Here is a 56,634-nt window from a genome sequence, read left to right on the forward strand (position 1 = left end):
AGAAGCGGCGCCAGGCGCTCCCACTGGGCATCCGTCAGATCACTCCTACACTCCATAGTCGTATCAACGACTCAACTGATCGCCAGGACACTGCCTACACCGCCGGTCATCTGATCCGCCACCACCTCATCGACCGTCTGCACGGCGGTACGGAAGCCGGGACGTTCCTGCGGGATTGGATCGCGGGCCGTCGGCCCGAGGGCGTCGCGCCCGGGATCGCGGGGATCATCGATCGGAACGCCCGGGCCGCGGTCGTCCTGGACGGGTTCCACCACCGGCTGCTCAAGGAGAGCAAGCGGACCCCGTTTCCGGCTGCCGAGCTCAACCGGGCCGCTGCGGCGGCACCCTGCTGAGGACGCGGGTCCACCCTGCTGCGCCCCTTCGCCATGGTTCACGAGCTCGCCCCGCGCGCTGGCCGGGCGCAAGCGTGGCGCGAGGTCGGATTCGAGCCGGAGGCATGGATTTTCGGTCAGAGTACGCACCAACCGGGCCGGCGCGTGGTGTCGTCGAATGATTGGACGTATACATGTCAACGGGGTGCCTGCGCCAAGGGGGGCAACAGGTGCGTGTGGCGAGCGAGTTGCCCCGCGATCGCGTGAGCACCGAACGACCGACGGCCGCACCGGTGATGACCGGCCAGGCCAGGCGGTTTCCCCTCGGCCCGCCCGCCTCCGGCCCTTCCGGGCCAACCACCCAGCTGCAGTGCCTGGTTGCGCTGCCATGAGAAGAAGAGGACGGACATGGGAGAAGCGTTATCCGGCCGCCAGATCGAGATCGTCTGGCCCGCCCTGGACATCACCGTCACCGCAGAGCTCGACGACCGCAACGAAGCACTGGCCGACGCCCTGTGGGACGCGCTGCCGTACCGCAGTCTGCAGGGACACGCGCTGATCGCGGGCCACCACCTCTATCACGTCGCGCCGGTCCCCTCCCTGCTGCACCTGCCCGCGTCGTACCGGGTGGACCGGCGCGAGGTGCCCGACGGGACGGTGTTCTGCTCCCAACTCCAGCATCTGGGCATCAAGTACGGCACCCTGACCGAGCCGATGGCCGCCTCCCCGATCGGGCGGGTCCGGTCGGCGGAGCTGAAGGACCTGGTCGAGGCCGGACACGCGGTCTGGGACGCGGTCTACAAGACCAAGGAGCCGTTGCTGGCGGAGGTCCGTCGGGCCGGCCAGCCGGGCGGCCACCGCATTCCCCGCCTGATCGCCGCCGACGGCACCACCGACGCCCTGATCCGCGACCTGCACGCCGAGACCGAGCTGATCTGGCTGTCGGCACCGGCCGAGCTCGCGGGCCTGCACCAGGGTCGGATTCCCTCCGGAGCCGGCAGCTTCGATACCGTCCTGCCCACCCTGCTGTTCGCCAACGGCGAGACCCGACCGCTGGGTTACGCCTCCTACGGCGGCCTGGTCCGGGCAGCCGTCGCGGGAATGCCGCTCGACTCCCTGCGCCTGATGGCACGCCTCCTGGTGGCCACCCCGGCCGAGTTCCTCGGCTACTGCGGCCTGGAGAAGCTGTGGGCCTTCACCCAGCGCTTCCTGTCCTGCCTGGACCACATCGACCGCAGTGATCTCCTGGCCGTGGCGAACCACATGGCCCTGTACGTCAACTGCCTGGGCGGCTGGAACCTGCACCTGTTCCCCTGGGAGACCGGGGACCATTTGCGCCAGGTGCGCGAGCCCGAGGCGGTCGGCCGCCCGTGAGCACCCTTCCCGAACACACCCAGGCCCTCGTCATCGGAGCCGGGGTCATCGGTACCTCGGTCGCCTTCCATCTGGCCGAAGCCGGCGTCAGTACCGTGGTGCTGGAGCAGGCCACGCCCGGATCGGGCGCGTCAGGGGCTACCGCCGGAGTCCTGCGCACCTACTTCCCGGGCGACGCCGCCAACGGCCGGCTCGCCGTGCGCAGCATGGCGGCCTACCACGACTTCGCGGAACGGACCGGCGCCGACGTGGGTCTGCGACGCGTCGGTTTCCTGGTGCTGTTCACCGAGGAGCACCAGGTACGGAACTTCCGTGCCGACCAGGCCGCACAGCACGCGGCGGGCGTGGACGTCGAGTTGGTGACCGCGGCAGACGCGGTACGGCTCAACCCGCTGCTCGGCGAGCGCGACATCCTGGCAGCCGCCTGGGCGCCCGAGGCCTACGTGTGCGACCCCCAGGCGATCGTGCGCGGGTACGCCGCCGCCGCACAGCGCGCGGGTGCCGTGCTGCGGACCGCCACCTCCGTCACCGGGATCGACCCCGACGGCCGCGTCCGCACCCCGCACGGCAGCATCACCGCCGGAAGCATCGTCTGCGCGGCCGGCCCCTGGTCGCAACCCGTCGCTGCGATGGCTGGTGTCGACCTCCCGGTCACCGGACACCCCACCGAACTGCTCCTCACCGACGAGCTGCCCGATCGGCCCGAGATTCCGCTGACCCTGCACGCGGCCTCCGGCCTGCGGGTAAGGGGCTGGGAGGACCGGATCCTGGTCGGGATGGGCCGGCCTCGCCCGGACGAACCCCGGGAGTCCTGGCTGCAACGGCTGTCGGGCCGGCTCGGCGCCACCTATCCGCCGCTGGCGGGCATCGGCCTGCGCCCGGGGTGGACCGGTGCGTGGGACGGCAGCCCGGACGGGACCGCGCTGATCGGCCGGGCTCCCTCCCGGCCCTTCCTGTACGCGGCGGGCTTCTCCGGCCACGGCTTGTGCCAGGCACCGGTGGCCGGAGAGATCATCCGCGACCTCCACTCCGGTGCCCCGTTGCCGAGCACGGCGGCCGACCTCTCACTGGACCGCCTCACCGCGGCGGCACCCTCCCGCCAGCCGTGAGCACCACGACCGCAACTCACGGCGCCGGGCGACGCCCCTTCCCGGCCTGACCGGTCGCGCATCATGCGCGGCGCCGAGCGGGCCGTGGGTGTGCCTGGCAGTGGTGCAGGGCCGGCCCTGTCGGCTGCGCAGGGTCGGCCCGGTCATGGGAGGTCGGGCCGGGCGGGTCAGGTAGCCAGTTGCGAGGGCACGTCCCCGCCGAGCAGCGTGATCAACTGGGCGAGGAGGGCGTCGAGTTCGCGGCCGACGTCGGCGATCCGCGGGTTGTCGTAGCTGGCGAACGGCAGGCTGGGCTGATCGACGGCCAGTTTGGTGTCGCCGTCGGGGTCGGCGTAGAGCAGGGTCCGCAGTGGTGCGTGCAGCATGACCGAGGGGTCGTGGCGGAACATGCGTTCGGCGATGGTGTGGTTGCCCATCATGTACTGGGTGGTCTTCCAGAGGGACGCCGATCCGGCCATCACGGCGGTGATGTCGCTGCGGTAGTAGCGCATGAACCCGTGCGGGGCGTTGATCTCGGCGAGTTCGAGCGTGGCCGGCCAGGAGGCCAGCTGGAAGAAACGGGCGAGATCAGCCTCCGGGACCAAGGTCTCGTAGTGCTCGCGGGCTTCGTCATAGGGCCGGGGGAGCGCCACGACGAGGCGCCGGGCGGGGTGGTCGATGACGGCGGTGTGCGTGGTCATGGCTGTGCCTGTTCGTTGCCGGAGCGGAGCAGTTCGACGTCGTGGATGTCGAGGGTGATGGATGGCAGGCTGAGGTTGACGCTGTTGTCCGGGGTGCGGCGGAAGACCCGGCGGCGGGTCGCCACGAGCAGGCCGTCGAAGGTCTTGTGGCGGCTGCTGTAGTGGCCGACCAGGGTGCTCCAGAGTTCGCGGCCACCTGCCGTGGTGATGGCCAGGTCGAGGAGATCGTCACTCATGGGCCGGTCCTTTCCGGGGCGGGGCCGGATGCAGGAGCTCACCGGTACCCGTGCGGAGGCGGGGCGGCAGACGGGGCGGCGAACGACCGGTCCGCGGACGTGAGTCGGTGCCTTCAACGATCAACCCACCGCCCGGGACACGCTCTGCCGCAGCCGGGGGTGGTGGTTTCGGCGGGCCCGGGCCGGGTCGCGTCTGCATTGCGGGCCGTTCGGCGACGGCCGGGGTTGCACGAACCCGCCGGTGGGGACAGCGGTGCGGTGAGTGGCTGAAGAGGGCTCGCCCTCGGGCGAGCGGCCGGGCGATCATCCGGCAACCGCCGGCGGCGCTTGACCTTGCCCCCAGGGGCAAGGTTTAGGTTGGTTCGCGGGTGGTGACGTGAAGATCAGTGAAGTCGCGCGACGCGCAGGTGTGACGGCGAAGACGGTTCGCTACTACGAGGCCCTGGGGTTGATAAGGCCTGCCCGGCTCGCCAACGGCTACCGGGACTACTCCGAGCATGACGCCCGGATGGTGGCCGAAACCCGAGCGCTGAACCGACTGGGGATCCCGGTCGAGCGGACACGCCCGTTTCTCGAATGCCTGGCCGCGGGCCGGGACCAGGCGGACGACTGCCCGTCCTCGTTGGCCGGCTACCGGGACGCCATCGAAGACCTGACCGTGCGGATCGAGGCACTGACCGCCCGTCGGGCGGCGCTCGTCCGGCATCTGCGGGACGCCGCCTACCGCAACAGCAGCGCCGGTCGCCCCGGCGAGAAGGAGTACACCGTGAGTGACCCGAGCCGGCTTCCCGTAGGCCTGCCAGTCCCCGAGGACGACGGCGCGGCCGACCATCTCGCGGGCTCGACGGTGCCCGACCTCGACCTCCCGAGTTCCGCCGGTGGCACCGTCGCGCTGCGAACGCTGGGCGAGGGCCGTTCCGTCGTCTACTGCTACCCGCTCACGGGCCGGCCCGACCGGGACATGCCGGACGGCTGGGACAACATCCCCGGGGCGCGCGGATGCACTGCGGAGGCATGCGACTTCCGCGACCACCATGACGACCTGATCGCCGTCGGAGCAGCCCGCGTGTTCGGCCTGTCCAGCCAGGAGACCGGATACCAGCAGGAGGTGGTCGGCCGTCTTAGGCTGCCCTTCGCGATGCTCTCGGACACCGGTCTCCGTCTCGCTGCGACGATCGGCCTGCCCACCTTCGACGCCGGAGGAGAGACGCTCTACAAGCGCATCACGCTGATCATCCGTGACGGCGTGATCGAGCACGTCTTCTATCCGATCTTCCCGCCGAACGAGCACGCCGAACAGGTGCTGCGCTGGCTGAAGGACAATCCGGCCTGACCGGGGCCGTGCACGGGACGGACCGCCGCCAGGCTGCGATGCGGGGCATCCGGTCGAGGTGGCGGGCTTCCGTGTGGTTTCCCGCGCCGAGCGTGACCCCGGTCGGCATCGCCGATCGGGTGGACGGCTACCGTGGCCGCGACCGCGCCGACGGAGGAGAACCAGCCGTGCTGCTCGACGCCGGTCGGGTCGGGCCAGGTTACGCCGACGGAGACCGCGCAGGCGGCCCGCCTCACAGATGGAGAGACGATGAGCATGCCCACGAGGACGGACACGCCCTCGCCCGCGCCGCACGCCGCCGACAGCCATGAGGTGATCCGCGTGCACGGCGCGCGTGAGAACAACCTCAAGGACGTCAGCGTCGAGATCCCGAAGCGCCGGCTGACGGTGTTCACCGGCGTCTCCGGCTCGGGCAAGAGTTCCCTGGTGTTCGACACGATCGCCGCGGAGTCGCAGCGGCTGATCAACGAGACCTACAGCGCCTTCGTACAGGGCTTCATGCCGACACTGGCGCGGCCCGAGGTCGACGTACTCGAAGGGCTGACGACCGCGATCATCGTCGACCAGCAGCGGATGGGCGCCGACCCCCGCTCCACGGTCGGCACCGTCACCGACGCCAACGCGATGCTGCGCATCCTCTTCAGCCGGCTCGGGCAGCCGCACATCGGCTCGCCCAGCGCGTACGCCTTCAACGTCCCCTCGGTCCGGGCGAGCGGTGCGATCACCGTCGAGCGCGGTGCCCGCAAGGCCGTGAAGGCGACCTACTCCCGCACAGGCGGCATGTGTCCGCGCTGCGAAGGCCGGGGCGCGGTCTCCGACCTCGACCTCACCCAGCTCTACGACGACTCCAAGTCGCTCACCGGGGGTGCGCTCACCGTCCCCGGTTACAAGGCGGGCGGCTGGAACCACCGGCTCTACAGCGAGTCGGGCCTCTACGACCCGGACAAGCCGATCCGCGAGTACACCAAGAGGGAGCTGCACGACTTCCTCCACCGCGAGCCGACCAGGATGAAGATCGCGGGCATCAACATGACGTACGAGGGGCTGATCCCGCGGATCCAGAAGTCGATGCTCGCCAAGGACCGGGAGGGGATGCAGCCGCACATCAGGGAGTTCGTGGACCGTGCGGTCACCTTCGCCACCTGCCCCGACTGCGGCGGCACCCGGCTCAGCGAGGGCGCCCGGTCGTCGAAGATCGACGGGATCAGCATCGCCGACGCGTGCGCGATGCAGATCAGCGACCTGGCCGGATGGATCCGCGGCCTGGACGAGCCGAGCTCTTCGAGCAGGGGATACCCCATGGTGGCGCCGCTGCTCGCGAAGCTGCGGCACGGCCTCGACTCGTTCGTGGAGATCGGGCTCGGCTACCTCTCGCTCGACCGGCCGTCGGGCACGCTGTCGGGCGGTGAGGCGCAGCGCGTCAAGATGGTGCGCCACCTCGGCTCCTCGCTCACCGACGTCACCTACGTCTTCGACGAGCCCACCACCGGCCTGCACCCCCACGACATCCAGCGGATGAACGACCTGCTGCTGCGGCTGCGGGACAAGGGCAACACCGTGCTCGTCGTGGAGCACAAGCCGGAGGTGATCGCGATCGCCGACCACGTCGTGGACCTCGGCCCCGGTGCCGGCAGTGCGGGCGGCACCGTCTGCTTCGAGGGCACCGTCGAGGGGCTGCGGGCCGGCGGCACCATCACCGGCCGCCACCTCGACGACCGGGCCGCCCTCAAGGAGACGGTTCGGAAGCCCACCGGCACGCTTCCGATCCGCGGCGCGACGACGCACAACCTGCGCGACGTCGACGTCGACATCCCGCTCGGGGTGCTTGCCGTCGTCACCGGCGTCGCCGGCTCCGGTAAGAGCTCGCTGGTCCACGGGTCGATCCCCGCAGGCGAGGAAGTGGTGTCGATCGACCAGAGCGCGATCCGCGGCTCCCGACGGAGCAACCCGGCGACGTACACCGGGCTGCTCGACCCGATCCGCAAGGCGTTCGCGAAGGCCAACGGCGTGAAGCCGGCGCTGTTCAGCGCCAACTCCGAGGGCGCCTGCTCCAACTGCAACGGCATCGGTGTCGTCTACACCGACCTGGCGATGCTGGCAGGCGTCGCCAGCACCTGCGAGGAGTGCGAGGGGAAGGGCTTCGACGCATCGGTGCTGGAGTACCACCTCGGCGGCCGCGACATCAGCGAGGTGCTCGCGATGCCGGTGACCGAGGCCGAGGAGTTCTTCGGCGCCGGCGAGGCGCGCACGCCGGCCGCACACCGCATCCTCGGCCGGCTCAACGACGTCGGACTCGGCTACCTCACGCTCGGCCAGCCGCTCACCACGCTGTCCGGCGGTGAGCGGCAGCGGCTCAAGCTGGCCACCCGGATGGCCGAGAAGGGCGGCGTGTACATCCTCGACGAGCCGACCACCGGCCTGCACCTCGCCGACGTCGAGCAACTGCTCGGCCTGCTCGACCGGCTGGTCGACTCCGGCAAGTCGGTCATCGTCGTCGAGCACCACCAGGCGGTGATGGCGCACGCCGACTGGATCATCGACCTCGGCCCCGGTGCCGGCCACGACGGCGGCAGGATCGTCTTCGAGGGCACACCCGCGGACCTCGTCGCCGCCCGCTCCACCCTCACCGGCGAGCACCTCGCGGCCTACGTCGGCGCCTGACCGAGCAGCCGGTGCCCCACCGGGCCACCGCTGGCCGCGGTTTCGGGTGGGGAGCGCTCGACGCGTGCGGCGGCGAGCACTCCCCGCGCCGGGGTTGGTCCGGCGGGGCGCCGGTGGAGACTCAGACGAGGGCATCGAGGGTGGGGTAGTCCGTGTAGCCGCGGTGGTCGCCCCCGTAGAAGGTCGACGGGTCCGGGGTGTTGAACGGGCCGTCGGCGGCGAGGCGGCGGGGCAGGTCAGGGTTGGCGAGGAACATCGCACCGTAGGCGATCATGTCCGCGGTCCCGTCCTCGAGCAGCGCCAGCGCCTGGGGCCCGGTGGCGTCGGGGTGGGTGAACGGGTTGAGGATGAACGTGCCGGGCCAGATCTCGCGCAGCAGTGCGGTCAGGTCGCGGTCCGGGCCCTCCATCAGGTGCAGGTAGGTCAGGTCCAGGCCGGCGAGCCGCTGCAGGAGGGCGGGGTAGACCTCGCCCGGGTTGTCCTCGGCGATGTCGTTGAACGGGTTTCCGGGCGAGATCCGCAGGCCCACGCGGTGGCTGCCGATCGCCTTGGCCACGGCCGTGACGACCTCCACCGCGAAGCGGATCCTGCCCTCGACCGTGCCGCCCCAGGCGTCGGTGCGCCGGTTGGCGTTGGTGGACAGGAACTGGTGGACCAGATAGCCGTTGGCGCCGTGGATCTCCACGCCGTCGAACCCGGCCTCGATCGCGCGCTGGGCCGCGTCGGCGAAGTCCGTGATCGTCTGCCGGATCTCCGCCTCGCTCAGCTCCTTCGGCGTCACGAAGTCCTTCGGTCCGTCGTGGGTGTAGACCTGCCCCTTCGCGGCGACCGCGGACGGGCCCACCGGCACCAGGCCCTCGGGCAGCAGGCTGGGGTGGCCGATCCGGCCGGTGTGCATCAGCTGCGCGAAGATCACGCCGCCCTCGGCGTGCACCGCCTCGGTCACCGTCCGCCACGCCCGCACCTGCCCGGGCGAGTGCAGGCCCGGGGTGTCGGGGTAGCCCTGGCCGACGGGCGAGGGCTGGGTACCTTCCGTGACGATCAGCCCGGCACTGGCGCGCTGCGCGTAGTAGGTCGCCATCAGCTCGGTCGGCTCGCCGGCGGGCCCGAAGGCACGGCTGCGGGTCATCGGCGCCATCACGATGCGGTTGGCCACGCGCTTGCCACCCAGGACGATCGAATCGAAAGCAGTGGTCATGGTCTCTTCCTCGGAGAAGGGATGCTCTGCGGCCCGGTTCGCCGTACTCGAGCAGTTGCCTGTCCGAACAAGTAAATCGCTGAAATCCATTCCTGTGGTCAGATGTGATGTGCATCACTGGGTCGTGTGCCGGAGTCTCCGCGCGGCAGCCGGGTCAGCCCTTCTGAGGGTAGGGGAGGGGCTAGGATTAAGTTGCTCAAGCAGGTAAGGGGTGGGGGGGATGATGCCGTCCATGCCGGAGGTCGAGAGGGGCCCCGCGGAGGCGGGGCGGGAAGCCGCGGTTCCGGTGCCGGCCGCGGCCGGAGGTGGACCGGTCAGTCACGCGATCTTCCGCCTGGCTCGGACGTTCTCATCGGTATGCAGCGTCCATTGCGTCGTCTGACGGATCCCGCCGAGGCGCTCGCGGAACCGGAACGCGCCGTGCCCGGCCTCGCGGCGATCCGCCTTCCGCGGACGCTGGATATCGACTGGTCGGAGGTGGAGACCGGATGGGTACGGTCCTGCCCACCGACTACAGGCTGCTCTGCGAGCTGTACCCGGCTTTCGCGCTCGGTGACTTCCTGGGAGTCGCAGGTTCCGAGCCCGGGGAGGAGCAGGTTTGGACGCAGGCCACCTGGGACGAGCTTGAGATGGTCGCGGAGTGGTCCGAGGAGGCCGATCCGGCGGTACCGCTCCGTCCCCATCCCGCGCAGGGCGGCCTGTTGCCCTGGGCTTCATCCAACCCGGGGCGACCTCTTCCTGTGGTCCACCGGCGGTGGCGGACCGGAGGAGTGGCGGGTCACCGTTGCCTCGCGCAGCGGCTGTTGGTGGCACTACGCCGGCGGAGCCGTGCAGTTCCTTGCCGAGTTGGTGAGCGGCGGTGCGCTGGAGCCGTGGTCGCTGCCCCGGATCCGGCCGGAGGTGAGTACGTGGCGGTGACGACCCCCGTATGAGGTCGTATGAGGTCGTCGCTTTCAGGGCGAGTATCGCACGGGGATTCACACCGGTGTTGCGGTCTGGACCTGCGGAAGAACGGGGCCCGATCGACTCTGCCCCGTTCCAGTGCACTTGAGGCGGTCAGCTGTTGTCGCGACTGTCGGAGCCGGGACTCGGTGTCAGCCCAGGCAGTGCGCCTTGCAGATCGTCTGATGGAATCCGCCGGCAGGGGCGGCGGCGACCGCCCTGGCGTCATGCACCACGGGCCGCGCGGCAGCGGCTGACGTAAGCGGGACAACTGCGATCACAAGTGCCGAGGCGAGCGCGGCACCGAATTTCTTAACACTCATGAGCGTCACCTTTCGATCGTGTTGCGTGACGCGCCTCAGGTGCTTCTGACTCCGGGCTACGCTCGGGCCGAGGATCTGTCAAGCTGCGCTGTCCGCTCTGCCTACTGTCGGTACCGGACTCGAAGAGCACGGTATCCAGGCCGCCCGAGACGGTCGGCGGCCGTCGGCCAGGTGCCAACGGCCGCCGGGTTGTGGCTGGTTGGTCACCGGAGGACGCCGTGGACGGCCTCGGGGTCGGTGGGCGGGAGGAGGCCGGTGGCGGTGGCGGACTTGGCGGTGAGGGTCGGGGTCACGTAGACGGGGGCGGGATCGGGTTCGGGGGCGCAGGTCTTGGCGATGCGGCCGCTGCCCTTGGGGAGGCTGCCGTCGCGGAGATAGGCGGTGAAGGTGTCGTCCAGGCAGGTGTTGCCGTGGAAGAGGATCTCGTGGAAGCTGCCGCCGGTCTGGACGACCAGCTTGGAGCCGGGCAGCGCGTCGTGCATGGCGAGCCCGCCCTGGTACGGGGTGGCGGCGTCCTCGGTGGCCTGGAAGAGCAGGACTGGCGGTAGGCCCTTGCCGGTGATCTTCGTCCGGCCCGCCGGGTTGCCCTGGTAGGGCCAGAACATGCAGGCCGCGTTGTACCACATGTTGTTGTAGGTGTAGAAGGGCGCGGTGGCGTTGACCTTGGCCTGGTCCTTCTTCCAGAACTCCCAGTCACGCGGCCAGGCGTTCTCGGTGCACTGCGCCGCGTTGTACGCCGGGAAGGTGCCGTCGTCGGCGCCGGGCGCCGCGTAGCGGCTGTAGGCGATGTTCAGCGGCCGGGTGTCGTGCTGGGTGAGGTAGGCCGAGAGCACGGTGGCCATCCGGGGCCAGCGCAGGAAGTTGTAGCCGCCGCCGTAGAAGGTGTCCTCGAACTCGGCCGGGCCGATCTTGCCCGGGGCCGGGGCGGCGTCCACCGGGCTGGTCCGCAGGGCGGCCTCGACCTGGTGGTACGCCTTCTCGACCGCGGCGGCGTCCGTGCCCAGGTGGTAGACCGAGTCGGCCTTGGCCGTCCAGGCCGCGAAGGCGTCGAAGCGGCGCTGGTGCTCCTTGTCCTGCAGGACGTTGTGGTCGTACCAGCTGATGGTCGGGCCGACGATGCTGTCCAGTACCATCCGCCGGACGTGCGAGGGGAAGAGCTGGCCGTACGTGGAGCCCAGTGAGGTGCCCCAGGAGCCGCCGTAGAAGTTGATCTTCGGTACGCCGAGTGCCCGCCGGATGCTGTCCATGTCACGCGCATTGTCGACGGTGGTCATGTGCGGCAGCAGCCAGGACCAGTCGGCCGCGCAGTCGGCGGCGTACCCGGCCGCCTTCGCCAGCCAGGCCTTCGAAGTGCCCTGGCTCACCTGGTAGTCGGGCCGCTCGGCGTCGAAGTAGTGGGCGTCGCAGACGACATGGGGCTCGCTGCCGTTGGTGCCGCGCGGGTCGAAGCCGATCCAGTCGTAGGTCGAGGCGACGTCCTTCGGAATCTGCCCGGAGATGTAGGCGGGCATCCAGAGGCCGGAGTCCCCGGGGCCGCCGGGGTTGAGCAGGATCGGGCCCTGCTGCTTGTCCCTGGGCGCGGTGGCGGGGAGCCGGTTCACCTTGATCTTGATCTTCGGGCCGTGCGGGTGGGCGTAGTCCACCGGAACGTCGAGCATCGCGCACTGCAGCGCGGGCGTGGTGCTGTCGTTGCAGGAGCTCCAGATGAGCTTCCCCTGCCCGGTGTCCTCGGGCGCGGCATCGTCGGACGCGACGGCGGGCGCTCCACTGAGGGCGGCGACGGCCGCGGCTGCTGAGAGCAGGGAGATGACTTTTCTCATGGGGAGCATGATGTGATATGTGCAATGTCACATCCAGAGAGCTGACTGGACGTTATCAAGCTGTGACTGCGGCGGAGTTGGTGTCTGCCGAGACCGGCAGTCGAAGTCGCGACAGGGCCGCCCTTGCGGTCGGCCGGCCGACAGTGCGAGTCCAGCGGGATCCGGTCAGGAAAATCCCATGGCTTCAGCCGGTCATCGGACGGTGCCGGCAGGAGCGCCTGACAACGGCTACCTGGACCAGTCGGGCGCGGGATCGGTGGCGAGGAGTGGTCGGATGGCGCCCAGTACGGCACCGATGCAGGCATCGCGCAGTTCGGTGCGGCTGCAGGTCTCGTTGGCGAGCCAGTCCACGCAGAGCACCCGGACGAACACCAGCCAGCTCTTCAGGATGCTCGACACGGCCTGGCGGGCGGTGTCGTCCGCGAAGCATCAGGCCGGTCCGGGGCGGAGGCGGGGCGGCGGATAGGGTTCCGGTGCGGGTGGGCCGACCTCGCCCGTTGGAACGACCGAAGGGACCCTCAGCATGCCGGCCGCACCCGTCACCGGACCCTCCGTCAGCTCGCCCCTCGCGCGGTTCGGCCTCGGCACGGCCGCCGTCGGACGGCCCGGGTACATCACGCTCGGGCGCGACCTCGACCTGCCGGCCGAGCGGACTGTCGAGGCGATGCGCGAGCGGACGCACGAACTGCTCGACGCCGCCTACGCGGCAGGGGTGCGGTACTTCGACACGGCCCGGTCCTACGGCCGCGCCGAGGAGTTCGTCGCCGAGTGGCTGGCGGCCCGGCCCGAGGCAGCGGCCGAGGTGGTGGTGGGCAGCAAGTGGGGCTACACCTACACCGCCGACTGGCGGACCTCCGGCGTGTTTGCGCACGAGGTCAAGGAGCACTCGGTGGCGGTGTTCGACCGTCAGGTCAAGGAGAGCCGGGCGTTGCTGGGCCGGCACCTGGACGTGTACCTGGTGCACTCGGTCACCCCGGACAGCCCGGCGCTGACCGATCAGGCGTTGCAGGCACGGCTGGCAGAACTGGCGGCGGAGGGCCTCCGGATCGGCCTGTCGACCAGTGGCCCGGCACAGGGCGAGGCAGTACGGGCGGCGCTGGAGGTGACGGTGGACGGCCGGCCGCTGTTCGCCGCAGTCCAGGCCACCTGGAACCTGCTGGAGCCGTCCGCCGGGCCGGCACTGGCCGAGGCGCACACCGCGGGGTGGCTGGTGGTGGTGAAGGAGGGGATGGCCAACGGCCGCCTCGCCGACCGCTACGCCACCGGTCCCGACACCGCCGCGCTGCGCTCCCTCGCCGCCCGCACCGGCGCGTCCTGCGACGCCCTCGCGCTGGCCGCCGCCGCTGCCCAGCCGTGGGCGGACCTCGTGCTCTCCGGCGCCGCGACCCCGGAGCAGCTGGCCTCCAACCTCACCGCCGCCGGACTCGACCTCGCCCCCGGTGACCTGGGCGGGCTCGCTGAGCTCGCCCAGCCCGCCGAGGAGTACTGGCGGACCCGCGCCGCGCTGCCCTGGGCGTGAGCGGGTCCCCGCCGACGTGCACCCGGGGCCGCGACGCTGCCCCGTTGCGCAGCGCGGCGAGGGGCCGACCCGTCCCCCGATCAGGCCGGCCCCGGGCGGTGTTGCCGCGTCTCGCTCCTCAGACGGCCACCGGCTCGTCGGCGAGGTACGGCGGGGCGGGCTCGTACTGGATGTAGCGGCGTACGGCACGGGCGTGGTCGCGGCCGTGCAGCCGGCCGACCAACCAGAGCGCCATGTCGATACCCGCGGACACCCCCTGGCTGGTAGCCAGTTCACCGTCGACCACATAGCGTGCGTCGCGGACCACCGTGATGTCCCCGCGCGCCTCCAGGGCGTCCTCGAAGGCGTGGTGGGTGGCCACCCGGCGGCCACGGGCCGGGCCGGCCTCGTGCAGCAGCAGGGCTCCGGTACAGACGCTAGTGGTCCAGGAGGCCTGGGCGGAGGTCTTGCGGATCCACTCGACGAGTACTGGGTTGGACACCTCGGTGCGGGTGCCGTTCCCACCCGGTACCAGCAGCACGTCGAGCGGCGGGTGGTCGTGGAAGGTGTGGTCGGGCAGCACCCGCATGCCCTTGTTGCAGCGGACGGCGTCCGGCCGTTCGGCGATCAGTACGGCGGTGTCGCCTTGGTCCCGGATCATCGCGGAGGAGGTGAACACCTCCCAGGGGCCGACGAGGTCCAGCTCCTCGGCTCCGTCGAACAACAGCAGTCCGTAGGTCGTCATGCGTACTCCCTGATGGATCGGAATCTGTCCCGGTACTCGGACGGCGCGATGCCGACCTGCCGGTGGAAGGCGCGCCGCAGCGTCTCCGCGGTACCGAAGCCGTACCGGTGGGCGATGGCCTCGACGGGGTCGTCACCCTCGACCAGGGCCCGCCGGGCCGCCTCCACGCGTACCCGCTCCACGTAGCTCGCCGGAGGCGTGCCGAGTTCGGCGGTGAACCGGCGCTGGAGGTGACGGGGGCTCAGACCCGCGTGGACGGCCAGGTCGGTGATGCCGTGCCGGGCGCCGGGATCCGCGTGGATCGCCGCCACCGTGGCCCGTATCGGATCGCTGGACGGCTGGCGCGACCACAGCGGCACGCTGAACTGCGACTGGCTGCCGGGTCGGCGCAGGAAGAGGACCAGCTCCTGGGCGACGGCGTGGGCGGTGTCGCGGCCCAGGTCGTGCTCCACCAGGGCGAGCGCGAGGTCCATGCCGGCGGTCACCCCGGCCGAGGTCCACACCCTCCCGTCCCTGATGAAGATCGGGTCGCAGTCCACCCGCAGATCCGGATGCTCCCGGGCGAGCTGTTCCGCACGGGCCCAGTGGGTGGTGACCCGGCGGCCCTCGATCAGCCCGGCGGCCGCCAGCAGGAACACCCCGCTGCATACCGAGGTGACCCGGCGGGCGGTCGCCCCGGCCGCGGCGACCCACTCGGTCAGCGCACCGTCCCGCACCGCCCGGTCGACCCCACTGCCGCCCACCGCCACCAGGGTGTCGATTCCGCACGGGTCGAGATCGGCCACACCGTACCCGGCGTGCACGGGCAGGCCGCTGGCCGACCGGACCGCGCCGGCGCTCGGCGCCAGAATCCGGCAGTCGTAGCCGCCCGAGAGCGAATCCGCGTACTGGAACACGTCGTGCGGGCCGACGAGATCCAGTGACTGGAAGCCATCGAAGACCACGAAGACGATGCGGCGTTGTTGCACGTCCTCAGCCTGCTGGGACTCCGGTGATGGCGTCAACGACGGACATCCCACGATTTGCGCCATCGTCTCAACGGCGGCGGTCCGGACGATGACCGGGGCCGCCGCTGCCACGCGCCCGGCACCGCGGCAGCGCTCTCGCCACGGGCCGCCCGCGCCTAACCGGCGTTCCGCCAGGTGAGCAGAGCCAGCTCGGCGCCGAATCCGACCAGCAGCCCACCGCCGCCGACCGGCGCCACCGAGCGCACCCGGTAGAGGTCGGACCTCTCCTCGCCGTGGCGGAGGTCGGTGAAGCGCCAGGTGCGCACCAGGCCGTCGAACGCACGGGCCACCACCACCGGGAGGCCGGCGACGACCGCGAGTGCCACCAGGTATCTCCCTGACCACACATCACCGCTACTCAGGGGCTGGTGAGCTGAGGAATGATGACGACGTACCGATACACAGTGGCCGAGCTGCGCGGGCAGCTGCGGCAGTTGGTTCTGAGTGGGGCCGCGATCGCGCTGGGGGTGGCCTTCCTGATCGCCTCGGTCAGTGGAAGTGGGGCGCTGGTGGAGTCGTTCAGCCAGACCGCGGCAGCCGAGGTGGGGCCCGGCGACGTTCAGGTGACCAGACCAGTGGTGAAGGGCGGGGTGGACGCCGCCACGGCCGCCCGGACCCGGCAGGTGGCCGGGGTTGCCGGGGTGGCGCTGCGGCTGACCGGCCGGGGCGGACTACTGACCGCGGACGGGCGGCCACTCGACGGCGCCGCGATAGTGACAGCGGTCGCCGCCGATCCGGCGCTGCGCTGGGCAGTTGCTGAAGGACGGGCGGTGGCCGGGCGCACCCGGCGAGGTGCTGCTCGACACCGACACCGCGCGGCGGATCGACGCCGCGCCCGGCTCGGACGTCCGGCTGACCCGTGCCGACGGCGGAACCACCACCGCCCGGCTGGTCGGCACCCTGGACGGCCGCGGCGCGCCCAGCTTCGCCGGGCATCCGATCGTCGCTGTCCCGGACGGCGCGGTGGAACGGTACGCCGCCGCCGTCACCGCGGCCCAGCTGGACGTCCGGCTCCTGTCCGGCGCCTCCCGGTCGCACACCACCGAGGCGCTACGCGCCGCCCTCGGCGACGGACCAGAGGTCCGCACCCGGGAGGCGTCCGTGGCCGAGGCGACCCGGCAGAGCAGGACCCTCTACGGCGTGGTCCTGATCGCCGCACTGTCCTTCGTACTGATCGCGCTCGCGGTGGCACGAATGGTGGTCAGCAACACCTTCTCCGTCGTGCTGGCACAGCGCACCCGTCAGCTCGCCCTGCTGCGCTGCGTGGGTGCCGACCGGGCTCAGATCCGCCGGCTGATCCTCCGTCAGGGCCTGCTGCTCGGCATGGGAGCATCGGCCGCCGGGGTGCTGCTCGGGGTGGGGCTCTGCGCGGCCGCGACGGCCCTGGCCCGGACCGCCGACCTCGGGCCGGTGCACCTGCGGCTGCTGCCGTCCCCGCTGACCTGCGTGCTGGCCGGCCTGTTCGGGGTACTGCTCACGCTGCTGGCCGTCCGCGGACCGGCGAAGAAGGCCTCCGCAGTGCCACCGGTGGCCGCGCTCGGCGGTGCGTACGGCACGGTCGGTACAGTGGCCCGGCTGCGTGCGGCGGCATGGTCCGTGGTGCTGCTGCTGGCCGGTGTCGCCTCGCTGGTGCTGGGGGTGGTGGCACCGCCGCCGCTGTCGCTGCTCGCCGTCACGCTCGGCGCGATCTGCAGCTTCTTCGGGGTGCTGCGGCTCAGCCACCGGCTGCTGCCCGCCGTGGTGGCCGCGCTCGGTGGCCCGGCCCGCCGGCTCGGCGGCACTGCCGGACGGCTCGCCACACAACAGCTGCGGCTCAATCGGCCCGGACCGGCGCCACCGGGTCGGCCCTTCTGCTCGGGGTCACGGTGATGGTCGGCGCCGTCACCGCACTTGAGATCACCTCCAACTCGCTGGTGCCGGTGGTCTCCGCACGCCAGCCCGCCGTCTTCTCGGCTGCCGTCGGCGGCGGGCGCGCGCTGCCCGCCGGGGCGTTCGCCGCGCTCGGCGAGCAGCGCGGGCTCGCCGTCACGCCGGTCCGCTCGGCCACCGTGGACGTCGACGGACACGGCACGCTGGTGGCGTCCGTCGACCCGACCCGGCTCAACTCCCGTGCCGACGGGGTCGGCCGGGCCCGGGCACTGGCCGACGGGGCTGCGCTCAGCGGTCTCGCCGACGGGCGTGAGAGCGTACACCGGATCACGGCCCCGGGACGGGCCGGCACCAGCCTGCGGATCGAACCGGGGCGCAGCAGCCTGCCGTTCACGCTTCAGAGCGGGGCCGTCCTGCTGGTGACGCCGGCGACCCTGGAGCGGATCGTCCCCGGTGCGGCCGTCACCACGGTCTGGGTCAGCCTGGCCGAGGGCACCGACCGGCTCGCCGCCCGCCGGGCGATGGACCGGGCGCTGGCCGACTATCCGCAGGTCGTGGTCACCGACACGGCGGCGCAGGCGCAGGACCTGCGGTCGCTGCTGGACCGGATGACGCAGATCACGATGGTGCTGCTGTCGTTCTCCGTCGCGATCGCCGGGCTGGGCGTGGCGGCCACCCTGATGCTCAGCGTCGGCGAACGCGCCCGTGAGATCGGCATGTTGCGCGCGATCGGGATGTCACGCCGGCAGCTGCGCCGGATGCTCACGCTGGAGGCGCTGCTGCTCTCGCTCGCCGCAGCGCTGGCCGGCACCGCTCTGGGGCTGGGTTACGGCTGGGCGGCTGCGCGCTCGGTCACCTCCACGGTGGGGACTGTCGGCGGCGCGCCGGTGCCCCTGGTACTGGCGGCACTTGGGCTGACGGTACTGGTCGGGCTGGCCGCTGCCGTGCTGCCGGCGCGGCGGGTGGGGCGGATGACCGTGGTGGCCGCGTTGCACTCGGCGTAGGCGCGGACGCTTCCGTCGGGGCTTCGGGGCTTCGGGGCTTCGGGGCCTTGGGGCCTCGGGTTCGAGTACGGCGGCACCCGGTGCGCCGATCCGCCCGAGCGATCCCAGGGGCTCCGGCGGTTACCTCGGCCGGACCTCCTCGGGTTATGACGGCCGCCCGCCGAACTGCCAGTTGTGCACCTCGATCTCGGCGTACCGATCCGGAGTCAGGATGGCGCGTGCCGTTTCCTGGTCCGACGCCCGGACGAACACCGCCGTGCCCAGCCAGGTGGTGCCGTCGTCGGACAGCAGCGGCCCGTAGGCGATCAGCTCGTCCCGGTCGGGCGGCACGGCGAGGTCGGCGGCCCGTCCCGAACCGAGGCCGAGCACCAGGTACCGGTTGCCGCCGGTTCGGCCACCGGGGAAGTCCCACATGGTGCGCCCCAGTAGGTTGCGCCACCGCCGCAGCAGCACGTCCCGGTACACGCCGGCCTGGTAGCCGGGCTCGTCGAAGGCGAACGCGCGGGCGGCGGCGGGATCGGGCAGGTCGACGATGTGCACGCTTCCGGTGGGTGTGTCGCCGTCGTCGGCGAGGGTCGGTCCCCGGGCGATCATCTCCTTCGCGTACCGGTCCATATAGGACCAGTGCTCCTCCAGTAGCTCGTCGCGCAGCGGCAGGGAGCCGGGCCGGTCGCGGTGGTAGCAGAGGAATTCCATACCTGAGGATCTCTCCAGGGAGGCCCCCAGGTCGAGCGGGTTTCACGGCGACGGCTGCTCGGCAGCCTCGTCCAGGAGCGCACGTGCCGACTCCGCGTAGTGGGCGTGCTGGAGCCGCGCGGGCGGTTCGTCGACCGGGCACTTGACGACCCGCCCGGTCATCCGGTGGATCTCGACCTTGCGCCGCAGTTCCAGGAAGAGGAAGTACCTGCTCAGCACCTTCGAGCGGGCCGCGGATCCCTCGAACCGGCTGGCAATGCTTCAGGAATGCCGAAGTTGCGCACGGGCGACCAGAGCACCCGAAGGGGGAGGAAGTCCCCGGCCGCGGCGCTGGGCACCCAGTGGGGCTCAGGAGTGCTCGCGGGATGTCGCAGAATCAGGCTGGGACGGCGGACTCGCCCTGCTCCAGGGCTACCGGGATGCCGTCTCCCGCCGCCCGGGCCAGCCGGTCGTGCAGTGCCTGCGAGGCTGCCCCCTGCGCGGTGGAGACCACCTGGATGCCGGAGGCGTCTGTGACGGGTGAGTAGGTGTAGAGCGGGAAGCCGAGCACCGTGGGCCCGAGCGCGCTGATCCGCCTGATCGCGCCGTCCAACGTTTGCCGGGAGTACCGGCACCGGTAGAGGTCGAGCCGGTTGAGGTCGATCTTCGGGTCGGCCTTCTTGGCGGCAGCCGCCAGCGCCCGGCCCCGGGTCAGGTCCGTGACGCACAGGGCGACGCGCCCCACCGGGTAGTCGGTGATCAGCGAGCCCCACACGTCCACGAAGGCGCTACGCCCCTGCGCGCCGACCGCCTGGGACAGCTCCTCGGCCTCGGGGGTGTTCGCCGGTGTCCCTTGGTAGCCGGTCGGCGGCGTGGTGGGTTGTGAGTGCTGCCACTGCGCCTGCGTCGGGCACGGGCGCACGCCCGCGCTCTGCGGGGACTGCTGCTGCCTGGCCGCCGTCGAACTTCCGCACCCCGTAAGGGCGGTGGCGGCAAGTATGAGGACGGTGACACGGAGAGGCCGGGGCATGTCGACTCCAGGGACTGTTGGTTCCGGTGTGCGATCGTCCCTGTGACGTGCCTGCACGCAGGGCGGTTCCCTCAGCACCGTCCAGGGCGAGAACAGGCCGGACCGTACTCCGAGTTGCTCCCGTCACCTGTGTCGGATTGTTGACGATCCACCCGTCGGCCGGTCGGCAGCGAGGTCGCCTCGGCCGGGCGAGGGTCGCCGCCCACGGGACAGCGCCTGAGTCTCCCGCGTCCGACGAGGCGACGCCGGAGGAGCGGGCACTCAGAGACGAGCCGGCACTCCGCGGAAAAGGCTTCGTCTCCGCTGGCGGCACGGTCACGTGGGCCACGCGAGAGGGCCGTGGGCTCAGCGCATCGCCGGGGCGATCCAGCAGAAGTACTCGATCGCCGTGCCGAGCAGCAGACCGCAGCAGTGCAGTGCGAAGAGCGCGGCCCGGTTCCCCCGGCGCACCGCCGGCGACAGCAGCATCAGGGCCGGGAGGGCCAGGCCCAGCGCCGGGCCCGAGACGAGCAGCAGTGCCAGCAGGACCACCGCACCCACGGTTCCGCCGGAGGCGAGCCCCATCACACCGGCCACCAGGCCGCCGCCCAGGATCATCGTGAGCATCGGGGTGGCGGCGAGCAGCTGCAGCAGCCCCAACAGCACCCAAGGCCAAGTCAGTTCGTCACCCTGACGGGCCCGGGACGGCTCGTTGGCGTAGGTGTCCGCCATGCTGCTCACTTCCTCGCAGACGTGTCTCGCTGTGCTTGCCGATCCATTCTCGAGATCACGCGAGGCTGCGGCCTGAGTACCCGTACTCAAAGGAACCTGGGCACACTTGGCGGGTAGCCACCCCAACTCCCGAATCCCGTACCGCCCGCGCCGACTCACCGGCCGGGGTTGTGCACAGCTGCGCCGGCACGATGCCCCGGCAGCCATGGACCGGCTGTGTCCGAGCACCGCCGGTCGGGCAGTAGCCGCGGTGGCCCGGCAGATGGAGCCCCGCCAGGGGCCGGAGCCCCGCGCGTCGGGAGCGCCGTCGCGCGATGCGTGAGCACGTCGTCGCCCGCCGCGCCGGCCGCGCCTGCTCCGCCGCCTCGGTGTTCAACGGATTCCGTTGGACACCGCCTGCCGTGCGGCCATCGCCAGACCGTCCGTCCATGGTTCTCCGTGGCCCGGCAGGACAAGATCGATATCGTGCTCAGCGATCTTGTCCAGCGAGGCCAGCGCGGACCGGCTGTCCTGGGTGAAGGCCCGGCAGATGACGCACGGTCCGATCCGTCCGGCGACCGCGTCGTGGGTGACCAGGGCGTCGCCGGTGAAGGCGATGGAGGCGTCCGGAAAGAGGTAGCTGGTGCTGCCGTGCGTGTGGCCCGGGGTGAGTACGGCCAACGGGCTTCCGGGGACGGTGAGTTGGCAATCGTCCGAGAAGGTGCGAAGTTCCCGGACGGCCGGCGTGCGCAGCGCGCCGCCGCGAGCCAGGTGCAGTGGTGCCCGCAGGCCGCTCGGGCGGCGGACCGCGTAGCCGAGCAGCGACCGCTCCGGATGCCAGACTTTGTTGAGCTGCCGCGGTTCCGCGAGGATCGGTGCGTCGGACTCGTGTACCGACACCTCGGCGCCGGAGGCAGCGCGGACCCGCTCGGCGAGGCCCACGTGGTCGGGGTGGCCATGGGTGATCAGTACTGCCGCGATGTCGGTGACCGGTCGGCCGAGGTCGCGCAGCGTGCCGAGGAGGCCGTCCCAGTGCGCGGGCAGTCCGGCGTCGACCAGTACCAGGGCCGGCCCGGTGTCGACGAGGTAGAAGTTGACCAGGTGGTCGCCCAGCCGGTGGACGGTGGGCGTCGAGGTGGAGGGAGCAGCCATCGGGATCACCGGCCCAGCTCGATGGTGGTGCCGGGAAGGGCCGCGACCCGCTCGGCGCCGAGCAGCCCTGCCGCCGTCCAGGCGCCGGGTGGTGGGCCGTCGAGCAGCCTGGAGGCGGTCTCGGCGGCCAGCGCTGCGGTGAAAGCGAAGCCTTCGCCCGTGCTCAGCTCGGCGACGTGCAACTGCCCGTCTGCGTCGGCGAGTTCAGCGTAGCCGTGGGAGCGGTGCTCCGTCTCGCCGCTGCCGCGCGGCACGGCGTACGCGGTGACGTCGGGCGCGCCGCTGGCCTGCCGTGCCGCCTCCAGATCGCCCGTCGGCACCGGGATCACCGCACGCGTCATGCCGCCGAAGGTGAGCGTGGTGGCGCCCGTTCCGAGCGGTGTGCGGACCAGCTCGCCGGCACGGTACCTGGTGGCGCCCTCGGCGGCGGCCTCCGCGACGGTGGTGCGCACGCCTTCGGTGTCGTACGCGCTGGTGGCGGCGGAGGCGACGGTCACCGCGGCCGGGCGCACTCCCTGCCCGAGCAGGGTCAGCACCAGTGCCTCGGTGGCGGCCGGGCCGAACCCGGCCCCGGTCACCAGCGCGACACCGTGCTCGCGGGCCTCGACGTCGCGGTCGAGCAGCGCGCGCACGGCGGCCCGCTCGTTGGCGAGGTCCACGTACGCCGTTCCGGCGTCGACGCAGGCCGCCACCACCGCGGGCGCGAGCCGGGTGAACGGCCCGACCGTGTTGACCAGCACCCGCCCCGCGCGAGCCGCCGCGGCCAGCGAAGCGGGATCCGCGAGATCCACGGTCAGTACCGACACCGCATCGCTGTCGAGCCGTGCGGCGGTCTCGGCCAGGCGCGCAGCGTCCCGGCCGGCCAGCACGACTCTCCCGCCCCGCTGGACAAGGTGCCCGGCGATCAGACTGCCGGTGGCACCGGATGCGCCGAGAACGAGGAAGTCACTCCGCATGATCATGCTCTTTTCCGCCCCACAGAGGGCTGTCGCCGACGACAATGGAATCATGACACGACATCGATGTTGTGTCATCAATGTCGTGTCATTGATAGACTGGTCTCCGTGCCGAGGTCAACCGACAAGCGAAGCGAGGGACAGCCCGTGACCTTCGACCACAGCCGCCCCGCCCGGGTGGCCCACGAGGAACTGCGCTACCTGCTCCTGGCTGCCCAGCGGGAGGGTAGCCGCAGGCTCGGCGAGTCCCTGCGTCACCTGGGCCTGACGCCCGCTCAGGCCGAAGTGCTCGACGTCCTGGCCGGTCATCAGCCGGTCACGCTGGCCGCCCTCGGGCGACTGCTGGTCTGCGAACAGGGCAGCCCGAGCCGGCTCGTCGACTCCCTGGTCCAGCGCGACCTGGTCAGCCGAGTACCGCACGAGCAGGACAAACGCGCCGTACTGATCGAACTCACCGACGCCGGTCGAAGCCTGGCCGCCCAGCTCGGCGAGGCGACCGGCCGGCTCACCGCCGAGATGGCCGGCCGACTGTCGGCGGCGGACATCGGGACCCTCACCGGCCTGCTGCACACCCTCCTGGAGGGCACCGACGTCGCCCAGGCCATCCGCAGCCGCTTCCCCCGCTGAGTCGGCCTGGCGACCACCGCCGACCACGCCGGCCCACGCAGGACTGAGGACCCCGGCATCCACACCGGGGTCCTCTCCTCCGGCAATCCGGCAAGCCGACAGCGGCCGGTGAGGTGCCGATGAACGACGTCGTCCGCAAGGACAGGCGTGAGGCCGTGGTCCACGAGAAGGGCAAGGTCGGGCGCATCCCGCACTCGGCGCCTCGATCACCCGCCCGATCAGGTGGGAGCCGATCGGCCATCAGTCCGACGGCCGCGGCGTTGTCGTCCGTGGCTCCCGCGCCTCACCATCCCTCCGCGCGCCCCATCACGAGGAGCGCCGTAGCATGACCGCTGTGAAGGTCGCGATTCTGGACGACTACCAGGGCGTCGCCCTCGAGTGCGCCGACTGGGGCCAGCTGGACGCCGAGATCGAGGTGTTCACCGACCACATCCCGGACACGGACGAACTGGTCCGCAGGCTCGCCGGCTTCGAGGTCGCCGTCGCGATGCGCGAGCGCACGTGGTTCACCGCCGAGGTTCTGCGCCGGCTGCCCGATCTCAAGCTGCTGGTCAGCACCGGCCCGCGGAACGTGGCGATCGACGTGGCGGCCGCCGCACGGCAGGGCATCGTGGTCTCCGGAACCGGATACTTCGGGGCGCCCACCGCCGAACTCACCTGGGCGTTGATCCTCGCCGCCGCACGCAACCTCCCGGTCGAGGAGCGTGCGATGCGGGACGGCGGCTGGCAACGCACGGTCGGCACCGGGCTGCACGGGAAGACCCTCGGCCTTCTCGGACTGGGAAACCTGGGCAGCAGCGTGGCCAGGATCGGCCAGGCGTTCGGTATGGGCACCATCGCCTGGAGCCAGCACCTCACACCCGAACGCGCGGCCGAGCACGGGGTGACGGCTGTGACCGAACAGGAGCTGTTCGCCACCGCGGACGTGCTGTCGGTGCACCTGGTGCTCAGCGACCGCACCAGAGGACTCGTCGGCAGTGCGGAACTCGCCGCGATGAAACCGTCCGCGATCCTGGTGAACACCTCGCGGGGGCCGATCGTCGATCAGGACGCCCTGCTGGACACCCTGCGGCGCAAGGCGATCCGGTGCGCGGCGCTCGATGTCTACGACGTCGAGCCGCTGCCCGCCGACCATCCCTTCCGTACGCTGCCGAACACCGTACTCACCCCGCACATCGGCTACGTGACCCGCGAGCTCTACGAGGTCTTCTACCGCGACGCGGTCGAGGACATCGCCGCCTTCCAGGCGGGACAAAGGGTACGCACCCTCACCTAGCCTCCGACGGGGCGGCGAAGGGGTCCGGCGGCCGGATTCGTGGTGCAAGAGTGCCGTCGCTGCGCCGGCCGGAGTTCATCCTCGACTACTGGTCCGTGCCGCTGCACCACAGCTCGCCGGCGGCGCGGGAGTGGCTCCTCGACAGCGAGGCCGTCATCGGGCTGCTCGAGAGCAACCACGCCCCACTGAAGGCGCAGGGCTATTCCTACACGGCCGTGCCGGACCGGAGGGTGACGGTCCACCACGACGCCGGAGCGGCGATCGAGGCAATCTGGTCACGGCGTCGCTCGGACGACAGCGAGATCGAGCGTCTCGCCGTTCACCTCGAGATCGCCCGGGAATCCGCCGGCCGGCGGATCGTCGGCATTCAGTACGCGCCGACGACGGCGGATTCAGGTCCGCGCGGCCATGTGGCAGCCGAACTACCCTCCGGTACAGGCGATCTGACTGCACCAGTCGGCAGCCGCAAAGGAACTGATCATGCCCGGAACATCGCGCATGGTCCGGTCGATGGCAGCGTCGCACCGCATCCTGCTCAGCTCGCTGCCCGCCACGCCGCGTCCAAGGGGCTGACCGCCGTCATCTCCTGCAGGCTCTTGAAGATCGCCCCGCGTTTGCCGCATTGCGGCCCGGCTCTATCGAGTGGGCACCGCAGAGCCCGGTCAGTACGGGACCGGGCGGTTCTCCTGCACCCAGAGCTTTTCGGCCTCGCTCCCCGAAGGGGGCGGCGCCACGCCGTCCGTCATCCAAAGGTCTCGGGGCGTTTCGTCGACGTGGAACTCGCAGTACAGGCCGCGCTCGGTGGTGTGGGGGGCTATGCCCCGCGTGTCATGAGCCGCAACTGAGCAACACCGTTGGCAGGTGATCGACAAAACCTCCAGGCTAATCCGCGAAAAGGGTGCCGACCAGGTCGGCACCCCCAGGTAATGGCAGCCGCCGGGCTGACCACGGCGGATCGGGAGGGTGAGTCCGGCGTCGACGGTGGCGCGGTCGAGTTCGAGGCCGTTCGCGAAGGAGTGCAGGTGGGGCAGGTGGGGCAGGTGGGGCAGGTCGGCGTAGCGAACCGTGGTGATCCAGTCGGTGAGCTTGGCGTAGTTGCCCTCTGCTGGGGTCAGTGGCTGAGCGAACTCGCCGGTGAGGTGGGAGAGTTCGGTCATCTCGAGGCAGGCTTTGGTGAGCGCCCGCAGTAGCGCGGTGTCCCTATCACGCAGGCTCTCGGGGCGGGTGAGTAGGAGGAGGGCGAAGCGCTGCGGGGTGGTGACCGGCTTGTCGCCCTCGGCGCGGCCCTGGATGATGTAACGGTAGAGCAGGTTGAGGCTCCCGATGTATCCCAACTCCGCGATCTCTCAGAAGAGTTGGAGGACAGGGACGGCTGGGTCCTCCGTGCGGCGGGTGCGCGGGTGGTCGCGGTAGGGGCCGACGAGGGTGGGATCGTAGCGGGGTGCGCGGCGGTTGGCGGTGGGCTCCTTCATGCGGGCGTGCCGCTTGACGGTGTTCAGGGCGACATCGAGGCGGCGGGCGCATTCGAGCAGGCCGACGCCTTGGTCGAGCAGATTGTGGACCCGCTGCCAGCGTTCGCGGGTGCTCTGCTTGCGTTCGCCCCCGGGGCCGGGCGGGGTTCACGGCGGTGGCCCAGCAGGCGGCGTGGGAGCGGACGTCGCTCAGGACCTTGCCGCGCAGGTTGCTCCACAGGTGCCACCTGTCGCTGATCTGCGCTGCTTCGAGGAGGGCTTGGCGGATCGCCTCGCCATAGGGGTGGAGCCGTCCCGGCAGACGTACTCGGTCCTGGGATGCTCGCGCAGCCACGCCGCCGGGGTCTCGGCGGTGCGGTCGGGCAGGACGTCGATCCGCTCGCCGGTCTCGGCGTCGACGATCACGGTGGCGTAGCGGTGCCGGGGCTTGAGGGCGAAGTCGTCGATGCCGAGCACCCGCGCCCCGGGACCTGGGCCGGGCCGCCGACGCGCTCACCGCTCGTACCACCACGCCGACCACGTTGCCGGACCGTCCGGCGGACCGGGAGCAGGGGTGTCACCTCGGCTCAACCGCCCGACAGGGCGCGGCGCAGTACCGCGATCACCTGTTCCTCGGGGAATCGGGTCAGTGCCGCTGCCTCCGCGCCGGCCAGCACGTCGGCCAGGCTCTCCGGTGTCGCGGAATCGACCAGTGCCCGTATCCACTCTGCCAGGTCAGCGATATCCTCCGGCAGGCCCGGCGGCAGCGCACCCGTGTACGGCCCGGGGTCAGTGCGTGCTTGTCGCGCGGTTGGCGTCGCCGTCCTCCTGGCGGGGCGCCGGCCGTGCGGCCTACGCACGAATCCCCGGTTCACGGGAGGCATGGCCACAACTCGATCAGGCTCGTCCCGGCGTGCCGGCACGCTGTCCGCGGCCGGCTCCGGCTCACGTGCCGGCACCGGCTCGCCGGCGCTCGCGTACCGGCCAGGAGGAAGACCCACCTTGTACGGGTGCACGCATACCGGCACCCGCCCCGCGGCGTACCGGAACCCGTCAGCCGGATCGAACGGGCACTCCAGGGTGGGCCGTTCGTAGACGTCGAAGCCGCCGGCCGGGAACCGCAGCGACGGGCAGAACCAGCACACGTCGTAACCGCTGTCTTCCTCGATGAACGGCACCTTGTCCACCGGAGCACCATACCGACGCCCCGGCCCGCCCTACCGCCCGGCCACCAGTCCGACGAGCGGTGGGCTCTGATCGAGCCGGTGATCACGTAAGGAAAGCCGCACGTCCCGCAGTAAGCGGCCGTCAGGGACGTCACGAGATGCGGGAGATCGTCAATGCGATCCGGTACCAGGGCCGGACCGGCTGCCAGTGGGACTACCTGCCGCACGACCTGCCGCCGCGCAGGGCGGTCTACTGCTACTCCGCCAAGTGGTGTGACGACGGCGTCGATCAGACGATCCACGACCTGCTCCGCCCAGGGGCGCACACAGGGGGGCCGGTGCCCTGCGGTGGCGAACCGCCCACCAGGCATTCGACATCGCTTTCGACGGCCAGCTCACGGTCGGCCGCCGTTGACTCACACCACCCCGGGTTTCGCCGTCGGCTGGAAGCCCTCCGTGATATCAGGTGAACCGGACCTGGCTCACGTCGATGGAGACCATGGTCTGGTCGAGGATCGGTCGGTGGTCGGCGTCGCGGCGGTAGGCCCGGCGTTTGGTGGGGAGGAGGATGCCGCCGGCCTCCACGGTGTCGTAGACGTACCGTGCCGCGGCGAACCCGCCTGCGATGTCGACGTGGTAGTCGTGCCGACGCAGAAGGTGGTCGGGGCCGAAGTAGAAGTCCTGTCGGGTGCTGTGGCTGGCGATGTCGGGCGGGAAGGTGGCGCGCAGTCCGTGCCAGAGTTCGCCTCCTTCCCGCCACGGTTCGATGTCGGTGACGGTGACGCCGGGCATGGACAGCAGGAAGGGGGTGGTGAGGTAGGTCCACAGTGCGTAGCCGTTGAAGTAGGCGCGGTCCAGTGGGTCCCAGCGCGTGTTGAGGTCGTGACCGGCGAAGGACTCGCGCGGTTCGTCGCGTTCGGCCACGACGCGTCCGTCGAGTTTTTCGATGCTGATCCGGTCGGCCGTGAAGTCGCTCCTCTGGTCGGGCGCGCCGAACGGCCGCACGGAGGCGTGCTGCTCGTGCAGCCAGACGGTCATCTCCCGGGGGGTGGAGTCCTGCGGTGCGCCCTTGATGACGAACATGTCGCCACCGCTGACGATGGTGGCGCGGACCACGCTCAGTGCGTTCCAGCGGTCGAGGCCGCCATGGGCGTCGAGGACCTCTGCGAGCAACGTGTTCATGCCGGTCTCCTGGTCGGTCGTGCCGGACGGCAGTGCCTGGAAGACGCTTCAACCATGGCTTGGCGAAGGCTTCCTTTCCGTCAAAGTCGTGGTTGGGGCTGCCGTTGCGATCACCAGCGGCCTTGAGCGGCTCATCGATGCCGGTGCGAGAGGGGGGCCGATTCGGGGAAGGCCCGCCGGGCCCGGTGGTACACGGTGGCCCCGGCAAGCAGGCCCAGCACCATGGTCGCACCGGCGAGGAGGATCCCGGTGAAAGCCGACCCCGCGGGGATCGCCGAGGCATGGATCCAGCGGATGGCGAAATTGGTGCTTGCCGTCACGGGAAAGACGAAGATCCACAGGCCCGGATGGAACGAGGGCTGGTACAGCTCCGGGAGGAGGAAGGCAACGATGAGGACGGTGAAGAGCAGGGTGCCGGCAGAACCGTGGCCGACGGCGTCGAACGCGCCCTTGTGGGCTGCGGTCCAGGCGATGCCGCCGGTCGCCGGTGGAATGATCAGGACGGTGAGGGCCGGGCGGGCGGGCCTGGGCAGGGGGTCCCTGGTGACGAGGCTGCCGAGGATGACGGCGCCGAAGGCCAACCAGTACAGCAGCCCCACCGCGAAGGCGGCATCGGCGACACCGGGCAGTCTGAGCGTCGAGGCGGTGGCGCTCGCGACGAACGGTGCGGAGGAGACGGGCAGCAGATAACCGGGGTGCAGGACGGCCGCACTCAGGGCGCCCGTGAGCCAGTGAGCCAGTAGGCGCGCAGCGATCAAGGTGGCCACGGTGACGAACACCGCATAGGCCCAGCGTGCCTCCGCGATTCCGAACCGCGAGAAGTGGCCTGCGATCAGCATGCCGATGATGGGGACGTACGCAAGGGTGAAGCCCTGGCCGGGATGGCGCAGGTCGTGGCGCAGGTTGCGCCATCGGGCGCCCGCGGATGCCCTGCCCTGGAGCGACTTCGGGCGCACTTCGAATTCCTGGGCGGGGACATGGTCGACAACGGCTTCGCCCGCGGATGCCTGGCGGGCAACCTCGGCGCCGAGGTGGCGGACCACTCCGAGGAGATCCGCTCCGCCGTCCGGGGCGGCTTCCGGCGGTGGACCTCGCGCATCCAGCAAGTGCTCACCGAAGCCAAGGAAACAGGTGAACTCGACGCCGCTCTCGACGTGGAGGCGGCCGCGCTGTTCATCCTCAGCGCCTGGGAGGGCACGCTGATCGCGGCCCGGGCCGACAAGTCCTCCGCACCCCTCGACGCCTTCTTCCGCATGGTCTTCGACGTCGTCCTGCGCTGATCGCGGCTACCCGCAGGAGGCCCGCCGGCCCCACTCACCCTTGCGCTGGCCGCACGCGCGGACGCCCACCCGATACCGCTTCCGCCGCCGGTGACCAGCGCTGGCGTGCCTGCGAACTGCCGGGGCGTGGCTGTCTTCTCTCTTGTTGCTGCGTTTTCGTGGAGTGGTGGGAAGAATGCGGCGTACCGATGACGGCTCGGCGTCCGGAGCCGCCATCGGTACGTCTGACGGCCCGGCGTTCGCAGCCGCCGGGCGTGTCGTGCGTCAGCGGCGGCGCAGGCGCTTGTCGGTGATGGGCGGGGTGGGGTCGATGTGTGCTTGCGCTCGAAGACAAACACAGCCGTCGGCCGAGGTGGGAGGCATGCTTCGACAGGGGGTCCAGCTAGGCCCCCTTCGCGGTGGTCCGCGGCGGGGTCCCCGGATTTACCGTGGTGCCATGGGTCAGGAGCCGAATGCGGAGTTGCAGCAATTCCTGCGCTCCCGCCGCGCGAAGATCGCCCCCGAGGGGGTGGGCCTGCCGCCGCACTTGCCGCTGCCGCTGGCGTCAGCGCCGGAACATCCCGGTCAGGACGCTCCACCAGCTGCGGCGCTGGCGAGGGACGGCGGCTGGAACGGGAGGTTCCGGCGCTGACGGCTGGGCGGTGGGTGGCGCGGGCGGCGTCGCCGACTTGGTCGACGCGGTCGGCTGGGTGGGCTGGGTCGGCGCGGTGGTGGGCGCAGTTGTGGGTGCGGTGAGTCCCTTGGCCGTAGCCTCCCCGTCGGCCGTCCGCGGGGTGAAGCGCACTGGCAGGCCGACCAGGTGGCGGGACAGCCAGGCCGATGTCCAGGTCAACTCATCTTCAAAAACGCCCAGTTGGAGGTCGGGCAGGCGGGTGAGCAAGATGTCGATGCCAGTCTCCGCGATGGCCCGGCCGATGTCCTGGCCGGGGCACTCGTGCGGGCCGCTGCCGAAGGACAGGTGCGAGCGGTTGCCGGAGAGTGGTTTCGACAGGTCGGGGCGGACGGCCGGATCGACGTTGCCGGCCGCGAGACCGAGCAGGAGCATGTCGCCGGCCTTGATCTGGCGACCGCCGAGTTCGGTGTCGCCGGTCGCCCAGCGGCCCGCTACCAGGACCATCGGCGGGGAGTCCCAGAGGACCTGGTCCAGGGCGTCGGGCAGCGTCATGTGGCCGCCGGACAGGTGGGCGCGGAACCGCCGGTCGGTGAGGACGAGCTTCAGGGTGTCCGCGATCAGGTTGACGGTCGTCTCGTTCGCGGCGAGCAGCACCACCCGCAGGTGCTCCAGCACCTCGTCGTCGGTGAGCCCGGCATCGTGCTGCATCAGCCATGTCACGAGGTCGGGTCCAGGTGCCGCCCGCTTGCGGTCCATCGTCCGGCGGAGCGTCTCCACCACGTAGTCGTTGCTCGCGATGGCCGTCTCGGTACCCTTCATCAGGTCCCGGGTGGCATCGACCAGCCGTGGCCCGTACTCCTCGGGCATCCCGAGGAGTTGCGTCATGACCAGCATCGGCAGGTGCTCGGCGAACTGGGCCACCAGATCGGCCTGGCCGGTCGGGCCGAAGTCCTGGATCAGCTGGTCGGCGAAGCGGGTGACGTAGCGGCGGACCCCGCGCCGGTCGAAGCGGTTCAGACTGTCGGTGACCGCGCCGCGCAGGCGCTTGTGCTCCTCGCCGTCAGCGAAGACGCACATCGGCTGCCAGGCGATCACCGGCATCAGCGGGGAGTCCGGTGTGACCAGCCCGTTCCGGAACGCAGTCCAGCGGCGGGAGTCCCTGGAGAACCGGGAGGGCGTGCGCATGGCGGCGAGGTTCGCCGCGTGGCCGAGGACCAGCCACGCCGGGAGGTCGCCGTGGAGTAACACGGGTGCCACCTCGCCGTGTTCCGCGCGCAGTTTCTCGTACAGGCCAGCCGGGTCGGCCTCGGCCTCCGGTCCGTAGAGGCGCCGCAGGCCGTTGGTGCCGAGCTGGTGGGCGGGGCACCCGGGCGGCGGGGTGGGGGAGGCGTCGGCAGGGAACGGGGTGGTCACGGTATCTCCGGAGTCAGCACGGGAGGGTCATCGGGAAATGCAGTCATCGAGGGGAGTGAACGGGCCGTCGTCACGCGGCAGTTGGCAGGGGGCCGACGGGGCGAGCGTCTTTGGTGCGCCGACCGGGAGACGGACAGGTGGCCGACGGGCGGCGGCCAGGGGCGGAGTGCGGTCACCGCACGGCCGGGGCCGCGAGGTTGTACAGGTAGCGCAGCAGAGCCAGCAGGACGTCCCGGCTGGATTCGCGTGTCCGGGCGTCGCACGCGACGATCGGTACCTCGGGCGGCAGGTCCAGGGCGGTCCGCAGCTCCTCGGTCGGGTAGGTCGGGGACTCGGGGAAGGCGTTGGTCGCGATGACGAACGGCACGCCGCGGTCCTCCAACCGCCCGATCACGTCGAAGCTGACCTCTAGCCGGCGGGTGTCGACCAGCACCACCGCGCCGAGGGCTCCCTCGAACAGGCCGTTCCAGAGGAACCAGAACCGCTCCTGCCCCGGGGTGCCGAACACGTAGAGGACCAGTTCGTCGCTGATGCTGATCCGGCCGAAGTCCATCGCGACCGTGGTGGAGGTCTTGCGCTCGACCCCGGCGGTGTCGTCGATGCCCGCCCCGGCCTGAGTCATGGTCTCCTCGGTGGTCAGTGGGCGGATCTCGCTCACCGAGCCGACCAGGGTCGTCTTGCCGACGCCGAAGCCGCCCACGATCACCACCTTGACGGCGGTGCTGGCCGAGGCCGGGAGCAGGTCCGAGCTCTGCGGCCCCACTACGGTGTCAGAGCTTCTGAAGTCCATGGATCACCGCCTCCAACAAGGCACGGTCGGGAAGGGACGCCTTCGGGATGGGGGCGCGGGCCTCGATCCGTCCCTCGACGAGAAGGTCCGCCAGCAGCACGGTGACCACGCTCGCCGGCAGTCGCAGATAGGCGGAGATCTCGGCCACGGACAGTGGCGAGCCGCAGATGCGCAGGATCGCCGCGTGCTCCGGCTGCATCATGGGCGTCGGTTCGGAACGGGAAACGACCAGTGTGACCAGGTCGAACGTGGTGTGCTCGGGCAGACCGCTGCGGCCGCGCGTGATCACATAGAGCCGCTCGGGGTTGCCTTCGTCCCAGTCCCGGCCGGCTGTGCTCATGTGCTCGCCTCCCCTCCGGGCCCGGGCCGTTGCGGCCCCGTCCGCTGGGAGGCCACTTTGCGTGACGCGCGCCTTCCGACGACTCCCGCCGAGCCTGCGACCAGGGGGAGCTCCGTGCCGCGCCCGCTCATGCGACCTGACCGCCGTTGCGCGGAGGTGTGCTGAGGTGCTCGCCGATCCGTGCGACCAGGTCCCGCATCCGCTGGCCCACCAGCCCGGCGTCGACGCCCTCCTCGGCCAGCACCGCGAGGTAGGCCCGGGAGCCGGCCGCCATCAGGTAGAAGAAGCCGCCGCCCACCTCGATCACCACCAGTCGCATCCGGCCGTCGCCTTGCGGGAACTCGTGTCCCACAGCGGTGGCCAGACTCTGCAGGCCGGCGCAGGCGGCGGCGAGGCGGTCGGCGGTGTCGGGGTCGGTGCCGTACTGGGCCATCCGCAGTCCGTCGGCGGAGAGCACAACGATGTGGCGGGTGTGCGGGACGCCGTCCGCCAACTCCTTGAGCATCCAGTCCATGTTGGTCCGCTGCTGAATCACTGCTCGCCCTTCCCTGCCGACTCTTCATTGGTGTGGCCGGCCGAACCGGTGGACGGCGCATGGCCGTTCACCCCCTCGTGGAAGGCGGCCAGCCACATTCCGGGCTGTACCGGCTCCTGGGCCGGCTCGGGGACCCTGGCGGCCTCGGGAGTACCCGTCCACGGGGCCGCGGCGCGGCGGCGGCGCTGCGGCAGACCGTTCGGGGTCCGCTCGCCGACCACCGGAAACCCGCCGTCCGCCGGGCCCGAACCCGCGAGGGATTCCAGGGAGGAGCCGAACGACGGCTCCGGATAAGAAGGTTGTGCCGTCATCGACCCGCGGCGCCGCGGCCCGGCCGCCGGCCGGGTACGGGCGGGCGGGATCGGACGGGGGCCGGAGGCGACGCCGATGCCGTGTGCCCGGGCGGTGGCGGGTGCCGTGGTGATGAGCTCCTGCGGCACGATCAGGACGGCGCGTACACCGCCGTAGGCGGAGGGCCGCAACGAGACCTGGAACCCGTACGCCTGCGCGAGGCGGCCGACCACGGCCAGGCCGAGCCTGGGGGTCTCGCCGAGGTCGTTGAGGTCGATTCCGGACTGCGCCTCCCTGAGCATCCGCTCGGCGCGGGCGCGGCCCTCCTCGCTCAGGCTGAGGCCGCCGTCCTCGATCTCGATCGCTATGCCGGTCTGCACCTCGACGGCGGTCAGATGCACTCTGGTCTGCGGCGGGGAGTACCGGGTGGCATTGTCCAGCAGCTCGGCGACCGCGTGGATGAGCGGCTCGACGGCCGGTCCGACCACGGCTACCTCGGACACCGGGTGCAGGTCCACCCGCTGGTAGTCCAGGATGCGCGAGATGCCGCCGCGGAGCACGCTGTACAGCGGCACCGACCTGCGCCACTGCCGGCCGGGGCGGGCGCCGCCGAGGACGGCGATGCTGTCCGCGAGGCGGCCGATCAGCGCGTTGCCGTGGTCCAGGCGCAGCAGGTCGTCGAAGACAGCCGGGTCGTTGCCGTGCCGGTCCTCCATCTCGCGCAGGTCCTGGGCCTGCCGGTGGACGATCGCCTGCACGCGGCGGGCGATGTTGACGAACGCCCGCTGGGTGGACTCCCGCATGCCCTCCTCGTTGTCGACGGCCTCCAGGACGGTGCGCAGCACGTACTGCAGGGCGGCCTGGAAGTCCTGGTCCGCGCCGGGGTCGTGGGACTCGTAGGCCTTCAGCAGGTCCTCGCGGAACTCGCCGCGCTGCAGCCGGGCGACCGCCTCGGGCAGAGCGGACTTCGCCAGCTCGACCGTCTCGGCCTCCTGCCGGGCCAGCCGACGGCGCAGCTCGTCCTCCCGCTGGGCGTACCGCTCGCGCAGGATCGCCACCGCACGTCCCCGGCGCGCCGCCTCGGCGGCCACCACGGCCACCGCCGCGGTGCCTGCCACCCCGCACCACACGACTCCCGCGCGGGCGCCGGCGGGGACCACCGACACCGCCAGGAGAGCGGCGGCGGCCGTCACGACCGTGGGCAGGAGCCACACGAGTACGGGAGCGGAGAACCGGCTTCCGGGGGACGATCCAGCACGAAGCATCAGCATCCTCAAACGATCGAAAGGCTACGGGGGGAAGGACGGCGGCGGCCGACTCCGGAGGCGTGGGGCAGCGTTCGGCGTGCGGCCCGATGCCCACGCCGATCCGCGGGACCTGGTGCGACGGCGGTGCGGCGGGCTGGGCCGGAAGTAGCATAGCCGGGTTCATGACATGTCTGGCACAAACCCAAAAACGCTGCCACACAACCGATTTGATGCCTCTAGCCGGACATGCCACGTCTGTCGCATGGCGGTGGGAGGTGTCCAGACAAGGCTCTTGCTCCATCGGTCGGGCCTGGTGCTGGCACCAGGCTTGCCCAATCGGGGGCGTTCCACCGGCGCCCGGGGTCGGATTCGCCCAAGAGGCGGGTTGCTTCGGGAAACGACTGCGCAGTCAACGGTGTCCGTGCTATGGCGCAGGGACCATCTGCCCGGCAGTGGGCCGCGCAGATTGCTCGGGCCGTTGTGGAGGATCGAGGCCGACGGGTGGTCGCCCACCGGCAAAATGCTCGCGAAGGCGCGTCACATGCGAACCAGGCACTGTGTGAGAAAACATGTCTGGAGGACATCGCTTTCGGGCACACCCCAGCCGGCGGTCGATGGTTCAGGCTGCCCTGATCGGGCATTGGTTGATCACTGCGGAGCGGGCAGGTGCGGTGCGCTCCGCGGGCGGAGAGCACCGCGCGGGGTGGTCAACCGGCCTTGGAGCAGCGGGAGTCGAGGCCGGCCCTAGTTATTCCCGGTGCCGGCGAAGGCGCTGCCCCGGGCGCGGTGATGGCTGAGAAGCCGTTGCCGCGGCATCGCTCGGACCGGCATCGGCGGCCAACCGGGGAGATTTCCTCGCAACCTGGTCGTACACCATCTGGTTGCCATAAAGTTGCTGCGGATCAAAAGGATTGAGTGTCCGTCACAGGAACCCGTGTCGTCCGGAGTCCGTGCGATGACGGGTGTGGGGCAGGTTCGTGCGGGGGAGGGAACGATGGCCTGGATCGGGGCGCAGGGGCGTGGGCCCGAGCTGGCGCGGCTGAGTGGTGTGGTCGACAGAGCCCGCGCCGGCCGGCCGACCACCGTGTTGATCCAGGGGGAGCCGGGGAGCGGGAAGTCGGAGGCGGTGGCGGCACTGGCCGCGCTCGCCGCCGACGCGGGGTTCCAGGTGGCCGTCGCCAACGCGCGGAGCCTGCCCGACGTGCCGTTCGCGGCCGCCGACCAGGTGCTCGCCCGGCTGTCGCCGGCGGGCACGCGGGTGGCGGACCGCGCGTCCTCGCCCTCGACGGAGGTGCTGCGCGATCTCGTCGAACTGGTCCGTGCGCAGGCCCGCCGTGCGCCGGTGGCCGTCTGCCTGGACGACGCCGCCTGTCTCGAACCGTGGTCGCTGCGCTGGCTGTCGGAGCTGTCGGCGTCCGCGTTCCCGCACCGGCTGGTGGTCGCGTTGTCCGCCGGGCACTTCGGAGGCGGCGGCGAGCCCGAGTTGACGACCGGACTCGCCGCGCTTGCCGAACACATCACCCTCACCGGTCTGCCGGCGGCCGCACTCGCCGACTTCGCGGCCGCCCGCTGCGGGGTCCGGCTCGACGAGGACGCCGCGGCGGCCTGCTACGAGCTGACCGGTGGCAACCCCGGTCTGCTACAGGCCCTGCTGTCCGAGCACAGCGGTGCTGCTCCCAGCGCCGAGAAGCTGCGGGCCGGCACCGGTTCGAGGGCGCTCCCCGGTATCGAGCGCTGGCTGGGCGGCATCGGTGAACCGGCGCTCGCGCTGGCGCGGGCGGTCGCCGTACTCGGTGTCGACGCGGAGATCGCGCAGGCCGCGGAACTCGCGCGGCTGACCGTGGGGGAGGCCCTGACCGCGGTCGACGAGCTGGTCGACCGGTGCCTGCTGGCCAACCGCACGCCGCTGGCGTTCTGCCACCCGCTGCTCGGCTCGATGGTCATCGGTGCGGTACCGGTCGGCACGCGGGCCGCCCTGCACCTGCGGGCGGCCGAGATCCTGCGCGACGGGCACTTCGACGTGACCGGGGTGGCGCGGCAGCTGGTCGCGGCCGGTCCGCTCGGCCAGGAATGGACGGTACGGCCGCTGCGGATCGCGGCCCGCAGGCTGGCACAGGAGGGCAGGGCCGAGGACGCCGCCCGGCACCTGCGCGGTCTGCTGCGGGAGCAGTTGGGGCCGCAGGTCAGGGCGGCCGTGCGGTGCGAGCTCGCCGCACTGGACGCATTCGTCGATCCGGAGCTCACGGTGCGCCAGCTGGACGCGGCGCGGCAGGAGGCCGAGGACCCCTTTGCCATGGTGGACCACACGCTGGCCCTCGCCGGTCTGCTGACCGAGTGCGGGCGGCCCGCGGACGCCGTGGCGGTCCTCGACGACACGGCCGAGCGGCTCGGCCCGGCCTCGGCCGCGCACGTCTGGCGGCTGCGGCTGCACAAGGCGCTCAGCTGGCGAGGTGGTCCCGCCTGGCTGGTCAGGTCCGGCGAGGGGCTGGACGACCTGGCCGCAGAGGCTCCGGAACCAGGCGGCGGTTGTTGGGAACTGGCCGCACTGCGAGCCGCCGAGGCGGTCGACGCCGGAGCGGACAGGGGGGCGGCCGTGCGCCATGCCCGGCAGGCGCTGGCCGGTGGCAGCGACAGTCTGGGGAGGGGCCTGTGGCACGGCTGCGGCGCGCTGATCCGGGCCGACGAGTTGACCGAGGCATGGACGCACTGCAGCCGGACCCGGCTGGCCGGCGGGGTACCGCCCGGGCGGTGGGACCACGTCGCCGCCGAGCTGCTGCGCGCCGCGATCCGCCGGGTCCGCGGTGACCTGGGCGGTGTGGCCGAGGCGCTGACGCCCATGGCGGACCGGCTCTGCGGGCTGGTGCCCACGGGCCACCGGCTGGCCGCGCTGGCCGTGTCGGCCCTGGTCGAGGCGCGCGCCCTGATGGGCGACACCGACACCGCCCGCACCCTGCTCACCGGCTGCGGCCTGGACCGGGAACTGCCGCCGTGGCAGGACACCCCGGCCGTACTCGCCGCGCGTGCCGCCCTGTGGGAGCAGACCGGCGAACCACTGCGCGCGGTCGAGGACTACCTGGCCGCCGGCCGGCTGCTGACCGACTGCCAGGTGCGGAACCCGGCCGTGCTGCCGTGGCGGTCGCGCGCCGCGCAGCTGCTCGTCGCGGCGGGTGAGGTGGCCGAGGCGGCCAGGCTGGCCGGCGCCGAGCTGGAGGACGCACGCCGGTGGGGAACACCGCGCACGATCGGGGCCGCCGAACACGCGGTCGCCATGACCGAGACCGGCACGCGCCGCATCAGCCTGCTCACCGGGGCCGTCGGCACACTGACCCGTTCACCGGCCAGACTGGAGCTGGCGACCGCCCGGTTCGACCTGGCCACCGCGCTGAGCGAGGCCGGCCGGCCGCACGAGGCGCACACCGAGCTCGTCGCCGCGCTGTCCACGGCCTGGTCCTGCTCCGCCCGGCCGCTGGTGAGCCGGATCACCGCGGCGCAGCAGGCGAGCTTCCCGGTGGACACCGACGAACCGCCGAATCCGGCGTTGATCGGCCTGACCCCGCAGGAACTGAAGATCCTCTGCCTCGCCCGGGACGGCCACACCAACCGGGCCATCGCCGGGAAGCTGTTCGTCACCGTGCGGACGGTGGAGTTCCACCTCTCCGGCGCCTACCGCAAACTCGGCATCTCCGGACGCCAGCAACTCGCCGAGATCATCCCGGCGAGGACGACGGCGGACACGGTGAGAGCGCTGCCGGTGGACGGGTAGCACCACGCACCTCAGGCCATCCCGTCCGCCCACTGCGCGCCGAGCCGGACCCACTCGGGAGGGCCGGCGGCGGACCCGGAGACCACGTACCGCTGGAAGCTGCCGGTCGCCGAGACGCCGTGTACCGATTCGACGGTGTTCGCCGCCAGGTGGCACAGCAGCCCCCGGTCCGCCGGCCCCAGCCCGAGGCGGCCCAGGTGGACGTACAGGTAGTTCACCACCAGCCGGAAGGAGGCGAACCAGTGGTCGCTCCACAGGAAGTCCGCGTGGCCGTGGCCGCTCTGCAGGAGTTGGTGGAACTCGCTGACCTGCTGGGTCGGCATCCGCGGCGCCCGGCCGGCCCCGCGCAGCGACACCTCGCCCGAGGCCAGCAGCGGGTACGCGATCCGCTGGTACCGGCGCACCACCTCGCCCCACTCCCGGACGAACGGTGGCTCACCCCCGCCGCCGGCCAACGCGGACTCCACCGCGCGCAGGCGCCTCGACAGGGCGTCCGCCTGGCGACGGTAGCGCTCGTCGAAGGTCGCCCGGTACCCGGTCGGGTCCCGCGTGCGCGACAGGAAGGCGTCGGCATGCGACCGCAGGGACAGGATGCCGCGTTCGATCGGTGCGCCACCCGCCTCGAACGGGATGGCGGCGACCGCCGTGGTGGTCCACATCAGGTCCAGCGCCAGCGTCGGCAACGCGCCGCCGGAGGACAGGTGGTCGTACATCCGGAACACCAGGTCGGTGGTGTCGCTGAGGAAGCCGGCGAGCAGTTCGCTGGCCCGCATCGACCCGAGCACCTGCAACCGGTGGTCGTAAGGCTGTTCGAGTACGACGTTGTCGGGCAGCCAGGGGTGCAGCGGCCCGGTCTCCATCTCCAGCTCCGCCAACCGCTGGTGCACCGGGGCCAGCGCGGCCTCGTCCGGCCCGGCCGTCGAGGGGTGGGCGCGCAAGTACTCGGAGACCAGCGCGATGACCGTCGGCCGCACCTCGGCGTCCCAACTCCAATCGGACGTGAGGAAGTTCAATCGCAGGTGCGGACCGCGCCGCCAGTGCCGACCGAACCAGGCGCCGCCGACCGAGCCGCGCACGGCCTCGAAGGCAGGCCGGACGGCGTGCCGGACGAGCGCGGACTCGGCACTCCCGTCATGGTGGTGGACGTGGATGCTGTGCCAGCGGACGGCCGAGTCGCTCATGACGCCGTCAACGCCTCGGGCAGTTCCGCTAGGATGCGGCCGACCAAGAAGCGCAGCTGGTTCTCCTGCCACAGGGTCAGTCCCAGCCGGTTGTTGACCAGGTGCGCGCAGCGGAGCAGTACCAGACTGGTGGCCGGGTGGGTGGTGGCGGCCAGGTCGAGCGGGCCGGCCAATGGGGAGGCGGCCCACTCGGTGGCGAAACCGCCCCGGTCCTCCAGGCCGTGCAGTTCGTCCCGCAGCCGGCGCACCGACGCCAGCCAGTACGCCCGCTGGTCCGTGCCGTCCGGTCGGGCCGCCATCCGCCAGGTGTCCAGTGCCCGTTCCCGGAGCCGCTCGCGCTGGGCCCGGTAGCGGGCCACCGTCTCCGGGGCCTCGGGGCCGCTCCCGAACGGCAGCGGCGGGCCGCCATGGCGCCGCCACTGGTCGCGTACCTCCTCGCTCAGCGCGAACACTCCCACGACCAGGTCGAAGGCCAGCAGGGCGCGCTGCTCCAGCGTCGCCCCGGCGGCCACCACCGAGAGCGCCAGCCGGCTGGATTCGAAGAAGTGCCGCTCGATGGCGGCGATGGCCGGTCCGTACCCGTAGTCCGCGTGCTCGCGCTCGTAGGGGAGGAACTCCACCGTGTTGTTCGGCCGCACCACCTGGTCGTGGCCCGCCCGGCCCTCCAGACCGGCCAGGTCCGCGGCCACCTGGGCGAAGCGCGAGCGGTCCACGACGTCCCGGGCCTGGCGGCCTGCCAGGAACGCGCGGATCCGCGTCTCTGTGAGCCGCTCGACCTCGGCCCGGTCGGCGGCGAGGGCGGGCAGCAGCCGGAGCCGGACGTGCGGGCCGCCCTCCCAGTACCGCAGGAAGAAGTACCGCTGCACCAGGCCGTCGGCGAGGAGCGCCCCGGCCAGCGGCCGGACGCAGTCGGCCAGCAGCCCGTCCTGGTCGGTGTCGTAGAAGACGTGCGCGCACACCCAGTCCGTAGCCCGCGCCGTGTCGGGTTCCAGCCGGTCGCTAGCGGTCGGCATCCTGTCCTCCGTTGATCTCGACGAGGTATTCGGTCACCCGGGATCCATGGGCCCCGTAGTGCGGTGCGTCGGCCGGGTCGGGCAGCGCCTCCTGGAGGAACAGCACCTGTTCCCCTCCGGCCAGCATCCGTTCGAAGAGGCCCACCAGTAGCAGGTTCGCGAAGTCGATGTGCAGCGGCTTGCGGGACTTGATCCGCCATACGCTGCCGCCGACCACCGAGGCGGGGTCGAGGGCCCGGACGAAGCAGCGGACGGGCATGCCGTGCTCGCGCAGCCAGGCGGCCAGCCGCAGCAGGTAGCGGCGGTCGCTCTCGCCCTTGCCGCGGACGGGCACCGCGCTCACCGGGAACACCCACTGGCGGCGGCTCACGGTGGTGCGGCCGATGACCACCGCAGGCTCGGCCCGCAGCTGGTCGACCCCGTCGAGCGAGGTGTCCCCGAACATCCGCCGGCCCGGGATGAGCAGGTTCGGCGTGGCGCCGAACGCCTGCATCACAAGCCGGATCGCGGGCGGCAACCACAGCTCCGCGATGAGGTTGGGGTGTACCGGGCGGACCTCGTTCCCGCGATCGCGCGAGTGCAGGGTGAGCAGCTCCAGGGCGGGATCGTGGCGCACCACGAGGTCGCCGATCGGAATGCGCCGGTCGGCCCCGCGCCGGCTGAGGCCCCCGGGGTAGTCGATCTCCTCCGCCACCGCCGAGAAGCGCAGACCGACATTGGCACCGTAATGGCGGCAGGTGTCGGCGACCAGCACACCGCCCGGCGGTGCTGCAGTGTCGACCTCCACGGCGACCCCGGCCTGGGCGAGCAGCCGGCGGATGCGGTCACGGCCGCGGCCGTGACCGGAGTTGACGGCGTTTATCACGAACCGGGGGTCGTCGGGCTCACCGTAGGGCTGCCCGTAGAAGGCCACCGAGTCCGGCGGTCGCATCCACACCGGCCAGCGGTCGGCCAACGCCGACAGCCGCTCGACGGACGGCCGCAGCACGCCGTCCTCCGTCAACGGCCCGCCCAGTGCCTCGGCGCACAACTGCGCCCGCAGCTCGGCGAGTTCACGGATCCTCGGCAGCCGGTGATCCTCCAGGGCCCGGTACCCGTGCGTGGCGATGGACAGCACGCCCGGCAGCTCGCCGTCCTCACGCAACCACTCCTGCACCGCCCGGTGGAAGGTGAGGAACGGCACCTCGGCGCCCGGGCCGATCTGCTCGGCGAACGCCTCGGCGAGCGCGACCCGGCCCGGCAGGGCGGGGTCAAGTACGGCGTAGCAGCGGCGTACGGCGTCCAGATCCCGCAGCACCGGCGCCCAGTCGCGCGCATCGGGCCCGGTCTCCACCGTGACCAGCAACGCGTTCTCGATGATGCTGTTCTTGGCCGGAAGCTCGATCCGCTCCGGTCCGACCAGTGAGCGGATCCGGTGCAGGGCCGCCTCGACGTCCCGGGTGCGCCGAAGCCGGTCCGCCGCGTCCGTGAGTGCCGGGTAGCCGGCCAACCGGTCCGCCAGCCCGTCCAGTTCACCGACGACCTCGGCCAGGGGCGGGCCCGCGCCGGCCACCCAGGAGCGCAGTTCGGCGAGCGGGTCCAGCGCCTGGTCGGCGAACGGCCGCTCGGCCTCCAGCAGCCCGAGGTCGACCAGCCGGCCCAGATAGGCGTCGGCGGTGGCCGGGGTGCTCCCGGTGCGGACCGCCACCTGCCCGGCGGCCTCCGCGCGCGTCCGCCCGGCCTCGGTCACCACCTCCACGCAGAGCTGGATCTGCGCACTCGCCGCCAGGCTGCGCAGCGGCTCATCGGAGCCCGGGCCGAGGAACTCCCAGCGCTCCCCGGTCAACAGGGCGCTCGGGTTCAGCCGCAGCCGCAGGCGCGCCGCGAGGACGGGATGCCGGCTCAGCTCCCGGACCAGCTGCTGGATCAGCCACAGGTTGGGCTCGACGACGGTCCGTACGGTGAAGTCCCTGTGCTCACTCGCCTCCTCGGACCCGCCTGAAGCCCGGTCGCGCCAGCGGCCGAGGCCGTTGATCGTGAAGGTGCTGAACGGGGTGGTCTTCGTGGTGATCCGGGCGAGGTACTTGGCCAGCCGGAGTGCCAGCCGGCGGTCCGGTGGGGTCTGCTCCGGCCGGGCCAGCCAGGTGCGCAGCCGGTCGTGGAGCACGGGGCTGCTCAGAACCAGCCCGTACTGGAAGGCCGGATCGCCGACCGCCTTCCGCAGCAGCGCGTGCTGGGCCCCGGTGTGCCGGCCGACCAACTCGTCCAGCAACGCCAGGTCGCGCTGGTGCGCGGCCAGCAGCTCCAGCCAGGACCGCACCCCGTCGGCCAGGCCGGTCGGCAGGACCGCGCGGACGTCGTCGTTCCAGTACCGGGCCGGCGGCCGACGGTTGTGGATGGACCGGCGCAGTGCGACCAGCAGCGGCTTGCCGGCCGGCTCGCGTCCGATCAGCTCGAACAGCTCGTCGGAGAGTTCCGCGGCGACGGCGGTCAGCCGGTCCTCACCGGCCAGCACCGCCTCGATCTGCCGCCACAGTTCCGGCGATCGCAGGTCGTCCAACGTCGACACCGGCATCCCGCCGATCCGCACGCCGAAGGTGTCCGGGGTTGAGAAACCCTGAGTCATCGTCAACTCCAGTCACGGGAAGGGGTGGGGATGCGGGTTGACCTCCGACGGGTCCAGCGGGCCGTGCCGGTAGCCGAGTTCGGCGGGCAGGCGGAGCAGCCTGGGCAGGCCGTGGGTGCGGCGCATCCGGTGTCCGAAGGTCATCGGCAGCAGCCCGGGAACGATCACCTTCGCGCAGGCCAGGCCGCCGGCCCGGTGCTCGTCCGTGGTCTGGTCCACCACGATGACGTCCTGTCCCCGGCCGGTGAACCGGGCGATGACCTCGGCCAGATCGGTGCGCAGGTCCTCGCCGCGTGGCCGGCAGGTGGCCCGCGCGAACGCCGCGGCCACCGGCAGGCCGGCGTCTTCACCCGGTAGGAAGCCGAACCGGTCGAACGCCGCCGGGTGGCAGTACAGCAGGGCGTGGTCGCGCATCTCCCGCACCAGGTCGGGATCGGCGACCATCGCCGCGATCCTGGCCGCCTCCTCACGGTGCGCGACCCGGTTCCAGCCCAGGTTCGCGGTGAGCTCCAACAGCCCGTTGAGCAGCGCCCGTTCCGGATCGAAGTGCGCGCCCGCCGCGCAGATCGCCGCGGGCTCCGCGCCGGACGCGGGGTGCACCGCCATCACCCAGGCGGTGGGTATGCCGTGCTCCGTGGTGGTGGCGAAGGCCGCCACCCGGTGGCCGCTGTCCTGCCGGATCCGCTCCGCCAGCATCCCGATCCGCGGGTCGGCCACCGTGGCCAGGTCCACCCTTGGCACCGGCAGCCGGGCGTACCAGGTGAGCAGGAAGGCGTCCCGTTCCGCCAGCTCCACGATGCCGTGCAGCGCAGCCTCCTCCAGGCAGCCGCCCAGGGCGCACCCGTTGGACACCTCGTACGCCAGCGGCCGGGCGAGCGAACTGCCGTGCCGGGTGCGGTAGTAGGCGTAGTCCTCGGGTACCAGCACCGGTGCGTCGCGGCCGAAGGAGTGGCCCCAGACCCAGTTCAGCTCCAGGTCCGGATCGAAGGGCGGGTAGGGGAACCCGGGCTGTGCGTACCGCTCCGGCGGGTACAGGCCGAGCTCGGTCGGGCAGACCGCCTGCTCGGCCACGCTGCGGTAGCTCGCCCGGACCGTCGTACGCCGACCGCCGGGGCGGGCGCCGCCGAGCCGTTCCAGCGCCTCCGCCAGCGCGGTGCGCGCGCAACTGGCGTAGTCCAGGTCCCGGCCGAACCCGGCCTCCTGCTCGCCGCCGGGCAGGTGCAGTGGCGCGGACACCATCGGGTAGCGGTAGTCGGTCCGTACGTCGAGCTGGCGGATCACCCCGGTGTGCCCGTCCACGTAGGTCCGTACCAAGATGTCCCAGTCGGTGGCGAGATCGCGGACCCGATAGGTGTCCCGGTCGGGTTTCGGGCGGGCCGTGTCCATCAGGGAGGGCGGGTGGTCGGCCGGCAGGCCGCCGCATCCGGGGCAGTCGGGATCGGGCAGGAACGGGTGCGTGTCGACGGCCAGGCCCGTCAGCGAGAGGATCACGATGGCATCGGTCGTCCACCGGCCCGGCGTCTCGGCGAGCTCCGCCGAGACGAGGTCGCCGACCGCGTCGCACGCCCAGCTGGACAGCAACGGGTTGGCGCGGTCGGCCAGTTCGGTGCCGAACCGGCGTACCAGCTCGGCCCTGGGGCTGTCCGGGCCGAGCGCGCGCTCCCGCCGGGTCCGGGCACAGCGCGCGCAACCCGCCCGGCCCGGTGCGACGTAGGGGCCGATGACGACGTTGCCCAACTCGACCCGTACCGGCAACCACCCGGTGCCGGGCCGCTCCGGTGCGACGGCGCCGTTCCACCCGTCGCTCGCGGTGACGATCGCGGTGCAGCCGTCGTCGGTGTCCGTGACCAGCCGGTGCGTTCGGGAGACGGCGGTCCGGATCGCGGTGGCGAGCAGGCCCTTGCCCAGTACCGCGACACCGGCCGGGCGGGTGGCTACTGTCAGGGCGTCGGTCAACGTCTCTTCTCTCGTGGGTAGTTGCGGTGCCGTGCCCGGCGCACTGGTTGTGCGCCGGGCACGGCAGTGCCTGCCGCGTCAGCAGCAGCAGCACGAACAGCAGCTCGCGGGCGTGCCCCGCGAGGTGCAGTTGGACGCGCCGATCTCGACCATTGCGTGGCCGACATTGATCGACTCCAGGCTGGCGCCCGGTGCGGTGGGCAGGATGTCGAGCTCGTCCACGCTGAGATCGGCGAGGTCCAGGACGAGGTCCTTCTCCATGGCTGTCCTCCTCTCTTCGTCGTCGGTTCCGGGGGACCAGAACCGGTCCACGCCCAGGTTCGGACGGGAAGCGGGCTGCGGTCTTCACGGGTGCGGCCGAAGGCCGACCGTAGGATCGCGCGCGGCGCCGTTTCGGTGGCGCGCGTCACCAGGTCAGCGGGACCTCGTACTGCGCGCTGGCCCGGCGGCGGCCGATGACGAGGGTGAAGACCGGTACGTGCGCCGCACCGGCGCCGATCAGGGCGCGGACCAGGCCGTCGTGGTAGCCGTTGGTGACCCGCGCGGACAGCCCGGCGGCCGCCGCGAGCACGCTGATCCGCTGCGCGACGATCCCGGCCTCCTGGTGCAGGATCCGGTACCCGCGGTCACCGAACCAACGGTCGCCCGCGATCCGGTTCGCGCTCAGGAACACGATCGCGTTGGCCTTCGCCGAGTTAACCGAGGGCGTCCGGTCGCAGAGCATCGACACCACACCGCGCCAGTCCCGGCCAGGAAGGGCGACCAACTCGGGTGCGGCACCCAGCCGGTAGAGGCCGGTGGCAGCGCCGACGGCGTTGAGCACCAGCACGTGGCAGTCGACCAGCGGGCGGCAGGCCGCCTCGGTGTGGTCGGACGGCACCGGTTCGAGGGCGTGCCGGAGGAGACCGGCCAGTTGCCGGGCGGGCAGCGGCCTGCCGTCGGGCAGGAACATCCGGCCACCCGAGTCGCGCGCCCGTAGGGCCTCGGCCAGTTCGACGTGTTCGGGTTCCGCGGCGGTCAGCGGCACCCGGCCCGTGGTGGTGGGACCGTCGGCCAAGTGCTCGGGACCGTCGGCCGGGAGGTGGAAGGCGTCCCGGTCCACCGGTGCCTCCCAGCCGGTGCCGGTCAGCCGGCTGGCGCGGTCCAGTGCGGCCAGGCCCGACCAGGTGGCCGGATCGGCCGTGTTGGTGCGCACGTGCCGCGGACGGATAGCGGGCAGCGGCGCACCGGGCTCCTCGTCACATGGCGCCGGAGCCGTCCCGGACGGCCGCCAGGGGGAGAGGTCGAGCACCGCGAAGGCGGTCTCCTCGTCTCCGTCCAGGCCCAGCGCGCGGTTGACGACGGCGTCGTCGAACCGGTGGTGCACGCGGGCCCGCAGCCCCAGCGCGCCTCCCACCAGCAGCGCGTTCCCGACGGTCATACCGACCTCCTGGGCGCAGAGCCGGTAGGCGTAGTCGCGGTAGCGGAAGGCCGTCTTGCGGAAGCACACGGCCGCGACCAGCAGGGCGAGAGTGCCCTCGCGCCCCGTTCCGGTGGCAGTCCGCAGTTCGCGGGGGATGCCGCCGGACCGCAGTCCGGTCAGCGCGTGGTGCGCCGGGTCGTAGTGGTAGCACCCCGCAGGCAGATCCCCAGCCCCTTCGGCCGGCCAGAGATACAGCTCCACCGGGTAGAAGCACCGCGCGGAGGCCACCATCCGGTGGTAGGGCCAGACCGCATGCGGCCCCGACTCCATCCGTCCGAGCCCGTAGGTGTAGTGCAGCAGTGCCGACAGGACCGGCTCGTCCAGGACGTCGCGGCTGGGACCGTCCTTCGGGTGGGCCCGCCGGAAGTCGGCGAAGGACCAGCGCGCGTCGCCGATCCGCCGGGCCGGTGGGCTCAGCACGTGCCGTGGCAGGCCCCGGTAGGTCTTGGTCGGCAGGGGGTCTTCCGGCCCGCCCTCCTCGCCGTGCCCCTCCGCGAACAGTTCCTGGACCCCTTCGAAGGTGCGCCACCAGAACCGGAGCCCGGCCGGATCGGCGGCCCCGGCCGCTGACTCACCCATTGAGGACTCACCCATCGGGGACTCGCTCATCGAGCACTCGACTCATCGACCAGCACGATGCGGAGCACGGTCGGGAGCAGCTCGTGGACCGCGGGATCGTGGTCGAGCGGCACCACGACCGGACGCAGCCCGCGGAGCCGCAGGGCGCCGACCAGCTCCTGCAGGTCCGCTTCGCGCGGCCGGCGCACACCGGACGCCAGGGTGGGCAACCGGTCGAGCCCGTCGATCCGAGTCGGCGCGTACTGCGGCTCACGGGCCAGGGCGGCTTGACGGTCGAGCACCACCTGCTCCAGACCGTCCACCACCGCGTTCGGACCGCAGGTCACCGCGACCGGCCGGCCCTCCTGCCACCACGCGAGCACCGGGGTTCCGAGCTCGCCGCCGATGTCGGCGGCCTGGACGGAACCCCGGGCCGAGCGCAGCAGGTCGAGATGGCACCGGGCCCTCGCGTCCAGGGCCGTCCCGGCCAACTCCAGGGCCACCGGATTCGTCCGGCGGGCTGAGACGTCGGCCACCGCCAGGCGGGCGCAGTGCTGGGCGATGCCGTCGGTCACGGCGTCGCCCCAGCTCAACCGCGCGGCCAGGCCCGTCCCGACGGTGAACGCCTCGGCCGCCGGTACGGCCCTGGCCCGCTGACCGACGAGGTCCCAGCCCCACACGGTGCCGCCGGGGGAGAACCTGCGCGGATCGGCCGCGCCCGCGGCGTACACCGCGAGGCCGCGCAGCGCGGCCCGCTGCCGGGCCTCGACGAAGCCCAGACCCGAGCCGAACACCCGGGGCGTGCCGTCGGAGTGCGGCGGCACGGCCTCGGTCACGTTCAGGTGCGGCACCGCCTCGGTCACGTTCAGCGGCAGCTGGGTGAAGGCCCCTTCGTCGAGGCTGCGCAGGATGCCGGTGTGGGGGTCGAAGCAGCGCGCGGCCCGGGCGGAGAAGTCCTGCTCGGTGACCGGGTCGGCGCTGCTCAGCCGGGTGATCCGGTCGGCGAACCGGGCCTCGGCCTCCGGCCGGGCCGGCCGGGCGGTCGGATGCGGCAGGAACGAGTGGACCGAGGTGCGCAGGGTTTCCAGGTCGATCCTGGTCAGGTTGGTGTCATCGGGCGTGGTCACGCCCGTCACCGCCCGGAACGCCGCGAGCCCGAGGTGCCCGGCGACCACCGCCGCGGCCGGGCCGGTGAGGAACTCGCTCTCCCGGAACGGGCCGTGCGCGCCCAGCCGCAGCCAGGCCGACTCCCACGCCGAACCGGCCGGACCCAGCCAGGCGACGTCGTCGAGCACCAGCCCCTGCACCAGTAGGGTGCCCGAGGTCCGGCACAGCCCGGCCAGGCGGACCGCGCGGTCCACCTCGTGAGCCGAGGCCACGTGCAGCACCACGTCCGCGCGGGCGAGCGCGGCCTCCTCCGCGTCGGACAGCGGGACCTGGACCAGTGTCTGGTCCGGATCGCGCCGGGCCGCCTCGACGGCCGACTCGGCCAGTCGGGCCGTGTCCGTCGCGTTCTCGGGGGTCCGCACCGCGCGGAGCCGGCGGACCCCGCAGTGCAGCGCCGAGCAGACCAGCGCGGTGAACGCCGGACCCGAACCCAGCACCACCACCGTGCTGTTGCGCCACGACTCGAACCGCTGCGCGGCCGAGTCCCGGTGGTACTCGACGAAGGCGATGTCGGCCGCGTACGTCTCCAACTCCCTTGCGGTCAGGCCGTGCGGCAGGTCCTCGGTGGCGTCCACGAGGCAGCCGGCCGCGTGCAGCCGGCGCACCAGCGCCTCCACCACAGCGCGTTTGTCGTCGGGGAGATCACGGACGAGGTCGTCGAACTCCCGCGAACCGTCGAGATACGGCGCGATCCGGTCCAACCACTGGTAGGCGGACCGGCCGCGCAGCGCGACATCGGCTCCGGCGCCGAACACGTGCACCCCGTCACCGGTGGGCACGTACAGCACGTCGGACTTCAGTTTGGGTCGCATCGCCAGCCCTCTGATCGGTGATCACCCGAGTATCGGGGCACCGCGCGACGCAGTCCCGACGGCACTACCACAGACCCGACCACAGGGTTTTCCGCCACGGTCTGTGGCCCGTCCGGAATCCGTGCCGCCCGGGGCGACCTCGCCGCAGGTCCAGCCGTGACGCGGACAGCGTGCGACTCGCCGAGGTGCTCCCAGCCCTGGCCTGGTCAACCAAGAGCCTGAACTCACGTCACGACCGCCGCAGTTGAAGCACTAGTTGAAGCACTAACCGGCGACGGTGCTGACGGAGCGCCGGGGCGCGGTCAGCGCCGCCAACCGCCGCAGGCTGGCCCGCCGCTGCAGCAGGCTCAGCCCGGTGACCGCCGCGCCGAGCGCCAGCCAGCCCGCCGGGCCGGCCGTCATCACCGCGCCGGTCAGCAGCAGCGGGCCCACCGACTTCTGCACCGACTGGGACATCCCGGCCACCCCCAGGTAGGAAGCCTGGGCCCGTGGTGGCGCGAGGCTGACCGCCAGCTCCCAGGAACTCACCGAACGCATCAGCTCGGCCAGGGTGACCAGCATCGCGGCGGCCAGCATGGCGAGCGAGGCCGACCACGCCCCGCCGCCGGTGACGGTCGCCAGTACCAGGCAGCAGGCGAGCAGGGTCGTCCCGTACCAGCCCACCGCCGCGGCCGCCCGCCTCGGACCCTCGGCCCGGGCGGAGACGCGGAGTTGCAGGATCACCACGAGCACGGTGTTGATCACGAGGAAGGCGGGGGCGACGGCGTGCGGCGCCCTGGTGTGGTCCACGAGCCACAGCGGCAGACCGACGTTGAGTACCGAGTCGTCCAGGTTCATCGGGATGTCGAGCAGTACGAAGAGCAGGTAGCCGCGGTCCCGCCAGGGGCTGGGAGCGGGGGACGGGTCCTCGGCCGGCTCGCCGTCGCCGGGTGCCGCCACCAGTCCGCGGCCGGCCGGCTCCCGGGTCCGCCAGACCAGGGCGGCGGCCAGTGCGTAGGAGAGCGCGTTGGCCAGGATCAGCGCGTGGTAGGCGTTCGTGGTGCCCACCGCGAGGCCGAGCGCGGCGATCCCCGCGCCGAGCGCGTACCCGGCGTTTGCCACACTGCGGAACAGCGCCTGGTAGACACCTCGCCGCTCACCCGCGATCCGAGTGGCGAAGAGCATCTCCAGCGTCTTGGCCGCTCGTTCTCCCAGGCAGGTGAGGGCCACCACGGGCAGCAGCGCGGCGAAGCCGTCGGCGACCAGCAGCAGGCACATGGTCCCCAGTCGCAGCAGATGACAGCCGATCAACAGGCCGCGCACGGTGAACCGTTCGGCCGCCCGCCCCGCCAGCGGCGAGCCGGCGATCCCCGCGACCGCCCCCACACCCAGCAGCAGCCCGAGCTGGCGCGCGTCCAGCCGGCTCACGAAGGTGAAGTACAGGACCGAAGCCGCCGCCCACACCCCCGTCCCGGTCCGGTCCACGCACTGTGCGAGCAGCATGATCCGCGCATCCCGCCCACCCGGCGGCCGCCTCAGCTGCGCCACCAGTCCGCCCCCGTCCCACCGCATGTTCCAGGCTCCGTTCCACGCTCGGCATCTATCTCGGCATCAATCTCGACATCAAGATACTTGATATCGACAGATCCTGTGACTGATGGTGAAGGCGGAAATGTGAAGCTGCCGTTCAAAGACGCGACGGATCGTCAGGTATCGAGGTGGAACGGCCGCCGATCAGACCGTCGACGGCCACGGGACTTCTCGGCGCATCCTCCGTGGGATGAAGGGGAGTTTCGGCGTGGCCGGACAAGTGGCCGAGCCGTCAGCCACGAAGGCCGCCGACCGGCACCGCTGGACGGCCGATCAACTGGTCCGACCTGCCCTCGCGATCGACTCGCAGCCCGTGCCCGCCGCATCCGCAGTCAGGACCGGGGATGGCTCCCGTTGGAAATCTCGTGGCAGGCCGGGGCGGGGAGCGATATGCTCCCCGCGATGATGACTCGACCTCTCAACAGATCGGGGGTCCCGTCCGCGCAAGGTGAGTGCTGATGCTCACTCAGACCGCGAACGGGGATTCCCGGCTTTCACTCTGGCTGCGCGTGCGCGAGTTCGCCGTGCCGCCCTCCATGATCGAGACTGCGACCGCCCGGCGTCATGCCGGGGACTGGGCCGGAGCGTGTACCGCCGCAGGTGTCGATGTCGACCTCAACCTGCGCTCCCTGGCACGCACTCACGGTCGGGAGCTCGCGGCCCTGGTTCGGGCCGATCTCCGCCGGTTGGCTGCTGATCTGCTGCGCTGGCACATGCCGAGAATCGTCCCGGACGGGCTGCTGCGCCCGGGCCTGACCATCGCCCTGGTCCGGTACGACGCTGCGGGGCGTGACGGGGCCGGCCCCGTGCACCTCGTGGTCCGGACTCCGCCGGCATGGGCGGACGCCGGTCAGCGGATCAGCCTCGCACTGTGGGACGGACTCCGCTCCGAGAGCGGTGCCCGCCTGCATCCGCACCCCAACCCGCGGTTCCGCCTCGACCTGCACCGCCATCTGTGGGACGCGCACAGGAGCGATCAACTGCGGAGCCGGTCCGGGGCCGATCTGCCGCCCGCCGACCGTCATCCCGGGATCGATCCGGACCGGCTGGGGGCGCCACCGCAGGGGTACCGCTGCGCCGTGGACCGGTGGGGCGCCGAGGCGGGGATTCTGCTCCGCGCCGAGGGCCGGCCGACCGGCCCCGTCACGGTGCGCCTCGGGGCCCGGCATCGGCTGGTCCTGGAACCGGTCGAGGACCGGGACGGCTTCGAGCCACCGAGACCGCGGATCGCGGCGGTCACGGAGGACGCGGGTGCCTCCGCGCTGCCCGTCCTGCCCGACGCGGCGACCTGGGCGCTCCCCGACCTTGACCTGCTCCGCACCGGTCTGATCGACGCCGATCGGTTGCACCCGCTGGTCGCCTCGGCGCTGGTGCCGGACCACTCGCCGGCCGCCCCGCCCCGGACGCCGGAGCGGACAGGACAACCGCGCCTCGTGGAGTGCCGGGGAGCCCGGCACCGGATCGGCCTGGTCAACGGCGTACTGGCCGCGCTGGACCACGACCCGGCCGAGATCCGCCGGGAGGAGCTGTTGGCGGCCCTGACCGGTACTCCGCTGCCCTGCCTGCAGGCCATCGACGAGGCGCACCGTCGTCCGGAGTGCCTCACCGGTGTCCGCGAACGTCTGGACCATGGCGACGCCGCCGGTGCGTTGGCCGTCGTCGAGGGTCTGCTGGGCCCCGACGCGCTGATGCGCAGCGGCGAACTGCGGGACGAACTGGAGGCGGCCGCACAGCGGCGAATCGCCTACGGGATGTTCCGGGCAGGACTGGTCGAACCCGGTCCCGGCCGGATCCGACCGGGCAGCCGCCGTCCCCGTGACCACCGCTCGCACCCACGCCACACGACATTCCGCTGACCCGGGGGCCTCCCCCTCGCACTCCCACGACTCGTTACGAACCCATAGGTGATCAGACATGCCCGCATACACTCCCCTCGCCGCTACCGGCGCCCCCTCCGGCTCCGCCCGCACCTCCCAACTCGACGTCGCCAGCGAGTTGCTGGCCCTGCTGCGCGACGCAACCACCGAACCGCGCCCCGACACGCAACTGGAGGCCCTGACGCTGGCCGTGGCTGCCGACCTGCCGGTGCTCCTGTGGGGTGAGCCGGGGATCGGCAAGACCGCCGCCCTGACCCAGCTCGCCGCGGCTCTGGACCTTCCGCTCACCACCGTGATCGCCAGCGTGCACGAGCCGTCCGACTTCTCGGGGCTGCCCATCGTCGGAGACGATCCCGCGACACACGGCGTTCCGATGGCCCCGCCGGACCGGGCTGTGCGACTGGTACGGGCCGGCCGCGGGCTGCCCGCCCGATTGGGCACGCGTGGTCGTCATCGGACCGGCTCCCGCTGCTCGGTGAGGCCTCGCAGGATGGGATCGCACCCGCCCGAAGGCCACGTACGAGGTCAGGGCCTCCCGCGCGGCTCGTGGGTGCCGGATCGATGCGAGCGTCCGGAGGCCCCGGTGCGGAGATCGTCCGTGAGATGGTCGCTGACTCCAACTCGCCTTCTCTTCAGGTGACTTCCTCACTCAGGTGGATGGCATCGTGGGCGATCTTCCATGCACCATCCCCGTGTGGCCGACCGGCGGCCTACAGCTCGGTCTCGCCCCACAGGCTGACCTGTACGTCGTCGCCGACCGCGATCTTGCCAGGCCGCAGCACGGCGTACTTGGAACCGAACGCGACGCCGCCCTGTGCCGCCCGGCGGTAGGTGGCGAGCGTGCGGAGCGGTTCCGGGCCCGCTTTCGCCGCGGAGTCCTGGTCGACCATGACGACGGCACAGCGGATGGCGAGCTTCGCGTAGCCCAGCTCGGTTTCGCCGATCGTCATGCGGTGGGCGCGGTCCTCGGTGTGGGGTCCGTCCCAGCCGTCGAGCACGATGTTGGGGCGGAAGCGGCTCATGGGCAGTGGGTGGCTGCCGCCTTCGGCCATCCGCTCGTTGAGCAGGCGCAGGGTGGCGCGCGATATGACGTGCACGGCGCAGCTGTCGGCGTAGCCGGAAGTACCGGGTGTTCTGCCGTCGGTCACGCGAGCGTGCTCCGGCGGCACGCGCACGAGTCTGCTGCCTGCGCCGAGCACCTTCGACAGCCAGGCGGCAGCCGTCTCGCCCTGGTCGATGCCCCTGTAGGAGGCCCCGAACAGGTTCACCTGCCGTCGGGGGCCGGAGGTGTCCACATCGATGCCCACCGGGTCGGAGTCCGGAGCGCGGAGCGTCAGTCGCTCGCCGTCAGCACTGATCTCGGGCTGGATGAGGGCCAGCCGTGGGTCCCGCCGCTGTGTCCGGAACACACCGTCCTCGCTGATGACCATGAAGCTGCGGTCGTGCGCGAGACCGGCAGGCGTCATCATCGCCTCGCGTGCGGACGTCCCGGCGCATCCCTTGACGGGGTAGTACGACAACTCGACGACGCTGGCCATGTCTTGCCCTGTCTGCGATGAGTTACGGGTGAGCAGAGGAGGAGAGGCCCACGTGGACGAGGGCCGTCGGTGATCTTACCTACCCGATGCCACAGGTGAGTTGGGGGTGCGCCGAGGCAAGTGGCTGACGGCGTGGTTGCGCTCGCGGAGGTCGGACCTGACCGGTCCATAGCGCTCATGACGCTCCATCAGCAGTGAGCAGTGAGCAGTGAGCAGTGAGCAGCAGGAGCGGACCGGCAGCGAAACGCCACGGCAAGGGCCATCCCCGCAACCGTTCAGCAAACGCCTTGCCGCAATAACCAGTTGATGACGGCCGCAGGACCGCGGACACTGTCGCCGTGTACTCGGACGCTGACGCCGCCGCGCTGTATGACCTGCTGAACCCGTGGGACCCTGAGCGGTGGCCCGCAGACGCGTTCTACACCCAGCTGGTCATGGCCGCGGGCTCGGTACTGGACGTCGGCTGCGGCACCGGCTCGATGCTGCACTGGTCGCGTGAGCACGGCCATGCCGGGCGTCTCGTGGGCCTCGAACCGGACCACGCCGCCCTGGGCCGTGCCCGGCGCCGGGGCGACGTCGAATGGGTCGAAGGCACGGCGGCGACCATGGGGTGGGAGTCCAGGTTCGACCTCGCGACGATGACCAGCCATGCGTTCCAGTGCCTGGTCACCGACGACGATGTCCGCGCGTCGTTGGCCGCGATCCGTGCCTCGCTGCGCGTCGGCGGGAGGTTCGCGTTCGAGACCCGCCATCCGCAGGCGCGTGCCTGGGAGGGCTGGAACCCGTCGAACGCCTCGGACGTCACCGACGCGGCCGGCCGCGCGTTGCGGGTCTGGCACGAGGTCGAAGCCGTCACCGACGACGTCGTCACGTTCAGCGAGACGACGGCCGAGCCCGACGGCACCGTGCTGCGCCTCGACCGCACGAGCCTGCGCTTTCCGGACGTGGTGGCGCTCGACGCGTTCCTCGCCGAGGCGGGCTTCGAGATCGAGGCCCGGTACGGCGACTGGCGCCGCGGTCCCGTCTCCCCGGCGAGCCGGGAGATCATCACGATCGCCCGCCGGCCGTAGGCAGGCCGGACGGCCGTCCAGGCCGCCCGCTATGGCGCCCGCTCCGTGGGGAAGAGGCGGGCCGGCGGAGCTCGTCGCGCGGACGATGGAACCGTCCGGTTAACACCGGGGGGTCGCCGGGCCGCGGGTCGACCGGCCGGATCACCGCCGACGATCACTGGCCACCGGGAGCCAGTCCGCCGTGGGATGATCTTCGAGCGGAACCCGCATCCGGTACGGTCACCGCCCCACCGCCACCACCCCACCCGCCACATCACCGGTAGGCATGACCGGGTTCGCCGGCAGGGCCTTTGTGGCCGGGGTTCGGACAGCGGCACCTGGGTCAGGACCTCAGCGTCCGAGGGCCGCCATGGCGGCGTTGTGGCCGGGGATGCCGCTGACACCCCCGCCGCGAACGGCGCCGGCGCCGCAGAGCAGGATGTTGGGCTGCTCGGTGGCCACGCCCCAGCGGTTCTCGGCCGGATCGCCGTACGGGAAGGCGAGGTCCCGGTGGAAGATGTTTCCGCCGGGCAGGCCGAGATCGCGTTCCAGGTCGGCTGGGGTCTTCACCTCCAGGCAGGGGCGGCCGCGTTCGTCCACGGCCAGGCAGTCCGCGAGCGGCTCGGCCAGGCAGGCGTCCAGCGGTTCGAGGACGGCCTTGAGTGCGGCCTCGCGTGCTGCTTCGCCGTGCTGGGTGAAGAGGCGGGCGGGGAGTTGGAGGCCGAACAGGGTCAGGGTCTGGTACCCCTGGGCCGCGAGTTCGGGGCTCAGGACCGACGGGTCGGTCAGCGAGTGGCAGTAGATCTCGGAGGGAGCGGCGGAGGGAACCCGGCCCGCCTCGGCCAGCCGGTAGGCCGTCTCCAATTCGGTGTACGACTCGGCGATGTGGAAGGTCCCGGCGAAGGCATCCCGAGGGTCGACGGCGGTGTCGCGCAGCCGGGGCAGCCGGCGCAGCAACATGTTCACCTTCAGCTGCGCGCCCTCCGGCCCGGGCTGTTCGGCGGGTCGGCCGAGCAGCCGGTCCAGTGTGGCGGGTGCCGCCCCGCACAGCACCTGGCGGGCGCCGACCCGGTGCTCGGTGTCACCGGCGCGGTAGGTCACTTCGGCGGTCGTACCATCGGTGGCCAGAGCGGTGACCTCGCAGCCGGTCCGCAGCTCCGCGCCAGCGGCTGCGGCCGCATCGACCAGCGCGTCGGTGAACGCGCCCATGCCGCCCACCGGGACGTGCCACTCGCCGGT

At 71.8% G+C, this 56,634-nt stretch carries 47 protein-coding genes and 5 pseudogenes (1 of these 52 only partly in view); 17 read left to right on the forward strand and 35 right to left on the reverse strand.

The features are described from left to right. The 3 genes and pseudogenes from ABD369_RS33545 to ABD369_RS33555 all read left to right on the forward strand — a co-directional run. A pseudogene (locus ABD369_RS33545) lies at nt 1-353 on the forward strand (hypothetical protein); the annotation flags it as partial. A 387-nt stretch (nt 354-740) separates the two neighbouring features. Further along, on the forward strand, nt 741-1,706 hold the full coding sequence (locus ABD369_RS33550) for a cucumopine synthase-related protein (RefSeq protein WP_344640399.1): 966 nt from the start codon (nt 741-743) through the stop codon (nt 1,704-1,706). After that, nucleotides 1,703-2,815, forward strand: a complete 1,113-nt coding sequence (locus ABD369_RS33555; RefSeq protein ID WP_344640400.1) for an NAD(P)/FAD-dependent oxidoreductase — start codon at nt 1,703-1,705, stop codon at nt 2,813-2,815. Before ABD369_RS33550 ends, ABD369_RS33555 begins: the two co-directional genes overlap by 4 nt. 167 nt (nt 2,816-2,982) lie before the next feature. Here the strand turns inward: ABD369_RS33555 and ABD369_RS33560 are convergent, their stop codons facing one another. Next, nucleotides 2,983-3,495 (reverse strand): DUF302 domain-containing protein, encoded by a 513-nt coding sequence (locus tag ABD369_RS33560; RefSeq protein ID WP_344640401.1) that lies wholly within the window; start codon nt 3,493-3,495, stop codon nt 2,983-2,985. After that, the gene (locus ABD369_RS33565) at nt 3,492-3,731 is read right to left on the reverse strand and encodes a hypothetical protein (protein WP_344640402.1); all 240 of its coding nucleotides are present in this window, start codon (nt 3,729-3,731) and stop codon (nt 3,492-3,494) included. The genes ABD369_RS33560 and ABD369_RS33565 overlap by 4 nt, the downstream gene beginning before the upstream one ends. A 376-nt stretch (nt 3,732-4,107) precedes the next feature. On the opposite strand from ABD369_RS33565, the gene ABD369_RS33570 reads away from it, so the two are divergent. After that, on the forward strand, nt 4,108-5,064 hold the full coding sequence (locus tag ABD369_RS33570) for a MerR family DNA-binding transcriptional regulator (protein ID WP_344640403.1): 957 nt from the start codon (nt 4,108-4,110) through the stop codon (nt 5,062-5,064). Between the two features lie 249 nt (nt 5,065-5,313). Then, nucleotides 5,314-7,725 carry an ATP-binding cassette domain-containing protein gene (locus ABD369_RS33575; protein ID WP_344640404.1) on the forward strand — a complete coding sequence of 804 codons (2,412 nt, stop codon included), beginning with the start codon at nt 5,314-5,316 and terminating at the stop codon, nt 7,723-7,725. A 121-nt stretch (nt 7,726-7,846) separates the two neighbouring features. Here the strand turns inward: ABD369_RS33575 and ABD369_RS33580 are convergent, their stop codons facing one another. The 4 genes and pseudogenes from ABD369_RS33580 to ABD369_RS33595 form a co-directional block, all read right to left on the reverse strand. Continuing rightward, nucleotides 7,847-8,923, reverse strand: coding sequence for an alkene reductase (locus tag ABD369_RS33580; protein ID WP_344640405.1), 1,077 nt, complete (start codon nt 8,921-8,923; stop codon nt 7,847-7,849). 1,094 nt (nt 8,924-10,017) lie between these two features. Next, a complete protein-coding gene (locus tag ABD369_RS33585) occupies nt 10,018-10,188 on the reverse strand; it encodes a hypothetical protein (RefSeq protein WP_344640406.1) in 171 nt (56 codons plus the stop codon). 203 nt (nt 10,189-10,391) lie between these two features. Next, a complete protein-coding gene (locus tag ABD369_RS33590) occupies nt 10,392-12,008 on the reverse strand; it encodes an alpha/beta hydrolase (RefSeq protein WP_344640407.1) in 1,617 nt (538 codons plus the stop codon). Between the two features lie 228 nt (nt 12,009-12,236). After that, nucleotides 12,237-12,431 (reverse strand): annotated as a pseudogene (locus ABD369_RS33595) (TetR/AcrR family transcriptional regulator); the annotation flags it as partial. A 100-nt stretch (nt 12,432-12,531) separates the two neighbouring features. Between ABD369_RS33595 and ABD369_RS33600 the strand changes: the two are divergent. After that, nucleotides 12,532-13,527 (forward strand): aldo/keto reductase, encoded by a 996-nt coding sequence (locus ABD369_RS33600; RefSeq protein ID WP_344640408.1) that lies wholly within the window; start codon nt 12,532-12,534, stop codon nt 13,525-13,527. Between the two features lie 118 nt (nt 13,528-13,645). Here ABD369_RS33600 and ABD369_RS33605 read toward each other — a convergent pair whose 3' ends face one another. The 3 genes from ABD369_RS33605 to ABD369_RS33615 all read right to left on the reverse strand — a co-directional run bounded on the left by ABD369_RS33605 (nt 13,646) and on the right by ABD369_RS33615 (nt 15,584). Next, nucleotides 13,646-14,251 (reverse strand): DJ-1/PfpI family protein, encoded by a 606-nt coding sequence (locus ABD369_RS33605; protein WP_344640409.1) that lies wholly within the window; start codon nt 14,249-14,251, stop codon nt 13,646-13,648. Further along, nucleotides 14,248-15,219: a GlxA family transcriptional regulator gene (locus ABD369_RS33610; RefSeq protein ID WP_344640410.1), complete on the reverse strand. Its 972-nt coding sequence runs from the start codon at nt 15,217-15,219 to the stop codon at nt 14,248-14,250. The genes ABD369_RS33605 and ABD369_RS33610 overlap by 4 nt, the downstream gene beginning before the upstream one ends. 155 nt (nt 15,220-15,374) lie before the next feature. Continuing rightward, a complete protein-coding gene (locus ABD369_RS33615) occupies nt 15,375-15,584 on the reverse strand; it encodes a hypothetical protein (protein WP_344640411.1) in 210 nt (69 codons plus the stop codon). Between the two features lie 427 nt (nt 15,585-16,011). Here ABD369_RS33615 and ABD369_RS33620 point away from each other — a divergent pair, with 427 nt between their 5' ends. After that, a complete protein-coding gene (locus ABD369_RS33620; RefSeq protein WP_344640412.1) occupies nt 16,012-17,127 on the forward strand; it encodes an FtsX-like permease family protein in 1,116 nt (371 codons plus the stop codon). Continuing rightward, nucleotides 17,127-18,131 carry an ABC transporter permease gene (locus ABD369_RS33625; protein WP_344640413.1) on the forward strand — a complete coding sequence of 335 codons (1,005 nt, stop codon included), beginning with the start codon at nt 17,127-17,129 and terminating at the stop codon, nt 18,129-18,131. Before ABD369_RS33620 ends, ABD369_RS33625 begins: the two co-directional genes overlap by 1 nt. A gap of 144 nt (nt 18,132-18,275) precedes the next feature. Here ABD369_RS33625 and ABD369_RS33630 read toward each other — a convergent pair whose 3' ends face one another. The 6 genes from ABD369_RS33630 to ABD369_RS33655 form a co-directional block, all read right to left on the reverse strand. Beyond that, nucleotides 18,276-18,827: a YciI family protein gene (locus ABD369_RS33630; protein WP_344640414.1), complete on the reverse strand. Its 552-nt coding sequence runs from the start codon at nt 18,825-18,827 to the stop codon at nt 18,276-18,278. A 42-nt stretch (nt 18,828-18,869) separates the two neighbouring features. After that, nucleotides 18,870-19,046 (reverse strand): hypothetical protein, encoded by a 177-nt coding sequence (locus ABD369_RS33635; protein ID WP_344640415.1) that lies wholly within the window; start codon nt 19,044-19,046, stop codon nt 18,870-18,872. Between the two features lie 157 nt (nt 19,047-19,203). Then, nucleotides 19,204-19,836 (reverse strand): hypothetical protein, encoded by a 633-nt coding sequence (locus ABD369_RS33640; protein WP_344640416.1) that lies wholly within the window; start codon nt 19,834-19,836, stop codon nt 19,204-19,206. 345 nt (nt 19,837-20,181) lie between these two features. After that, on the reverse strand, nt 20,182-20,547 hold the full coding sequence (locus ABD369_RS33645; protein WP_344640417.1) for a hypothetical protein: 366 nt from the start codon (nt 20,545-20,547) through the stop codon (nt 20,182-20,184). Nucleotides 20,548-20,919: 372 nt separating this feature from the next. Beyond that, nucleotides 20,920-21,678 carry an MBL fold metallo-hydrolase gene (locus ABD369_RS33650; protein ID WP_344640418.1) on the reverse strand — a complete coding sequence of 253 codons (759 nt, stop codon included), beginning with the start codon at nt 21,676-21,678 and terminating at the stop codon, nt 20,920-20,922. Nucleotides 21,679-21,683: 5 nt separating this feature from the next. Next, nucleotides 21,684-22,640 (reverse strand): saccharopine dehydrogenase NADP-binding domain-containing protein, encoded by a 957-nt coding sequence (locus tag ABD369_RS33655; protein WP_344640419.1) that lies wholly within the window; start codon nt 22,638-22,640, stop codon nt 21,684-21,686. Between the two features lie 102 nt (nt 22,641-22,742). On the opposite strand from ABD369_RS33655, the gene ABD369_RS33660 reads away from it, so the two are divergent. From ABD369_RS33660 to ABD369_RS41295, 3 genes and pseudogenes are all read left to right on the forward strand, one after another. Continuing rightward, nucleotides 22,743-23,261 carry a MarR family winged helix-turn-helix transcriptional regulator gene (locus tag ABD369_RS33660; RefSeq protein WP_344640420.1) on the forward strand — a complete coding sequence of 173 codons (519 nt, stop codon included), beginning with the start codon at nt 22,743-22,745 and terminating at the stop codon, nt 23,259-23,261. A gap of 325 nt (nt 23,262-23,586) precedes the next feature. Then, on the forward strand, nt 23,587-24,537 hold the full coding sequence (locus tag ABD369_RS33665) for a D-2-hydroxyacid dehydrogenase family protein (RefSeq protein ID WP_344640421.1): 951 nt from the start codon (nt 23,587-23,589) through the stop codon (nt 24,535-24,537). Nucleotides 24,538-24,587: 50 nt separating this feature from the next. After that, a pseudogene (locus ABD369_RS41295) lies at nt 24,588-24,905 on the forward strand (DUF6841 family protein); the annotation flags it as partial. 294 nt (nt 24,906-25,199) lie between these two features. Here the strand turns inward: ABD369_RS41295 and ABD369_RS33670 are convergent. The 3 genes and pseudogenes from ABD369_RS33670 to ABD369_RS33680 form a co-directional block, all read right to left on the reverse strand. Then, on the reverse strand, nt 25,200-25,454 hold the full coding sequence (locus tag ABD369_RS33670; RefSeq protein WP_344640457.1) for a tautomerase family protein: 255 nt from the start codon (nt 25,452-25,454) through the stop codon (nt 25,200-25,202). A gap of 15 nt (nt 25,455-25,469) precedes the next feature. Next, a pseudogene (locus tag ABD369_RS33675) lies at nt 25,470-26,468 on the reverse strand (ISL3 family transposase); the annotation flags it as partial. Nucleotides 26,469-26,575: 107 nt separating this feature from the next. Beyond that, nucleotides 26,576-27,175 (reverse strand): hypothetical protein, encoded by a 600-nt coding sequence (locus ABD369_RS33680; RefSeq protein WP_344640460.1) that lies wholly within the window; start codon nt 27,173-27,175, stop codon nt 26,576-26,578. Nucleotides 27,176-27,312: 137 nt separating this feature from the next. On the opposite strand from ABD369_RS33680, the gene ABD369_RS41300 reads away from it, so the two are divergent. Continuing rightward, entirely contained in the window at nt 27,313-27,624 is a 312-nt protein-coding gene (locus ABD369_RS41300) for a transposase (RefSeq protein ID WP_425557835.1), read from the forward strand. Here the strand turns inward: ABD369_RS41300 and ABD369_RS33690 are convergent. Continuing rightward, on the reverse strand, nt 27,617-28,336 hold the full coding sequence (locus ABD369_RS33690; RefSeq protein ID WP_344640422.1) for a hypothetical protein: 720 nt from the start codon (nt 28,334-28,336) through the stop codon (nt 27,617-27,619). The two genes, ABD369_RS41300 and ABD369_RS33690, sit on opposite strands and share 8 nt — an antisense overlap. Before the next feature lie 131 nt (nt 28,337-28,467). Beyond that, nucleotides 28,468-29,292: an SLAC1 family transporter gene (locus ABD369_RS33695; protein WP_344640423.1), complete on the reverse strand. Its 825-nt coding sequence runs from the start codon at nt 29,290-29,292 to the stop codon at nt 28,468-28,470. A 21-nt stretch (nt 29,293-29,313) separates the two neighbouring features. On the opposite strand from ABD369_RS33695, the gene ABD369_RS33700 reads away from it, so the two are divergent. Then, entirely contained in the window at nt 29,314-29,616 is a 303-nt protein-coding gene (locus ABD369_RS33700) for a TetR family transcriptional regulator C-terminal domain-containing protein (RefSeq protein WP_344640424.1), read from the forward strand. A 544-nt stretch (nt 29,617-30,160) separates the two neighbouring features. Here ABD369_RS33700 and ABD369_RS33705 read toward each other — a convergent pair. From ABD369_RS33705 to ABD369_RS33725, 5 genes are all read right to left on the reverse strand, one after another. Further along, nucleotides 30,161-31,642 carry a cytochrome P450 gene (locus tag ABD369_RS33705; protein ID WP_344640425.1) on the reverse strand — a complete coding sequence of 494 codons (1,482 nt, stop codon included), beginning with the start codon at nt 31,640-31,642 and terminating at the stop codon, nt 30,161-30,163. 172 nt (nt 31,643-31,814) lie between these two features. Beyond that, nucleotides 31,815-32,432, reverse strand: a complete 618-nt coding sequence (locus ABD369_RS33710; protein ID WP_344640426.1) for a GTP-binding protein — start codon at nt 32,430-32,432, stop codon at nt 31,815-31,817. Beyond that, entirely contained in the window at nt 32,413-32,772 is a 360-nt protein-coding gene (locus ABD369_RS33715) for a DUF742 domain-containing protein (RefSeq protein ID WP_344640427.1), read from the reverse strand. Before ABD369_RS33715 ends, ABD369_RS33710 begins: the two co-directional genes overlap by 20 nt. Nucleotides 32,773-32,899: 127 nt before the next feature. After that, the gene (locus tag ABD369_RS33720) at nt 32,900-33,307 is read right to left on the reverse strand and encodes a roadblock/LC7 domain-containing protein (protein ID WP_344640428.1); all 408 of its coding nucleotides are present in this window, start codon (nt 33,305-33,307) and stop codon (nt 32,900-32,902) included. After that, the gene (locus ABD369_RS33725) at nt 33,304-34,863 is read right to left on the reverse strand and encodes a sensor histidine kinase (protein WP_344640458.1); all 1,560 of its coding nucleotides are present in this window, start codon (nt 34,861-34,863) and stop codon (nt 33,304-33,306) included. Before ABD369_RS33725 ends, ABD369_RS33720 begins: the two co-directional genes overlap by 4 nt. 976 nt (nt 34,864-35,839) lie before the next feature. Between ABD369_RS33725 and ABD369_RS33730 the strand changes: the two genes are divergently transcribed. After that, a complete protein-coding gene (locus ABD369_RS33730; protein ID WP_344640429.1) occupies nt 35,840-38,608 on the forward strand; it encodes a helix-turn-helix transcriptional regulator in 2,769 nt (922 codons plus the stop codon). A gap of 11 nt (nt 38,609-38,619) precedes the next feature. Here ABD369_RS33730 and ABD369_RS33735 read toward each other — a convergent pair whose 3' ends face one another. The 8 genes from ABD369_RS33735 to ABD369_RS33770 form a co-directional block, all read right to left on the reverse strand. Beyond that, nucleotides 38,620-39,789, reverse strand: coding sequence for a thiopeptide maturation pyridine synthase (locus tag ABD369_RS33735; protein WP_344640430.1), 1,170 nt, complete (start codon nt 39,787-39,789; stop codon nt 38,620-38,622). Then, nucleotides 39,786-40,802, reverse strand: a complete 1,017-nt coding sequence (locus ABD369_RS33740) for a lantibiotic dehydratase C-terminal domain-containing protein (protein ID WP_344640431.1) — start codon at nt 40,800-40,802, stop codon at nt 39,786-39,788. Before ABD369_RS33740 ends, ABD369_RS33735 begins: the two co-directional genes overlap by 4 nt. Next, nucleotides 40,789-43,407 carry a lantibiotic dehydratase gene (locus tag ABD369_RS33745; RefSeq protein WP_344640432.1) on the reverse strand — a complete coding sequence of 873 codons (2,619 nt, stop codon included), beginning with the start codon at nt 43,405-43,407 and terminating at the stop codon, nt 40,789-40,791. Before ABD369_RS33745 ends, ABD369_RS33740 begins: the two co-directional genes overlap by 14 nt. Nucleotides 43,408-43,419: 12 nt before the next feature. Then, nucleotides 43,420-45,363 (reverse strand): TOMM precursor leader peptide-binding protein, encoded by a 1,944-nt coding sequence (locus tag ABD369_RS33750; protein WP_344640433.1) that lies wholly within the window; start codon nt 45,361-45,363, stop codon nt 43,420-43,422. 78 nt (nt 45,364-45,441) lie between these two features. Next, on the reverse strand, nt 45,442-45,624 hold the full coding sequence (locus tag ABD369_RS33755) for a hypothetical protein (RefSeq protein WP_344640434.1): 183 nt from the start codon (nt 45,622-45,624) through the stop codon (nt 45,442-45,444). Nucleotides 45,625-45,769: 145 nt separating this feature from the next. Then, a complete protein-coding gene (locus tag ABD369_RS33760) occupies nt 45,770-47,404 on the reverse strand; it encodes a SagB family peptide dehydrogenase (protein ID WP_344640435.1) in 1,635 nt (544 codons plus the stop codon). A 26-nt stretch (nt 47,405-47,430) separates the two neighbouring features. Continuing rightward, a complete protein-coding gene (locus tag ABD369_RS33765) occupies nt 47,431-49,362 on the reverse strand; it encodes a hypothetical protein (protein WP_344640436.1) in 1,932 nt (643 codons plus the stop codon). 264 nt (nt 49,363-49,626) lie between these two features. Then, on the reverse strand, nt 49,627-50,844 hold the full coding sequence (locus ABD369_RS33770) for an MFS transporter (RefSeq protein WP_344640437.1): 1,218 nt from the start codon (nt 50,842-50,844) through the stop codon (nt 49,627-49,629). A gap of 545 nt (nt 50,845-51,389) precedes the next feature. Between ABD369_RS33770 and ABD369_RS33775 the strand changes: the two genes are divergently transcribed. Together ABD369_RS33775 and ABD369_RS33780 are read left to right on the forward strand one after the other, a co-directional pair. Beyond that, complete coding sequence (locus tag ABD369_RS33775) at nt 51,390-52,787, forward strand: hypothetical protein (protein WP_344640438.1); 1,398 nt, start codon at nt 51,390-51,392, stop codon at nt 52,785-52,787. Between the two features lie 58 nt (nt 52,788-52,845). Next, nucleotides 52,846-53,232: pseudogene (locus tag ABD369_RS33780) on the forward strand (AAA family ATPase); the annotation flags it as partial. A gap of 286 nt (nt 53,233-53,518) precedes the next feature. On the opposite strand, the gene ABD369_RS33785 reads toward ABD369_RS33780, so the two are convergent. Further along, nucleotides 53,519-54,346, reverse strand: coding sequence for an MOSC domain-containing protein (locus ABD369_RS33785; RefSeq protein WP_344640439.1), 828 nt, complete (start codon nt 54,344-54,346; stop codon nt 53,519-53,521). A 338-nt stretch (nt 54,347-54,684) separates the two neighbouring features. On the opposite strand from ABD369_RS33785, the gene ABD369_RS33790 reads away from it, so the two are divergent. Then, on the forward strand, nt 54,685-55,416 hold the full coding sequence (locus tag ABD369_RS33790) for a class I SAM-dependent methyltransferase (RefSeq protein WP_344640440.1): 732 nt from the start codon (nt 54,685-54,687) through the stop codon (nt 55,414-55,416). A gap of 330 nt (nt 55,417-55,746) precedes the next feature. On the opposite strand, the gene ABD369_RS33795 is transcribed toward ABD369_RS33790, so the two are convergent. Beyond that, nucleotides 55,747-56,634: the 3' portion of a phytoene desaturase family protein gene (locus ABD369_RS33795; RefSeq protein WP_344640441.1), read on the reverse strand. The gene runs 687 nt beyond the window's last position; only the last 888 of its 1,575 coding nucleotides appear in the window; the start codon falls outside the window, past its right edge; its stop codon occupies nt 55,747-55,749.

This window comes from Kitasatospora cystarginea (assembly GCF_039533515.1).
GTDB classification, from domain to species: domain Bacteria; phylum Actinomycetota; class Actinomycetes; order Streptomycetales; family Streptomycetaceae; genus Kitasatospora; species Kitasatospora cystarginea.

Excerpts from the sequence above, each read along its gene's own strand:
- ABD369_RS33755 (WP_344640434.1), bottom strand. The coding sequence starts at position 45,624 with ATGGAGAAGGACCTCGTCCTGGACCTCGCCGATCTCAGCGTGGACGAG.
- ABD369_RS33785 (WP_344640439.1), bottom strand. The coding sequence starts at position 54,346 with ATGGCCAGCGTCGTCGAGTTGTCGTACTACCCCGTCAAGGGATGCGCC.
- ABD369_RS33760 (WP_344640435.1), bottom strand. The coding sequence starts at position 47,404 with ATGGGTGAGTCAGCGGCCGGGGCCGCCGATCCGGCCGGGCTCCGGTTC.
- ABD369_RS33575 (WP_344640404.1), top strand. The coding sequence starts at position 5,314 with ATGAGCATGCCCACGAGGACGGACACGCCCTCGCCCGCGCCGCACGCC.
- ABD369_RS33565 (WP_344640402.1), bottom strand. The coding sequence starts at position 3,731 with ATGAGTGACGATCTCCTCGACCTGGCCATCACCACGGCAGGTGGCCGC.
- ABD369_RS33725 (WP_344640458.1), bottom strand. The coding sequence starts at position 34,863 with ATGCTTCGTGCTGGATCGTCCCCCGGAAGCCGGTTCTCCGCTCCCGTA.
- ABD369_RS33590 (WP_344640407.1), bottom strand. The coding sequence starts at position 12,008 with ATGAGAAAAGTCATCTCCCTGCTCTCAGCAGCCGCGGCCGTCGCCGCC.
- ABD369_RS33665 (WP_344640421.1), top strand. The coding sequence starts at position 23,587 with ATGACCGCTGTGAAGGTCGCGATTCTGGACGACTACCAGGGCGTCGCC.
- ABD369_RS33775 (WP_344640438.1), top strand. The coding sequence starts at position 51,390 with ATGCTCACTCAGACCGCGAACGGGGATTCCCGGCTTTCACTCTGGCTG.
- ABD369_RS33730 (WP_344640429.1), top strand. The coding sequence starts at position 35,840 with ATGGCCTGGATCGGGGCGCAGGGGCGTGGGCCCGAGCTGGCGCGGCTG.
- ABD369_RS33735 (WP_344640430.1), bottom strand. The coding sequence starts at position 39,789 with ATGAGCGACTCGGCCGTCCGCTGGCACAGCATCCACGTCCACCACCAT.
- ABD369_RS33580 (WP_344640405.1), bottom strand. The coding sequence starts at position 8,923 with ATGACCACTGCTTTCGATTCGATCGTCCTGGGTGGCAAGCGCGTGGCC.
- ABD369_RS33560 (WP_344640401.1), bottom strand. The coding sequence starts at position 3,495 with ATGACCACGCACACCGCCGTCATCGACCACCCCGCCCGGCGCCTCGTC.
- ABD369_RS33765 (WP_344640436.1), bottom strand. The coding sequence starts at position 49,362 with ATGCGACCCAAACTGAAGTCCGACGTGCTGTACGTGCCCACCGGTGAC.
- ABD369_RS33740 (WP_344640431.1), bottom strand. The coding sequence starts at position 40,802 with ATGCCGACCGCTAGCGACCGGCTGGAACCCGACACGGCGCGGGCTACG.
- ABD369_RS33625 (WP_344640413.1), top strand. The coding sequence starts at position 17,127 with ATGGTCGGCGCCGTCACCGCACTTGAGATCACCTCCAACTCGCTGGTG.
- ABD369_RS41300 (WP_425557835.1), top strand. The coding sequence starts at position 27,313 with ATGCGGGAGATCGTCAATGCGATCCGGTACCAGGGCCGGACCGGCTGC.
- ABD369_RS33640 (WP_344640416.1), bottom strand. The coding sequence starts at position 19,836 with ATGCCCCGGCCTCTCCGTGTCACCGTCCTCATACTTGCCGCCACCGCC.
- ABD369_RS33710 (WP_344640426.1), bottom strand. The coding sequence starts at position 32,432 with ATGGACTTCAGAAGCTCTGACACCGTAGTGGGGCCGCAGAGCTCGGAC.
- ABD369_RS33770 (WP_344640437.1), bottom strand. The coding sequence starts at position 50,844 with ATGCTGCTCGCACAGTGCGTGGACCGGACCGGGACGGGGGTGTGGGCG.
- ABD369_RS33655 (WP_344640419.1), bottom strand. The coding sequence starts at position 22,640 with ATGATCATGCGGAGTGACTTCCTCGTTCTCGGCGCATCCGGTGCCACC.
- ABD369_RS33605 (WP_344640409.1), bottom strand. The coding sequence starts at position 14,251 with ATGACGACCTACGGACTGCTGTTGTTCGACGGAGCCGAGGAGCTGGAC.
- ABD369_RS33550 (WP_344640399.1), top strand. The coding sequence starts at position 741 with ATGGGAGAAGCGTTATCCGGCCGCCAGATCGAGATCGTCTGGCCCGCC.
- ABD369_RS33630 (WP_344640414.1), bottom strand. The coding sequence starts at position 18,827 with ATGGAATTCCTCTGCTACCACCGCGACCGGCCCGGCTCCCTGCCGCTG.
- ABD369_RS33600 (WP_344640408.1), top strand. The coding sequence starts at position 12,532 with ATGCCGGCCGCACCCGTCACCGGACCCTCCGTCAGCTCGCCCCTCGCG.
- ABD369_RS33585 (WP_344640406.1), bottom strand. The coding sequence starts at position 10,188 with ATGAGTGTTAAGAAATTCGGTGCCGCGCTCGCCTCGGCACTTGTGATC.
- ABD369_RS33700 (WP_344640424.1), top strand. The coding sequence starts at position 29,314 with ATGGTCGACAACGGCTTCGCCCGCGGATGCCTGGCGGGCAACCTCGGC.
- ABD369_RS33645 (WP_344640417.1), bottom strand. The coding sequence starts at position 20,547 with ATGGCGGACACCTACGCCAACGAGCCGTCCCGGGCCCGTCAGGGTGAC.
- ABD369_RS33690 (WP_344640422.1), bottom strand. The coding sequence starts at position 28,336 with ATGAACACGTTGCTCGCAGAGGTCCTCGACGCCCATGGCGGCCTCGAC.
- ABD369_RS33745 (WP_344640432.1), bottom strand. The coding sequence starts at position 43,407 with ATGACTCAGGGTTTCTCAACCCCGGACACCTTCGGCGTGCGGATCGGC.
- ABD369_RS33715 (WP_344640427.1), bottom strand. The coding sequence starts at position 32,772 with ATGAGCACAGCCGGCCGGGACTGGGACGAAGGCAACCCCGAGCGGCTC.
- ABD369_RS33650 (WP_344640418.1), bottom strand. The coding sequence starts at position 21,678 with ATGGCTGCTCCCTCCACCTCGACGCCCACCGTCCACCGGCTGGGCGAC.